General features: G+C 64.2%; 54 protein-coding genes, 1 tRNA gene and 1 pseudogene (2 of these 56 running past the window's edge). 31 read left to right on the forward strand and 25 right to left on the reverse strand.

Annotated features, from left to right (window positions below):
- The 5 genes from FB464_RS12780 to FB464_RS12800 all read right to left on the reverse strand — a co-directional run.
- Positions 1-167 carry the 5' end (the start) of a glucosamine-6-phosphate deaminase gene (locus tag FB464_RS12780; protein WP_116413512.1) on the reverse strand. The gene continues 607 nt to the left of window position 1, outside the view, so 167 of the gene's 774 nt are visible here — the first part of the coding sequence; the start codon lies at positions 165-167; its stop codon lies beyond the left edge, outside the window.
- A gap of 63 nt (positions 168-230) precedes the next feature.
- Complete coding sequence (locus tag FB464_RS12785) at positions 231-1,853, reverse strand: sialidase family protein (RefSeq protein ID WP_116413511.1); 1,623 nt, start codon at positions 1,851-1,853, stop codon at positions 231-233.
- A 148-nt stretch (positions 1,854-2,001) separates the two neighbouring features.
- On the reverse strand, positions 2,002-3,225 hold the full coding sequence (locus tag FB464_RS12790; protein WP_116413510.1) for a serine hydrolase domain-containing protein: 1,224 nt from the start codon (positions 3,223-3,225) through the stop codon (positions 2,002-2,004).
- A gap of 65 nt (positions 3,226-3,290) precedes the next feature.
- A complete protein-coding gene (locus FB464_RS12795; protein ID WP_116413509.1) occupies positions 3,291-4,697 on the reverse strand; it encodes an FAD-binding oxidoreductase in 1,407 nt (468 codons plus the stop codon).
- On the reverse strand, positions 4,694-6,163 hold the full coding sequence (locus tag FB464_RS12800) for an APC family permease (protein WP_116413508.1): 1,470 nt from the start codon (positions 6,161-6,163) through the stop codon (positions 4,694-4,696). Before FB464_RS12800 ends, FB464_RS12795 begins: the two co-directional genes overlap by 4 nt.
- Positions 6,164-6,265: 102 nt before the next feature.
- On the opposite strand from FB464_RS12800, the gene FB464_RS12805 reads away from it, so the two are divergent.
- Positions 6,266-6,580 (forward strand): aldehyde dehydrogenase family protein, encoded by a 315-nt coding sequence (locus FB464_RS12805; RefSeq protein ID WP_116413507.1) that lies wholly within the window; start codon positions 6,266-6,268, stop codon positions 6,578-6,580.
- 268 nt (positions 6,581-6,848) lie between these two features.
- Positions 6,849-7,925, forward strand: coding sequence for an MFS transporter (locus FB464_RS12810; RefSeq protein WP_116413506.1), 1,077 nt, complete (start codon positions 6,849-6,851; stop codon positions 7,923-7,925).
- A 91-nt stretch (positions 7,926-8,016) separates the two neighbouring features.
- On the opposite strand, the gene FB464_RS20510 is transcribed toward FB464_RS12810, so the two are convergent.
- From FB464_RS20510 to FB464_RS12825, 3 genes are all read right to left on the reverse strand, one after another.
- Entirely contained in the window at positions 8,017-8,997 is a 981-nt protein-coding gene (locus FB464_RS20510; RefSeq protein WP_342780712.1) for a DUF1003 domain-containing protein, read from the reverse strand.
- 328 nt (positions 8,998-9,325) lie between these two features.
- Entirely contained in the window at positions 9,326-10,231 is a 906-nt protein-coding gene (locus FB464_RS19835) for a universal stress protein (RefSeq protein ID WP_116413505.1), read from the reverse strand.
- A gap of 78 nt (positions 10,232-10,309) precedes the next feature.
- The gene (locus tag FB464_RS12825; RefSeq protein WP_170151840.1) at positions 10,310-11,251 is read right to left on the reverse strand and encodes a universal stress protein; all 942 of its coding nucleotides are present in this window, start codon (positions 11,249-11,251) and stop codon (positions 10,310-10,312) included.
- A 145-nt stretch (positions 11,252-11,396) separates the two neighbouring features.
- Here FB464_RS12825 and FB464_RS12830 point away from each other — a divergent pair, with 145 nt between their 5' ends.
- Together FB464_RS12830 and FB464_RS12835 are read left to right on the forward strand one after the other, a co-directional pair.
- The gene (locus FB464_RS12830; protein WP_142206690.1) at positions 11,397-13,031 is read left to right on the forward strand and encodes a GAF domain-containing sensor histidine kinase; all 1,635 of its coding nucleotides are present in this window, start codon (positions 11,397-11,399) and stop codon (positions 13,029-13,031) included.
- A complete protein-coding gene (locus FB464_RS12835; RefSeq protein WP_116413502.1) occupies positions 13,028-13,684 on the forward strand; it encodes a response regulator in 657 nt (218 codons plus the stop codon). Before FB464_RS12830 ends, FB464_RS12835 begins: the two co-directional genes overlap by 4 nt.
- Here the strand turns inward: FB464_RS12835 and FB464_RS12840 are convergent.
- Together FB464_RS12840 and FB464_RS12845 are read right to left on the reverse strand one after the other, a co-directional pair.
- Entirely contained in the window at positions 13,633-14,208 is a 576-nt protein-coding gene (locus tag FB464_RS12840) for a hypothetical protein (protein ID WP_116413501.1), read from the reverse strand. The two genes, FB464_RS12835 and FB464_RS12840, sit on opposite strands and share 52 nt — an antisense overlap.
- Positions 14,208-14,942: a glucose 1-dehydrogenase gene (locus FB464_RS12845; protein ID WP_116413500.1), complete on the reverse strand. Its 735-nt coding sequence runs from the start codon at positions 14,940-14,942 to the stop codon at positions 14,208-14,210. Before FB464_RS12845 ends, FB464_RS12840 begins: the two co-directional genes overlap by 1 nt.
- A gap of 169 nt (positions 14,943-15,111) precedes the next feature.
- Here FB464_RS12845 and FB464_RS12850 point away from each other — a divergent pair, with 169 nt between their 5' ends.
- From FB464_RS12850 to FB464_RS12880, 8 genes are all read left to right on the forward strand, one after another.
- The gene (locus FB464_RS12850; RefSeq protein ID WP_246093050.1) at positions 15,112-15,708 is read left to right on the forward strand and encodes a universal stress protein; all 597 of its coding nucleotides are present in this window, start codon (positions 15,112-15,114) and stop codon (positions 15,706-15,708) included.
- A gap of 89 nt (positions 15,709-15,797) precedes the next feature.
- Positions 15,798-17,228, forward strand: coding sequence for a glutamate decarboxylase (gad, locus tag FB464_RS12855; RefSeq protein WP_116413498.1), 1,431 nt, complete (start codon positions 15,798-15,800; stop codon positions 17,226-17,228).
- Complete coding sequence (locus FB464_RS12860; RefSeq protein WP_116413497.1) at positions 17,225-18,811, forward strand: amino acid permease; 1,587 nt, start codon at positions 17,225-17,227, stop codon at positions 18,809-18,811. Before gad ends, FB464_RS12860 begins: the two co-directional genes overlap by 4 nt.
- The gene (locus FB464_RS19840; protein ID WP_170151839.1) at positions 18,808-18,966 is read left to right on the forward strand and encodes a hypothetical protein; all 159 of its coding nucleotides are present in this window, start codon (positions 18,808-18,810) and stop codon (positions 18,964-18,966) included. Before FB464_RS12860 ends, FB464_RS19840 begins: the two co-directional genes overlap by 4 nt.
- Before the next feature lie 54 nt (positions 18,967-19,020).
- On the forward strand, positions 19,021-19,605 hold the full coding sequence (locus FB464_RS12865; RefSeq protein WP_246093051.1) for a DoxX family protein: 585 nt from the start codon (positions 19,021-19,023) through the stop codon (positions 19,603-19,605).
- Positions 19,606-19,659: 54 nt separating this feature from the next.
- Positions 19,660-20,115: a pyridoxamine 5'-phosphate oxidase family protein gene (locus FB464_RS12870; protein ID WP_116413496.1), complete on the forward strand. Its 456-nt coding sequence runs from the start codon at positions 19,660-19,662 to the stop codon at positions 20,113-20,115.
- 202 nt (positions 20,116-20,317) lie between these two features.
- Positions 20,318-20,701 carry a glycoside hydrolase family 3 N-terminal domain-containing protein gene (locus tag FB464_RS12875; RefSeq protein WP_116413495.1) on the forward strand — a complete coding sequence of 128 codons (384 nt, stop codon included), beginning with the start codon at positions 20,318-20,320 and terminating at the stop codon, positions 20,699-20,701.
- Positions 20,702-21,007: 306 nt separating this feature from the next.
- Positions 21,008-21,580, forward strand: a complete 573-nt coding sequence (locus FB464_RS12880) for a tyrosine-type recombinase/integrase (RefSeq protein ID WP_116413494.1) — start codon at positions 21,008-21,010, stop codon at positions 21,578-21,580.
- A gap of 238 nt (positions 21,581-21,818) precedes the next feature.
- Here FB464_RS12880 and FB464_RS20595 read toward each other — a convergent pair whose 3' ends face one another.
- Complete coding sequence (locus FB464_RS20595) at positions 21,819-22,127, reverse strand: helix-turn-helix domain-containing protein (protein WP_425472417.1); 309 nt, start codon at positions 22,125-22,127, stop codon at positions 21,819-21,821.
- A 201-nt stretch (positions 22,128-22,328) separates the two neighbouring features.
- Here FB464_RS20595 and FB464_RS12890 point away from each other — a divergent pair, with 201 nt between their 5' ends.
- The 12 genes and pseudogenes from FB464_RS12890 to FB464_RS12935 all read left to right on the forward strand — a co-directional run bounded on the left by FB464_RS12890 (position 22,329) and on the right by FB464_RS12935 (position 33,147).
- On the forward strand, positions 22,329-23,015 hold the full coding sequence (locus tag FB464_RS12890; RefSeq protein WP_142206691.1) for a hypothetical protein: 687 nt from the start codon (positions 22,329-22,331) through the stop codon (positions 23,013-23,015).
- 102 nt (positions 23,016-23,117) lie between these two features.
- Complete coding sequence (locus FB464_RS19845; RefSeq protein ID WP_170151838.1) at positions 23,118-23,288, forward strand: hypothetical protein; 171 nt, start codon at positions 23,118-23,120, stop codon at positions 23,286-23,288.
- 163 nt (positions 23,289-23,451) lie between these two features.
- Positions 23,452-24,171, forward strand: a complete 720-nt coding sequence (locus FB464_RS12895) for a type IV pilin protein (RefSeq protein ID WP_116413493.1) — start codon at positions 23,452-23,454, stop codon at positions 24,169-24,171.
- 68 nt (positions 24,172-24,239) lie between these two features.
- On the forward strand, positions 24,240-24,770 hold the full coding sequence (locus FB464_RS12900; protein WP_116413492.1) for a hypothetical protein: 531 nt from the start codon (positions 24,240-24,242) through the stop codon (positions 24,768-24,770).
- A gap of 78 nt (positions 24,771-24,848) precedes the next feature.
- On the forward strand, positions 24,849-25,457 hold the full coding sequence (locus FB464_RS12905) for a hypothetical protein (RefSeq protein ID WP_142206692.1): 609 nt from the start codon (positions 24,849-24,851) through the stop codon (positions 25,455-25,457).
- Positions 25,450-26,640: pseudogene (locus FB464_RS12910) on the forward strand (RecQ family ATP-dependent DNA helicase); the annotation flags it as partial. The gene FB464_RS12905 and the pseudogene FB464_RS12910, both read left to right, overlap by 8 nt.
- Before the next feature lie 639 nt (positions 26,641-27,279).
- Complete coding sequence (locus tag FB464_RS12915; protein WP_142206693.1) at positions 27,280-29,103, forward strand: replication initiator; 1,824 nt, start codon at positions 27,280-27,282, stop codon at positions 29,101-29,103.
- Positions 29,104-29,506: 403 nt separating this feature from the next.
- Positions 29,507-29,881 carry a hypothetical protein gene (locus FB464_RS12920; RefSeq protein WP_116413490.1) on the forward strand — a complete coding sequence of 125 codons (375 nt, stop codon included), beginning with the start codon at positions 29,507-29,509 and terminating at the stop codon, positions 29,879-29,881.
- A gap of 109 nt (positions 29,882-29,990) precedes the next feature.
- Positions 29,991-30,134: a hypothetical protein gene (locus tag FB464_RS19850; protein WP_170151837.1), complete on the forward strand. Its 144-nt coding sequence runs from the start codon at positions 29,991-29,993 to the stop codon at positions 30,132-30,134.
- 15 nt (positions 30,135-30,149) lie between these two features.
- Positions 30,150-30,941 (forward strand): hypothetical protein, encoded by a 792-nt coding sequence (locus FB464_RS12925; protein ID WP_142206694.1) that lies wholly within the window; start codon positions 30,150-30,152, stop codon positions 30,939-30,941.
- Positions 30,938-32,452 carry a hypothetical protein gene (locus FB464_RS12930; protein WP_116413489.1) on the forward strand — a complete coding sequence of 505 codons (1,515 nt, stop codon included), beginning with the start codon at positions 30,938-30,940 and terminating at the stop codon, positions 32,450-32,452. The genes FB464_RS12925 and FB464_RS12930 overlap by 4 nt, the downstream gene beginning before the upstream one ends.
- A gap of 152 nt (positions 32,453-32,604) precedes the next feature.
- The gene (locus FB464_RS12935) at positions 32,605-33,147 is read left to right on the forward strand and encodes a hypothetical protein (protein ID WP_142206695.1); all 543 of its coding nucleotides are present in this window, start codon (positions 32,605-32,607) and stop codon (positions 33,145-33,147) included.
- A 55-nt stretch (positions 33,148-33,202) separates the two neighbouring features.
- On the opposite strand, the gene FB464_RS12940 is transcribed toward FB464_RS12935, so the two are convergent.
- On the reverse strand, positions 33,203-34,156 hold the full coding sequence (locus FB464_RS12940) for a hypothetical protein (RefSeq protein ID WP_142206696.1): 954 nt from the start codon (positions 34,154-34,156) through the stop codon (positions 33,203-33,205).
- Positions 34,157-34,295: 139 nt separating this feature from the next.
- On the opposite strand from FB464_RS12940, the gene FB464_RS12945 reads away from it, so the two are divergent.
- Entirely contained in the window at positions 34,296-35,639 is a 1,344-nt protein-coding gene (locus FB464_RS12945) for an ApeA N-terminal domain 1-containing protein (protein ID WP_142206697.1), read from the forward strand.
- A 71-nt stretch (positions 35,640-35,710) separates the two neighbouring features.
- Here FB464_RS12945 and FB464_RS12950 read toward each other — a convergent pair whose 3' ends face one another.
- Positions 35,711-36,955, reverse strand: coding sequence for a tyrosine-type recombinase/integrase (locus FB464_RS12950; protein WP_170151836.1), 1,245 nt, complete (start codon positions 36,953-36,955; stop codon positions 35,711-35,713).
- A 285-nt stretch (positions 36,956-37,240) separates the two neighbouring features.
- Positions 37,241-37,322: transfer RNA gene (locus tag FB464_RS12955), tRNA-Tyr, on the reverse strand.
- 223 nt (positions 37,323-37,545) lie between these two features.
- Here FB464_RS12955 and FB464_RS12960 point away from each other — a divergent pair.
- On the forward strand, positions 37,546-38,598 hold the full coding sequence (locus FB464_RS12960; RefSeq protein ID WP_116413484.1) for a LacI family DNA-binding transcriptional regulator: 1,053 nt from the start codon (positions 37,546-37,548) through the stop codon (positions 38,596-38,598).
- A gap of 66 nt (positions 38,599-38,664) precedes the next feature.
- Here the strand turns inward: FB464_RS12960 and FB464_RS12965 are convergent, their stop codons facing one another.
- Entirely contained in the window at positions 38,665-39,588 is a 924-nt protein-coding gene (locus tag FB464_RS12965; RefSeq protein ID WP_142206699.1) for a lytic transglycosylase domain-containing protein, read from the reverse strand.
- Between the two features lie 64 nt (positions 39,589-39,652).
- Between FB464_RS12965 and FB464_RS12970 the strand changes: the two genes are divergently transcribed.
- Positions 39,653-40,141 carry a YajQ family cyclic di-GMP-binding protein gene (locus FB464_RS12970; protein ID WP_116413482.1) on the forward strand — a complete coding sequence of 163 codons (489 nt, stop codon included), beginning with the start codon at positions 39,653-39,655 and terminating at the stop codon, positions 40,139-40,141.
- Between the two features lie 73 nt (positions 40,142-40,214).
- On the opposite strand, the gene FB464_RS12975 is transcribed toward FB464_RS12970, so the two are convergent.
- From FB464_RS12975 to FB464_RS12985, 3 genes are all read right to left on the reverse strand, one after another.
- Positions 40,215-41,576: an FAD-dependent oxidoreductase gene (locus FB464_RS12975; RefSeq protein WP_116413481.1), complete on the reverse strand. Its 1,362-nt coding sequence runs from the start codon at positions 41,574-41,576 to the stop codon at positions 40,215-40,217.
- A 121-nt stretch (positions 41,577-41,697) separates the two neighbouring features.
- The gene (locus FB464_RS12980) at positions 41,698-42,798 is read right to left on the reverse strand and encodes a polyprenyl synthetase family protein (RefSeq protein WP_116413480.1); all 1,101 of its coding nucleotides are present in this window, start codon (positions 42,796-42,798) and stop codon (positions 41,698-41,700) included.
- Complete coding sequence (locus FB464_RS12985; RefSeq protein ID WP_246093052.1) at positions 42,795-43,553, reverse strand: class I SAM-dependent methyltransferase; 759 nt, start codon at positions 43,551-43,553, stop codon at positions 42,795-42,797. Before FB464_RS12985 ends, FB464_RS12980 begins: the two co-directional genes overlap by 4 nt.
- Positions 43,554-43,701: 148 nt before the next feature.
- On the opposite strand from FB464_RS12985, the gene FB464_RS12990 reads away from it, so the two are divergent.
- Both FB464_RS12990 and FB464_RS12995 read left to right on the forward strand, forming a co-directional pair.
- Entirely contained in the window at positions 43,702-44,673 is a 972-nt protein-coding gene (locus FB464_RS12990) for an aldo/keto reductase (protein WP_116413479.1), read from the forward strand.
- Between the two features lie 253 nt (positions 44,674-44,926).
- Complete coding sequence (locus tag FB464_RS12995; protein WP_116416414.1) at positions 44,927-46,177, forward strand: isochorismate synthase; 1,251 nt, start codon at positions 44,927-44,929, stop codon at positions 46,175-46,177.
- Here the strand turns inward: FB464_RS12995 and FB464_RS13000 are convergent.
- The 3 genes from FB464_RS13000 to FB464_RS13010 all read right to left on the reverse strand — a co-directional run bounded on the left by FB464_RS13000 (position 46,174) and on the right by FB464_RS13010 (position 50,087).
- Complete coding sequence (locus FB464_RS13000) at positions 46,174-47,202, reverse strand: PPK2 family polyphosphate kinase (RefSeq protein ID WP_116413478.1); 1,029 nt, start codon at positions 47,200-47,202, stop codon at positions 46,174-46,176. The two genes, FB464_RS12995 and FB464_RS13000, sit on opposite strands and share 4 nt — an antisense overlap.
- 180 nt (positions 47,203-47,382) lie before the next feature.
- Positions 47,383-49,725, reverse strand: a complete 2,343-nt coding sequence (locus tag FB464_RS13005) for a 2-succinyl-5-enolpyruvyl-6-hydroxy-3-cyclohexene-1-carboxylate synthase (RefSeq protein WP_246093054.1) — start codon at positions 49,723-49,725, stop codon at positions 47,383-47,385.
- Positions 49,722-50,087, reverse strand: a complete 366-nt coding sequence (locus FB464_RS13010) for a PLD nuclease N-terminal domain-containing protein (protein WP_116413476.1) — start codon at positions 50,085-50,087, stop codon at positions 49,722-49,724. Before FB464_RS13010 ends, FB464_RS13005 begins: the two co-directional genes overlap by 4 nt.
- Positions 50,088-50,189: 102 nt before the next feature.
- On the opposite strand from FB464_RS13010, the gene FB464_RS13015 reads away from it, so the two are divergent.
- Positions 50,190-50,591: a DUF4229 domain-containing protein gene (locus FB464_RS13015; RefSeq protein ID WP_116413475.1), complete on the forward strand. Its 402-nt coding sequence runs from the start codon at positions 50,190-50,192 to the stop codon at positions 50,589-50,591.
- Here the strand turns inward: FB464_RS13015 and FB464_RS13020 are convergent.
- Both FB464_RS13020 and FB464_RS13025 read right to left on the reverse strand, forming a co-directional pair.
- Positions 50,588-51,547: a 1,4-dihydroxy-2-naphthoate polyprenyltransferase gene (locus tag FB464_RS13020; RefSeq protein WP_425472447.1), complete on the reverse strand. Its 960-nt coding sequence runs from the start codon at positions 51,545-51,547 to the stop codon at positions 50,588-50,590. The two genes, FB464_RS13015 and FB464_RS13020, sit on opposite strands and share 4 nt — an antisense overlap.
- 43 nt (positions 51,548-51,590) lie before the next feature.
- Positions 51,591-52,907 (reverse strand): AMP-binding protein, encoded by a 1,317-nt coding sequence (locus FB464_RS13025; RefSeq protein ID WP_116413474.1) that lies wholly within the window; start codon positions 52,905-52,907, stop codon positions 51,591-51,593.
- A gap of 146 nt (positions 52,908-53,053) precedes the next feature.
- Between FB464_RS13025 and FB464_RS13030 the strand changes: the two genes are divergently transcribed.
- Positions 53,054-54,130, forward strand: a complete 1,077-nt coding sequence (locus FB464_RS13030) for an o-succinylbenzoate synthase (protein ID WP_246093055.1) — start codon at positions 53,054-53,056, stop codon at positions 54,128-54,130.
- Positions 54,131-54,152: 22 nt separating this feature from the next.
- Here the strand turns inward: FB464_RS13030 and FB464_RS13035 are convergent, their stop codons facing one another.
- Positions 54,153-55,274 carry an aminotransferase class V-fold PLP-dependent enzyme gene (locus FB464_RS13035; RefSeq protein WP_116413472.1) on the reverse strand — a complete coding sequence of 374 codons (1,122 nt, stop codon included), beginning with the start codon at positions 55,272-55,274 and terminating at the stop codon, positions 54,153-54,155.
- Positions 55,271-55,961, reverse strand: the 3' portion of a protein-coding gene (locus tag FB464_RS13040) for an amino acid ABC transporter ATP-binding protein (RefSeq protein ID WP_116413471.1). 116 nt of this gene lie beyond the right edge of the window; only the last 691 of its 807 coding nucleotides appear in the window; the start codon falls outside the window, past its right edge; the stop codon is at positions 55,271-55,273. Before FB464_RS13040 ends, FB464_RS13035 begins: the two co-directional genes overlap by 4 nt.

Genomic DNA, 55,961 nt, shown 5'->3' on the forward strand with positions numbered 1-55,961 from the left:
CTGAAGTCGAGCCCCAGGGTCGCCAACGCCCGGTAGAGCGGAAGGGGGGTGGAGCCGGTCGCCACTCCCAGCACGGCGGCAGGATCATCCTGCACCAACCGACCGATGATGCCAGCAGCCAGAGCGCCGGCCTCCTCCGCATCGGCGGCGATCACAACTTCAGACACAACGACTCCTTCTCTTCAGACCAACACGCTTCTCAGACCGACCACGCGACCAGCACACAGGACCTACCTCAGCGCCACGCGCGCACCGATCACCCGTGCGGTCGACGTCGAAACGCTGGTGACCGTCCAGGTGGAATCTGGAACGAAGTAGCCCTGAGCGACCTCGGCGGCCGTCACCGTGTGTTTCGGTGTCGAGCACGTGTAGCCGGCCCCGGCAGCGAGGTTGGTGTATCGGCAGTTGCCCGTGCCCGGGGGAACGAGCGGTGAGACGTTTCCCGACGTCGGGGCAACGGTGACGGTTGTCGAGAAGGTGTTGGTGACCGCGAAGGCGTACGAGACCAGCTCGCCCGCCACATAGGGCTGGGTGGTGACGTTCCGTCCCGCATCATTCCGGGAACCCGTGATGTGCACCCCATCGATCGACGTTGTGGCCGTCGCAGCCGAGGGGCAGCTGTAGTCGAGCCACGCGTCGCTGAACCGGGCGAACTGGATGCCCGTGGTGTAGCTCGACTCGTAGAGAACCCCGAGCTGCCCGTTGCCCAGCCTGGTCGCCGTCGAATAGGCCGAGAACCCGGGAGCGATCGGACGTACCGACGACCAGGTCGCACCGTCGTCACAGGAGACGCGGGCGGACACGTTCTGCCGGGAGCTGGTGCTGTCCGCATTGGTGAACAGCAGCTTGGCCGCGTCCGCAGAACCCAGCGCCGCGTCGGGGAACAACCGCGTGATGGACGCATTGTTGGCGGGATCGGGCAGATCCGTGTCGACGGTCACTGCACCCCAGGTCTGACCGCCATCGGTCGAGGTCGCGACCTTGCGACTGCCGCCCGTACTGGTGCGCGAGTTCAAGAGCAGCGAACCGTTCGACAGCTCGACGACCTTGTTCTCATCCATTCCCGTGCCGACGAAGGCGCCACGAGTCCAGGTCACCCCGTGGTCGTCGGAATAGACCGAGTAGGCCTGGACAGCCGTGGAACCGTCCGCCTGGAGCACGGTTCCGGCGAACTGCTGCACGAGCCGGCCCGCGTGCGCGCCGTACTTCAACTGGATGCCCTCTCCCGACGAGGCGAACATTCCCTTGACGGCACCCGGCTGGGGACTGCTGCTGCTGCTGGTTCCGGGCTTCACGACCGTCGTGATCAGTCGGGGGGCACCCCACGTCAGGCCCAGGTCCGTCGACTCCGACACCTGCGCGCTGATGATGCTGCGGTTCGCGTCGTCGTTGCCGTACCCGCTTCCTGCAAAGCCCTGGTCTTTCGAGTAGACCGAGAACACGAAGAGCTTCGCGGCCACGGAGTCCCAGACGAAGCTCGGGTCGCTGTACCCGGTCTTGGCGGCGCCATTGCCGGCGGTATCGGGGTTGCCGGCACGAACGACGGTCTGCGCAGCCCACGTTGCACCGTTGTCGGTGCTGCGCCGCATCACGATCGAGTTCGGGTTCGGCGAGTCGGCCGCACTGGTGGGCCGCCCGTCCCACGCCGCTACGACGACGTTGTTGCCCAGGGAGGCGAGCGCTGGAATGCGATACGCGGCGAAGGTGCCGGTGAGCGTCGAGCCGAGGTTCTGTTGGGCGAAGGTACCCGGCGGATCGGTCGGTGTCGCCTGGGCGGCGCCGGCGCCGGAGAGCGCCAGACCGCCGACGACGGCGATTCCCACGAGTGATGACAACCAGCGGCGATGCGACATTGCAAGCTCCCTCGAACGAATGACATCTGATGTCGTATGTATTTCAGAATACGGGGGTGCTCCATCACCCGTCAAGCCCGCCCCGCCGCCCTCTTCCCTCTGCACCCGGCCGAGGGAGTACTCCCCCCGCGCCGAGGGTTTCGAGCCTTCAGGCGCCGACGTGCGGGAACACGAACGGCGAGTCGGGGAGCACGACCGCCGAGACGGCCGACGCGATGGCCGCACTCGGCGGGACGGGAGTTCCCCCTGCCGGCGTCACCAGCGAGTTGGTGGACGTGATGACGATGACTTTCGAACCGTCTTCGCGGCCGTACATCGTCGTGGAATACCCGGGCAGATCGCCACTGTGCCCGATCCAGCCGTTCGTGCGCGCGATCCCCAGACCATAGCCGGTGCTCGGGGGATTACCCGGAATGCTCACCAGATCGAGCCGCTGGCGCTGGGACTCAGCGCTCACCTGTGAACCGTCGAGCAGGTCGCCGAGCCACGTCTCGAGATCGCCGATGGTCGAGACTCCGGCTCCGGCCGCCTGCCCCCACGAGGCGTTCCAGTCGGTCGCATCGGCCTCTCCACCGTCGGTCGTGAGGTTCGTGTAGCCGCGAGGGTGGGGTTCGGGAAAGCCGCTCGAAGCCTCTGCGTACACTGTCTGATTCAGCCCAGCCGCATCGAACAGGCCCTGCATGGCGGACGCGTACGACGCCCCGGTGATCCTCTCGATGAGCTGGCCCAGGATGACCGTGTTCGAGTTCGAGTAGTCGAAGTCGGTGCCGGGGGCGAAGAGCAGGTCGAGAGGTTCGACCATGGCGAGCAGTTCCGTTGGCATGTACTGGCGCTGGTGGTCGGCGAAGAATTCGTCGTCGAACTGCTTGGTGCCGGTGTAGCTCGGGATGCCGCTCCGCATGTCTGCGAGCTGGCGCACCGTCACGGCCTTCCAGGTCTCGGGCAGCTCGGGCAGGTAGGTGCGGATGGGGGTGTCGAGGCCGACCTTCTCCTGGTCGACGAGCTGGAGCACGACGGTCACCGTCATCGTCTTGGTGATGCTCCCGATGCGCATGTACTCGTCACGTGTGAGCGGCGCGCCCGAGGTCTTGTCGGCGACGCCGAACGGCTGCTCGAAACGACCATCGGGGGTCTGGAGGAGCACGATGGCGCCGGGGATGTTGTTGGCCGTCATCACGTCGGTGGCCGCCTTCGTGATGGCGGCCACGGTGTCGGTCGGATAGGCCGGTACCGCCGGGGCCAAGGCGGTCGCTGTGGGGGTAGTCGTGGCCGTCGGCGCCGAACCGGTGGAGGATGGCGTAGAGCATCCGGCCAGCAGGAGGGCGAGGGCGACGACAGTGGTCGTTCGGGCGAGGCGGGCGGATGTGCCCATGGTGACTCCTGGATCGGACGGGGTTCAGCTGAACGGGCGGAAGGGAGAGAAGTGCGCGGAGAGGGTCACGCGCTCTGGGGCACGCTCTGCTCGAAGCGGAACACGTCGGCCGGGTCGTAGGCTCGTTTGACGGCCGAGAGCCGCGCCAGGTCGGGTCCCCAGTAGTCTCTCGCCCACGAGTCGGCGCCGACATTGGGCACGTTGGGGTAGGCACCGTTCCCGTACGGCTTGAGCGCGGCGGCGAACGCAGCCACCCAGGCGAGACACACCGGGGTCAGCGGATCGTCTAGCGCGGCAACTCCCCCGCGGACGCCCCATCCGGCGCCCGGCTCGGCGTAGAACAGGGCGTCGCGGTGAGCGAAGGCGCTTCCGCCGCGGGGTTCGCTTTCGGACACCACACCTCCGAACGCGTTGGTGAAGTAGTTGCATCCCTCGGTCGGAGCGCTGGCCAGGAACGAGCCGATGATGTCGATCGCCTCCGGCGGGAGCGGCTCCGTGACGAACTGCGAGCGGAACGTCCAGTTGGCCGGCTCGTCGCCCGTCGGGATCTGGAAGCCCGCGTACGTCTGGGCCCAGGGTGCATCGGTGGTCACGACGTGGGGCGAACCGATCGCGAGCAGAGGCTCGAGCATCCGCAGTGCTTCGCGTTCGTCACCCGACGCGAGAACCGCGAACAGCACGACCGACTGGCGGTCGATCTCCAGCTGGCTGGTCAGGCGTTCGTCGGCGAACGGCGCCGTGCGCTGCCAGACGTCGAACACCTCGGCGAGGGCAGTGAGGCCCGGCCACGTCGCCGTGACGGAGGCGACGCGGGCGAGCGGATGCACGGCGAACGTCAACGCGGTCACCACCCCGAAGCTGCCGTTGCCCGCGCCCCTGAGCGCACGCAGTAATTCCCCGTGATGGTCGGAGTCGACCGTGATCGCCTCCGCCCCGGCACCCGCCTCCGCACCCGAAGCCACCACGATCTCGACGGAGAGCAGGTTGTCGCACGCCATGCCGAACGCCCGGGTGAGCAGCCCGAAGCCCCCGCCGAGCGTTGCGCCGGCGAGCCCGACCGAACCCTCAGTGCCCGTCGGGGCGGCGAATCCGGCTGCACCGAGCGCAGCGACCGCTGCCGCCTGGGACACACCTGCACCGACGGTCGCCGTGTGGTTCTCGGCATCGATCGTGACCGACACCAATTCGCTGACGTCGATCACAAGACCATCGTCCAGCGTCGACCAACCCTCGAGGCAGTGGCCGCCGCTGCGTACCCGCAGGGGTACACCGGCGTTCCGGGCCCAGCTCACTGCAGCGACGACATCCGGGGTCGACTGCGGGTACACGAGCGCGGCCGGCCGGTGCGAGAAGAGATGGTTCCACGACCTTCGGGCCGCGTCGTACCCGTCATCACCCGCCCGCACGACCCGGCCGGGAAGTGCGCCCAGATCAGGGACGATGCCGGCAGACGTTTGGCCGAGGTCGCTCATTCGACCGCCTCGACGGCCGAGCCGCCATCGGACTCGCTCTCGAGAACCCGTCGCCGGAAGATCATCAGCCACGCGAAGTACACCGCTCCTGCCAGAAGGAGCCCGAGCACCACCAGCGAGGGCACGAAGGCATCGGGCGGCGTCACCAGCACGACGAGCACCAGCGCGACCCAGACCAGCGCCACCACCGTGACCGGCAGTTCGAAGCGCCCGAGACTGAACCCCCCGGCCTTCTTCTCGAGCTTGCCGCGCACCACCAGGTAGAGCACCACGATGCCCCCGTACATCAGGGCCGGCAGCAGGGTCCCCCCGACGATCAGCTGGATCAGGGCGTCACCGGGGAGCGCGATCATCAGAACGACGCCGATGACGACGATCAGCACCGTCGCCGCGACGGGCGTTCGCGTCACCGGGTTCACCCGGCTCATCAGCCGCGCCGCGGGGAAACGGCCGTCACGGGCCATCGCGAAGACCTGGCGCGAGCAGGCCGCCATCACGACCATTCCGGCACCGAAGAACGCGAACGCGATGCCGCCGAGCAGGATGCGCTCCCAGACCGGGCCGAGCTGGCCCCGGATGATCGCTGCAACCGGCGAGGGATCGGCGGTGACGGCATCCACATCCTTGATCGACACCGTCAGAACGATGAGGAAGACCAGACCTGCGACGCTCGCCGCGATGACCGACCCGACGATCGCCCGCGGAACGGTGCGGAAGGGGTTCTTCGCCTCCTCGGCCAGGTTCGCTGCGGAGTCGAAGCCGACCAGGGTCGTGAGCCCCATCAGCGCGCCGGCCGTGAGGCCACCCCCGATGGCGAAGTAGTTCGGATCGGTGATCGACGTTCCCCGGGAGACGAGAGTGGCGGCATCCCCACCGCCGGTCACGGCCAGCACGATCAGAAGTCCGACGACCAGCACCGCGATGATGCCGAGCTCGACGGCCACCGCGGCGGAGGTGATCAGGCCGAACAGCCTCGTCGACGCGATCACGAGAGCGGCCTGCACGACGAGGATCACGAGGGTGAGGATGCGCGCCATCCCTTCATCGGCGTCCATTCCGAGCAGCGGCATCACCGCCTGGCTCGCCATTGCATTGGCCATCGTGACGACCGCGATGGCGAGGTACCAGAAGCTCAACCAGCCGAAGAACCAGCCGACCTTCGGGTTCGCGAGCCGGGAGGCCCACTGGTACGACGAGCCGCTCAACGCGATCCGGGCAGCGAACTGCGCGACGACGAGCGCGACGAGCGTCTGCCCGACGGCGGCGAGCACCCAGAGCCAGATTCCGACGGGTCCCGACGTCTGCAGTACCTCGCCGTAGGTCGCGAAGACACCGACCGCGACAGAGATGAAGGCGAACGAGATCGCGAAGACCTGAAAGCCGCCGAGGGTGCGCTTGAGCTGTGGCTGGTCGGCGCTCGCGGCCTCGGATCGACTCGGGCCCGCGTCGGTGAGTCGGTCTGTCATGGTGTTCTTCCCCTGTCGACACAGTCAGTGTGTCGGGCGGCTCCCTCAGCGACAAGATCCTCTTGCGGACACGTCCTCTAGAGGGCGGCCCGGGGAGTTCCGATGCAGCTGACCGCGCCGCCATGCTTGTGGATCCGTTCCATCCTGAAGTTCCACGACATCGATGACGTCGTGGAACGGGCGAACGCGGGACCTTTCGGTCTCGGTGCCTCGGTGTGGAGCACCGACATCGAGAGCGCCGTCTCGGTAGCCCGGCGCCTCGACAGCGGAACGGTCTGGATCAATCAGCACCAGGCGCTGATGTACGACGTGCCGTTCGGTGGCATCAAACAGAGCGGCGCGGGATGCGAGTTCGGCGAAGCCGGAGTCCTTGAGTACACCGCGCGTCAGGTCATCAACCAGTCGCGTCGAGTGTAGCGAGTACGCTTTTCACTCCCGTCGTGTCTTGGTTTCGAAGGAGAGCAGGAAACCTGTCGCTGTAAGCCGCTCCAAAGTGCGATCGCGGACCAAGCGGGTGAGCGTGATGATCCGCGTCGCGTTGCGACCGACGGGCAGCACCCTCTCGGGCGTGCGATTGCGCCTGACGGCAAACCCTCCGGATTGGACATGTGACCGTGCACGCTCCTCTCTTCATTCTCGCGTGCGTTGTGCTCGCGCCGGGGGCTGACACCGTGAGGTCGCGCTCGTGAGTGCAGAGCGGACGGCAGAGCTCCGGGCTTTCAACGCGACGCTTGTCGCGGTATTCGGTCTGATGCTGCAAGCCGGCGGCACCCTCGTCCTGGCTGTAGCCAGGGAGCCCGTCATGGGTGGGACCGGCTTAGCGCTGCTGTCGATGGGCAATTCCATGGTTTGGCCGAGCTTGAATGGGTCAGTCACCTACCAGGTTCCGGCGGAGCGGCGATCCCGCGCCTTCGCTGTGCGCTTCGGGCTGATGAATGTCGGCATCGGGGCGGGTTCGTTGATTGCGGCGGCGACGGTCAGTGTCGAGCGACCGGCCAGTTTTCGTTACGTCTACGGGATCGACGGCGTGAGCACTGCGTTGTTCGCAGTGATTCTCCTCGTAGGGGTGCGAGGGACGGTTGGGTGGACAGCGCACGCTCATCGGCCAAACGCACTGGCCGCGCCGTCGTACAGAACGGTCCTGCAAGACAAGCACTTCGTCGGGTACCTCGTGGTCCTGCTGGGCCTGGCGGTGTTTGGAAGTGCGCAGACGGAGGGTCCTTGGGCAGCGTTTGTGGCGTTGGGCCCGGGCGGGACGGCGCAGGTCATAGGGTTCGCGTTCGCGGCGAACACCCTGGCCATCATCGTGTTTCAGCTACCTGTGGAACGGTTGACCCGGTCGGTGCGACGCAGCCGTCTGCTCATCCTGTGCGCCTTGTGCGGCGCCGCCGCATGGGTCTTGACCGGCGTGGCCTCTCTCGCGGGGCTTTCTGCCGCCTGGGCGGCAGTGCTCGTGGTGTCAGCACTCGGCGTCTTCGGAGTGAGCGAGACGTTCCTGAGCCCGGTCATCAAGGCGATGCCCAACGCTCTAGCCTCGGATGGGCTCAGAGGGCGATACAACTCTCTGAACTCAGCGACCTACCCCGTCTCCAAATTCCTCGGCCCCCCATTAGCGGGTGTCCTCCTCGGCAGTGGTGTGCCGGCCTCATGGGTGGTCGTCGTCACTCTCGGGCTCCTCCTCACCGCTGCCGGTGCCGCCCTCCTTGGACGAGGCCTACCGAGTGTGGCCGAGTTCAGCGTGTTCCGAGAGCCGACCGGTTGATGCCTCGTTCATCTCAAGATTTCTGAGGCACCCAACTCGGCGTGCAGCGGCGCGACAGCGACGCCATAGCGGGGATGGAGCGAGTTCCAAGTCAGGCACGGGCAGCGGCGGAAGTCGCGAACGTGTTGACGAGTTCTGTGAGTTCGGTGATCATCTGCCGATGCTGTTGGCCGAGCTGAAGGAGCCGGTCGATCTCTGTCTTCGACGCCACGTTGGTATCGAAGTCGTGCTGTGCCATTGCTGCGCTGATGGAGTCCTGTCGTTTCGCCGCGATCAGGAGGATCGCACCCTGGAGTCCGCGAGCATGGAGAGGAAGAGGTTCAGCAGGAAGTATGGGTAGGGGTCCCATGACCCGTCTTTCAGCGCGATGGTGTTGACGCCTTGCCCAGACACCCACCAGTGCGATGAAGATGCCGATGAAGGGCCAACTGCCCACCCCGTTCCGCAGCGCGTCGGCAGCGCGCTGCCCTGTCGTGAGACGCGGCTGCGACGCACCATCACCCTCCCGCAACCGGCGATCGACGCCAGGGGCCTGGCCGCTTCCCACTGGAATGAGGGCTCCTCTGCGGATGCAGCTTCGCGGTGGCGGGTCAGCTCTCGCGCCGGTCTGGAGAGGGTTTTCACCCAGCCGTCGACGATCTTTGGCCAGCCGCTCGCTGCCGCCCTGATCGCCCGCAACTGCGTCGAGCTCGCCCTCCTCGAGCAACCCGAACCCGAATTGGCGGCGGTCATCGCCGCACTGCAGCAGGTCCTTCCGGAGGGGGACGCCGAACGCGTCCAGGGTCTTGAGGTTGTCCTGGTCGGTGAAGATCTGCAGCGCCGCTCCCACATTGTCGGCGAGGCCCGTCAGGGTGGTGGTCTGCGAGGCGGTGAGGGGGTGGACACAGAGGTTCAGCACGTCGGTGTCATCAGGATCGAGCGAGAGCGTCCAGGGCTGCATGTTGTGTCCGCTGGGTGCAAGGAGGGCTTGGGAGACGACCTTCGTACGCGGGTCGGTGTACTGGTCCGCGTACGTGGTCGCCCAGGGCTCGAGATAGTGCGCTGGAACAAAGATCCCACCGACCAAGAGCACGACGCCGAGGCCAAGAGCAGCGACCCCGATGATCGAGCCGGTCGATCGTCCAGGAGCGCACGATCTGAACGGGAACGACGAGGGACGCGGCCGCCTGCAGCGCCCACTCGAGGGCGATGCCGCTACCGGCTGACCTGTCGTCGCCGACAACAATCGGTGCGTCGGGTGGCAGCGAAAGAGCGAAGGGAGCAGTCCTACTCTCGCGAAGAATGGCCCTGACGGTGGATCCCTTGACGGCCTTCTGTTCGTACCAGTCAGGGAGATCATCCCCGAACACTTGATGCGCTCGACCCGTCGACGGCGACAATCACAGGGGCGCCCACGCGGATCACCGGTCAGGGTGCGCGTCGGCGCTCTTGGGTACGACGGCGACGGGGCAGTGTGCGTGGGCTGCGCATTCGGAGCTGACCGAGCCGAGCAGGAGGCCGGCGAACCCGCCGCGACCACGGGAGCCGACAACCAGGAGGCGGGCATGCTCGGAGCGTTTGATGAGCTCCTCGGCCGGTTGCGACATGGCCGCGGTGAGGGTGACCGTTGTGCCGGTGTGCTCCCCGACACGATGGGCTGTCTCAGTGATGAGGTCCCGGCGTACCCGCGCGGTCACTTCATCGAAGGAGGGGACGTATCCGAATTCCTCGTTGAACTGCGGCGGGATCCGGTCGATGCTCCACGTTCGCACGACCTCGACGGGCGCACCGACCTTCTCGGCGTAGTTCAGCGCCCATTCGAGGGCGTCGTCACCGTTGACGGATCCGTCGTGGCCGACAACGACCGGCGTCCCGGCGGGGGTGGCGGTGAGGTCGTTGTGTTCGCGGACGATCATCACCGGGCTGTGAGCGTGAGCCGCGCATTGGGTGCTGACGGAGCCGAGGAAGAGCCCGGCGAAGCCCCCGTGCCCGCGGCTACCGACAACCAGCAGCTCGGCTGTCCTGCTCGCTTCGATGAGGATCTTCGCTGTAGATCCCTCGATGACTTCCTGTTCGTACCAGGCCGGCAGGTCGTCACCGAACACTTCGCGTGAGGCTTCCTTGAGCTGGAAATTGGCGTCTTCAAGCGGTGACCACTCGAGCATGAAGGGGCTGTAGGTGTTGACGTTGCTCCACACCGAGATGGCGCGGAGCCGCGCGTGCTGTGTCTCGGCGTAGTTCTTCGCGTACTGGAGGGCCGCGACGGAGAATCGGGTGCCGTCGACGGCGACGATGATGAGGGCGGTGGGTTCTTCGCTGTTTCGCATATTCCAACTCTGCGGCGACGAAGCAGCATCGGGTAGGGCACAAGGTCCTCGACGTCTGAGAACAGGGAACCCTCGGGTTCAGCGGGGTGCGGCGATGTCGCGCATCTTGTGCGCGAAGGTGCGTCGGCGAGTCGGGAGGGTGTCGTGAATGACGACCGTCGGGCCGCCAAGATTCAAAAGGACGTCGTGAACGGTGGAGCCGACCGTGCCGGGCAGGCTCGCATTGCGGTGGGAACGGCCGATGATGAGAAGCGAAGCCGCTGCGGACGCGTCGATGAGACCCTCGGCCGGGGTCCGGTGCACACTCCGCGTGCGGACGAGAAGTTCTGGTTGCGCCTGATGGGCGATGGCTTTCGCGTCAGCAAGGACTGTCTCTGACAGCAGTGCAGCGAACTGTGCGGCCTCGGACTGTTCTTCCGGGGTGCGAATATTCGTCGTTCGCGGCGCCTCCCAGCAGTGCACGATGGTGAGCTCGTGGTCGGCGCGCGCCGCTTCCGCGGCGGCGAAACGGATCGTCGCCTGGCCTTCGACAGCGTCACCCACACCGACGACCACTCCGCCTCGCCGCCGGGTGGAGGAGTTCGGGATGAAGGCGACGGGACTTGATGCGCGCGCGGCGAGTTGGATGAACTTCGATCCGAAGACGCGCCCTTGAACAAAGCCGGTCTTGTGGGTACCGACGGCGACCATGATCATGTGTTCCGACGCGGCAGCGAGTTGCTCCAGCGGATCTCCCTGAAGCAACAGAGTGGTGACCGGGACGCGGTGTTCGATGAGGTGGGCGAAGTCGAGTTCGGCCTGCAGGAACGCGTTGCCGGTCTGTTGGATGTCGGCTTCGATGTGCTCCGGTGGAACGGTGAGGTAGTCCTCGACGATGTGGGCGAGAATGACGCTGCAACCGGTCGCTGCAGCGCGGTGCATGCTCCACCTGATCGCTGCCCTGCTCGGGGAGGAACCGTCGACACCGACCACGATCGACTCTGTGGGGTGGTTGTTCAACGTGTTCGCGATACGACTCATGAACCGAGGCTGACACAGCGCCGGGCGCCTGGGCAGAGTCGAAAGTCCCGATCCTGTGCGCCGGTCAGTGTTGGGGAGTAGCCTTGCGGCGTTGCTCCAGACCACGCGGCAGCTGCCCTTGCCCGCGGATGAGAAGGAGTGCATCGTGCCTCACAACATGACCACCGAGAGCAGGCTGCGGGCACTTCTGATCGCGAATCGGGCGGTTGTCGAGCAGCTCGACCTCCCGACAGTGCTCCGCCGGATCGTTGAGGCGGCTGTGGAATTGGTGGGTGCCCAGTACGGTGCGCTCGGCGTCATCGCACCCTCGGGCGGGCTGGACCAGTTCATCCACGTCGGGATGACCCCAGACGAGGTGAGCACGATCGGACACCTGCCAGAAGGAAAGGGTCTCCTCGGAGCGGTGATCGACACCCCCGACCCGATCCGGTTGGACAGAATCGGTGATGACCCGAGATCGTCCGGTTTCCCTGATGGCCACCCCCCGATGGGCAACTTCCTCGGCGTGCCCGTCCGGGTGCGGGATGAGGTCTACGGCAACCTGTACCTCAGCAACCAGACCAACGGACAGTTCACTGACGAGGACGAACAACTCGTCACCGCACTTGCCGCGACAGCAGGAATAGCCATCGAGAACGCCCGCCTGTTCGCTGAGACGAACAGGCGTCAGGCGTGGTCCGCCGCATCGGCCGAGATCACGGCCGCGCTGTTGTCGGGTGAACGGAGTGATTCGATCTCGCTGATCGTCAACCGTGTGCTCGGGCTGTCGGGCGCCGACCTGGTCTGCGTGCTCCTCCCAACCGACAAACCCGGGGCTCTCGTCGTGGAGACCGCGACGGGTCTCAGCGAATCTGACGTGCAGGGTGCCCGGGTCTCTGCGGCGCATTCCGTCTCCGGTTCGGTGCTGGAGGGAAAACAGCCCCGCCTCCTCGACGACAGCGACATCGCCCTCCCCGGCAATGTCAGGCTCGGGCCGGTCATGGCGGTGCCTCTGATCTCTGCAGGAACAGCCGAGGGGGTTCTTTTCGTCGCCCGCGCTCAGGGCGCCCAGCTCTTCACCATCGCTGACCTCGAGATGGCGGCGGACTTCGCCGGCCAGGCCAGTGTCGCCATGCAACTCGGCCGGGCCCGCGGCGACCGGCAGAAGCTCGCCCTCCTCGAAGACCGTGGCCGTATAGCCCGTGACCTCCACGATCACGTCATCCAGGAGATCTTCGGCGCGGGCCTTGAGCTGCAGAGCATCGCCGGGCGAGTGCAGAACGAGTCCCTCGCCGAGCGGATCGAACAGACGGTCGCGAGTCTCGATGCGAGCATCTCACAGATCCGGACGGTGATCTTCGCCCTCTCGGCACCGGTCGAGAAGACCCGGAACACTGTTCGGCACCTCATCATCGACATCGTGAACGAACTGGCCCCGAGCCTCACCACCACCCCGTACGTCAGCTTCTCTGGCCCCGTCGACCTGCTCGTCACCGGCGGCCTCGTCGGCGACGTCACCGCAGTGATGCGGGAATCCCTGACGAATACGGCTAAACATGCCTCAGCCGAACATTCGTCAGTGGTTCTCACCGCGGCAGAGGGCCACATCACGCTCGAAGTCACCGATGACGGTAACGGCACCCCTGTCACCACCCATCGGAGCGGGCTCGCGAACATCGAAAAACGCGCCGCGCTCCGCGGGGGAACGTCCGAATTCCACTCCTCCGAAGCAGGCACGACGGTGCGTTGGAGAGTGCCCTACTCCCTCACACCCACCAGCCAGAAGGGACTGATGCTGTGATTCGTGTGTTTCTGGTCGATGACCACGAGTTGGTGCGACGCGGCATCGCGGGTCTTCTCGGGCTCGAGGACGACATCGAGATCGTGGGCGAAGCCGGCACCGTGCACCAGGCAGAAGTGCGCATCGCAGCAACCCAACCCGACGTCGTGCTCCTCGATGTGCGCCTGCCCGACGGCAGCGGCATCGACCTCTGCAGAGAAGTCAGATCCGCGAGCCCGAACATCCGCTGCCTGATCCTCACCGCCTACGACGATGACGACGCCATCGACGCCGCAGTCCTGGCCGGGGCGGCCGGCTATGTACTGAAGGACGTCAGAGGCAGCGGGCTGGTCGAGACCCTCAGAAAGGTCGCCGCAGGCAAGCAGCTGCTCGACCCGCTCTTGATGCGGAAAGTCGTCGAACGGATCATCGCCCCCACCGGCGACAACCGACTCGACACGCTGACCGCACGTGAGAAGCAGATTCTCCCCCTCATAGCTGACGGCCTCACGAATCGGGAGATCGGAGCCCGGCTGTCTCTGGCGGAGAAGACGGTGAAGAACTATGTCTCAGGACTGCTGAGCAAACTCGGACTGCAACGCCGCACCCAGGCCGCGATCCTTCACCTCGAGTCCCGGCCGGCTTGGACACGCACACTCGAGGATCGGCTGTAGAAGTCCACCAGCTCATTCGTAGTCGAGCCGCCCGCAGCATCCCGAAACCGGATACGGGGTTCTTCGTTCAGGAACGCGTCCGTCTCGGTGAGCACAATGACGGTCGGGTTGGCGCCGGTGATCTGCCACCCTGTGCGCTCAGAGACGACACGGAACCGGCTCTCGGGCAGCACGTCTTCCAGAATCATCAGGAGAACCAGCAGCAGCGCGCAGGGAGGCTCGAACAGGGCCAATTCCACCGTGTTTCCGGCGGCGAGACACGCCGCAACGTGTCTCGCGACGACCGCTGTGCTGCAGGTGGGAGCGCAGACGATCATCGTGCTGCCCAACAAACTCACCCCGCTGATCACCACCTCCGCACCCGGCACGGTCACCAACGCCGGCCGGGTGTGCTGCTGGCATTCTGCGGCGCGGTAGAACTGCTCCGCGATGCGCGTGCAGTCGGCGATCCGGTCCAGGTCAGTGGTCGTCTGGGGGCTGACAGTGACGAGCCGGTCGGCGATGACGACAAATGAATTTCTCATCAGGCGTGCGGGATCCCGGCGGTCAGGCCGCCGTCGATGACGAACTCGGATCCGGTCGAGTACCGGGATTCGTCACTGGCCAAGAACAGCACCAGCGAGGACACCTCGGACGGGTCCGCGGCCCGGCCCAGCGGAATCTGCAGCTGATCAGCGGAGATACCTGCCGTCATGGGTGTGGTGATGAACCCGGGATGGATCGAGTTCACTCGCACCCCGGTCGACCCGATCTCGACCGCCACGGACTTCGTCAGGCCACGGAGAGCGAACTTTGTCGCGACGTAGGCGTGCAGGTTCGCGCTACCACGGAGCCCTTCAACCGAGGAGATGTTGATGATGGAGCCGCTGCCCTGCTCGACCATTCCGACGACCACGGCCTGAATGCCGAGAAACGCACCGGTCAGGTTGATGTCGATCGTCTTCTGCCACAACCGCAGCTCGAACTCAGCGATCCGGGCACCCGTTGCGATGCCCGCGTTGTTCACCAGCACGTCGATGGTGCCGAAGCGTTCCTTCGTCGCCAGCACCGCGGCGGCCCAGTCGTGGCGGCTGGTGACATCGAGGTGCACGAAGAGGGCCTTGTCGCCGAGTTCCGCGGCGAGGGCGGTGCCCTCGGCGTCCAGGACGTCGCCGATGACGACCGATGCCCCTTCAGCGATGAGCCGGCGGGCGTGGGAGGCACCCATGCCGCGCGATCCTCCGGTGATCAAAGCGACTTTTCCAGCTACGCGGTCCATCAGGTTCTCCTTGTTGTCAAACAGGGCGTCCGCCCCGACTGAACGACTATCTCCCGCCGGGTCGGGCCGTGCACAGTGCCATAGGTCCTATCGACCCCGTCAACGAGTGGGCACAGGGTTGTGACTAAAGACTCTGTCCCGGGGGGACGGCTGCTGAGAATCTGACACCATGACCTTCCCAACGACACCTGAAATGAACGAACGCACCGTCCCCCCGATCGGTGAGGAAACATCCGACGGGCGGGTCTCCCGGTTCGGTGTCGATGGCACCGGGGTAGCGACCGACGAATACAACACCGCTCTCGCGTTCGACGAAGAAGCCAGACTCCCCCTTCACCCCCGCACCACCCGGATCGTCGTCGGACTCGACGGCTCGAAGGCATCCATCACCGCCCTCCGGAAGGCGATGACGCTCGCGAACGGGTCGCATTCGGCCGTGCAGGGGGTTGTCGCATGGCAGAGCCCCAATGGGTACGGTGGCTACAACTTCTCCGACTGGTCCCCCGAGGCCGACGCTTTGCGGATCATGGACGACACGATGAAGGAAGCGTTCGACGGCCAGGCCCCGGACTGGTTCACCCCCATGGTCCGCCAAGGCAACCCCGCCGAGATCCTCATCAAGCAGAGCCGGGGCGCGGAGATGCTCGTCGTCGGCAGCCGAGGACATGGCGGATTCGCCGGCCTCCTCCTCGGCTCGGTGAGCACCGCGTGCGCCGAACACGCCCACTGCCCCGTCCTCGTCATGCACGACGACGACCCCGCCTGACCCCGCGACACCTCCACCCCCCCTCTGTCCATGCCTGGTGACCCATACCGTCACCCGCCGGGACACACCGACAGGAATCGAGCACGACCATGACACGCACAGACCCCGACGTTGTCGTCGACAACGAGATGGACGACATCTTCGCCTCCACCCCGATGACCAGCAGGGCACCCAAGAACCGCTTCCCGGAACACGAGCAGGAACCCCGAGACGTCTATCAGCTCGTCAAAGACGAGCTGATGCTCGACGGTGTCGCCCGAATGAACCTCGCTACCTTTTGCACCACCTGGGTCGAACCCGAAGTCCGCCAGCTGATGGATGACTCGCTCGACAAGAACATCATCGACAAAGACGAATACCCGCAGACCGCGGAACTCGAAACCCGCTGCATCCACATGCTCGCCGACCTGTTCCATTCCCCTGACGCCGCCACCACGATCGGCACCTCCACGACCGGGTCGAGTGAAGCCGCGATGCTCGGCGGGCTCGCCGCGAAGTGGCGGTGGAAGGCCCGCCGCCAAGCGGATGGCAAAGACACGTCCCGGCCGAACCTCGTATGCGGGCCGGTGCAGGTGTGCTGGGAGAAATTCGCTCGATACTTCGACATCGAACTCCGCCAGGCGCCCATGAACGCCGGCAACATCATGACCCCCGCCGAAGCCCTCGCACTCTGCGATGAGAACACTATCGCCGTCGTGGTCACGTTCGGGCAGACGTTCACCGGCAAGTTCGAAGACGTTGACGCCATCAGCGCGGCCCTAGATAACCTCCAGCTCCGTACCGGCCTGGATATCGACATCCACGTCGACGCTGCGAGCGGCGGTTTCGTCGCGCCGTTCTGCGCACCCGACATCCGGTGGGACTTCCGGCTGCCGCGCGTGAAATCCGTGAACGTGTCCGGCCACAAAACGGGGCTTGCACCCCTTGGAAGCGGCTGGGTCATCTGGCGTCAGGCCACGGACCTCCCCGAGGAACTGATCTTCAACGTCAACTACCTCGGCGGCTCCATGCCGACCTTCAACCTGAACTTCTCCCGCCCCGGCGGGCAGGTCGTCGCTTCGTATTACAATTTCCTCCGCCTCGGTAAGGAGGGATACCGGAAAGTGCAGTCCGCGACCTACGCTGTGGCGAAGCACCTCAGCGCGGGCATCCTGAACACCGGCCGGTTCGACATCGTCTTCGACGGCAACCCGCAGGAAGGCATCCCCGCCGTCACCTGGAAACTCACCGGCGAATCCTCCTCGTTCAACCTCTTCGACCTCGCCGAAGAACTCCGTACCCGGGGTTGGCTCGTGCCCGCTTACACCCTCCCGCCGAGCCAGGAGGCAGTCACTGTGCAGCGCATCATCGTGCGGCATGGCCTCAGTATCGATATGGCCGACCTCCTCCTCGAGGACCTCGGCAACGCGATCACGAAACTCGACGACCGGCCGCCTTCACGGCCCCTTACCGCGGCCGAAGCCCCGAGTTTCAGTCACACCGGAACCGCCGCGGTACCCAGTGAGCTGGTGCACTCATGAGCAGCCCGAAACGGACCTCGTTCGAATCGAAGAAGAAGAGCAAGCTCACGATGACCGTGCCGACAGTGGCGTTCCTCACCGCGGCCGCGGTTGTCACGAGCCTTCGCGGGCTCCCTGTGATGGCCAAAGAAGAACTGACCATGTTCGTCTACATCGGTTTCGCAACCCTGCTGTTTCTCGTCCCCGCCGCCCTCATCTCTGCGGAGCTCGGTAGCGCGTTCTCGAACCGGAAAGGCGGCGTCTACACCTGGATCGGGGAAGCCTTCGGGCAGCGTTGGGGATTCGTCGGCATCTGGCTGCAGTGGATCCAGAACGTCGTCTGGTACCCCACCGGGCTCGCCTTCGCCGCAGCCGCAGCCGCATACGCGTTGAACCAGGCCGGCCTGGCCGAGGCGCACGTCTACGTCGGGATCTTCTGCATCGTCAGCTACTGGCTTGCAACCCTCCTCGCACTCCGCGGAAATGCCCTTCTCGCCAAGGTCGCGAAGTACGGCTTTATGGTCGGCACTGTCGTCCCCGGCGCCGTGCTGCTCGGCCTGTTCATCTACTGGGCCGCAACCGGGCACGCGATGGGCTGGAGCACGGCCACAGATCCTGCCGTCGCGACCGTCGTCGACGGTGAGATCACCCCGCGCCTCCTGCCCCTTCTCACCGGACTGGGTTCCCTCGCGTTCCTCGGCAACATCATGCTGCTGTTCGCGGGCGTCGAAGTGCAGGCCGTGCACGTGAAAGAGATGAAAAACCCCCGGCGCGGTTTCCCCGCTGCGATGCTGCTTGCCTCTGGTATCTCGGTTGCGGTTTTCCTTCTCGGCTCGATCGCTGTCGCAGGTCTGGTGCCCTATGACGACCTCGTTCTGCAGACCGGAGTGTTCGATGCGATGAGTTCTGTGCTCGTCGGTCTTTGGAATATGAACTGGCTCGTGCAGATCCTCGCCGTGCTTGTCTGTTACGGGGCGCTCAGCGGCGCGCTGGCGTGGATCTCAGCCCCCAGCCGGGCACTCCTCACAACCGCTCACGATGGCCTGTTGCCGCCGATCCTGCAGAAGACGAACAAGGCCGGGATCCAGCGGAACATCCTCATCCTGCAGGCCATCATCGTGACAGCCGTGTCATCGATCTACCTGTTCACTGCCGACGTGAGCGGGGCGTTCTTTCTTATCTCCACCGTCACTATCAGCCTCTACATCGTGATGTACATGTTCATGTACGCCGCCGCTATCCGGCTGCGCTACACCCAACCAGACCTCCCTCGAGCCTTCAGGATCCCCGGCGGAAAACCCGGCATGTGGATCGTCGCCGGCATCGGCTTCGTCGCCGTCGCGTTCGCCCTGCTTGTCTCATTCTTCCCGCCGACACAGCTCCCCATCGGAGACCCCACCACCTACGTTGCCCTCGTCGCCGGCGGTCTCGTCGTCTTCGTCGGAGCAGCACTGCTGATCTACCACTTCAGAAAACCATCGTGGCGAAACGGCGCACCCGACCAGGAACCGCACGAAGCCAGCTTCTCCCCCGTCGCACCTGCGACAACACTGCCGGTCACTCCGGCCGTCCGTGAACCGCAAGAGACAGGCGCCCCGTCATGAAGAATCCGGACCAGGACGACACTTCCGAAACCGACCGCATCGAAACGGCTGAGGACATTCTCGAAGAGGCAATTCTCAACGCCTCCCTCGCCGAGCAGGGACTGCTCCCCGTACCTGATGCCTCCCCCTCCGACGGTCCCGCACCCGCCGCCTAACACCTCATCCGACTGCCCGCCCGTATCGGTTTCAATTCAAGAAGTGAGAACGCCATGACCGCACAGCCCACTGCCCGCCTGAATCCTGCCCACCGAGAATCGCACCTCACCCACACGTCCGATGCACCCGTCGCAGTTCGGGCGCGTGGGGGTCGTATCCTCGCCATCCTCCGAATCGCGACCGGATTCATTTTCCTCTGGGCATTCATCGACAAACTCTTCGGCTTCGGATATTCGACCCCCGCCGCGAAGGCCTGGATCAACGGTGGAACGCCCAGCCAGGGGTTCTTGAACAGCCCCTCCGTCGTGGGGCCCCTGAAACCGTTCTACGCCGCGATCGCCAGCCCCACCACCGACGTGTTGTTCATGCTCGGGATGCTCGCCATCGGTGTGGCCGTCATACTCGGAATCGGCCTTCGTGTAAGCGCAGTCGCCGGCACCATCATCATGCTGTTCATGTACCTCGCCGAATGGTCCTTCGGCCAGAACACCGCATCCACCAACCCCCTCGTCGACTACCACATCATCTACGCGCTCGCCCTCATCACCATCGCCGCGCTCTCTGCCGGAGACACCTGGGGGCTGGGACGGGCCTGGAAAAGGCTTCCATTCATACAGCACCACCAGTGGCTCAGCTGATTCGCTCAGCCGTTCGCACATGAGCCACGACAACGATCACCTAAGGAACACCACATGGTCATGACATCCCAGGACTTCAACGAATGGTCCCCCCAGGGCCCCGTCACCGAGCTGTCCGTTGAACACTGCTGGAATCTTCTCAAAGCGACCAACATCGGTCGACTGGGTCTGAGCGTCAACAACCAACCAGAAATCTTCCCCGTGAATTACATCGCCGACGGATCCTCCGTCGTGTTCCGAACGGCGAGAGGCACCAAACTCCGCGAACTCCTCACGAACGAATCCGTCGTGTTCGAAGTCGACGAGCAACTCGAGAACGGCGCCTGGAGCGTCACCCTGAAAGGCACCGCTGAGGTCCTCGGGCCCGAGATCCCGGATCCCGCCTACGGCGACGAGACCCTTCCCCAATGGGTGCCAACCGCAGAGTACCTCTACGTACGGATCACACCTCGCGACATCCGGGGGCGCCAGTTCGAACACCAGCTCAGGCTGATCATTCCCGAAAGCTGAACCACCGCGGTCGGGTGCAGAATTCAGCCTATGGATATGCCTGCGAACGAGCTGCCAGTGGGCAGCGGAAGCGGCGCGCTGGCACGGCGTCAGCAACGGAGCACGCGATGAGGCCAGAGGGCAGCGCCTACCTCGACGCCGTTCGGGCAGTCCGTCTGGGCGAGCTCGACGCGGACGGTCATCCGATCGCCTGATCGAGCGGATGACCGTGAACGAGGTACTCGGGCTGCTCGACGGCGACTCCCCCAGGCGGCTACTGCCGTTCATCCCACTGCTGCACGGTCGGCGGCCGTTCGTGGCCGGGGCCGTCCCACGGCTCGGCGTCCCGGGCATCCGCTTCAGCGACGGCGCGAGGGGCGTTGTGATCGGGGCCTCAACTGCGTTTCCTGTGACGATGGCACGGGCGGCGACGTGGAATCCCCAGCTGGAAACGAGGGTAGGCCACGTAATCGGGCTGGAGACGCGGGCGCAGGGCGCGAACTACTCCGCATCCGTCTGCGTCAACCTGCTCCGGCATTTTGCGTGGGGACGGGCGCAGGAGTGCTACGGCGAGGATCCGGTGCTGAATGAGCATTGCTCTATTTAGTATCGACCGAGGGGGCATGATGCCGATCATTGAGGCTTCGTTTGCGTACGAAGCCGCTTTTCTCGCGTGAGCGACGGTCAGGGTCGCGATAACGCACCTTGTAGCAGCGTCCTCCAGCGACCTCCATCGCTGAAGCCGGATCGGACTGGATCGCGAACCAGCGCCATCTGAAAGTCTTTGCCTTCCGTTCCATAGAGAGTTCCTGGCGGGTCCACGTTCTCCCGATTTGGGGGAAGCGCAGACTCGGCGAGATCAGGTGCGACAGTCGCTCTCCGGGCCTAGGGGATCCTCGCGGCGATCTTGGGCATGTGCGCCAGCGAACACGCCACCCTCGTTCACACACTGGCGTATACGGGACTTCGATGGGGTGAGACCATCGGGCTCCGTGTTCGATCTCTCGACACGAACCGGCGGCGGATGCTCGTCGACGAGAACGCGGTGACGATTGGGAGCCGCATCATCGTCGGCACTCCCAAGACTCACGAAAACCACAGTGTCCCGTTTCCTCAATTTCTCGCGGAGCCCCTTGAAGATTGCTGTCGGGAGAAGACAAAGGATCAACTCCTCTTCGGTTCCGGAGCCACCCACCTGCGCCGTGCTGGAAGCAAGCAGGGATGGTTTTGGAATGCCAACTGCAAGGCACAACTCGTGGATCCGGACTTCCCCTACCTCACACCTCACGATCTGCGCCACACGGCTGCGAGCATCGCAATCTCGGCCGGAGCGAACGTGAAAGCAGTGCAGAGGATGCTCGGACACGCATCCGCGGCCATGACTCTGGACACGTATGCCGACCTGTTCGAAGACGACCTCGACGATGTGTCTGAACGCATGGACGCACTTCATTCAGAGTCGATGGGTAGTCCGGCAGCGACCTGAAATGAGGCAGGCCGGGTCTGATTTGCAGTCCGAGCGACGAGCGACTTCCGGCAAATGTGGGTTTTGTGGGGTTTCAACCCTCCCTCAAGACGAAAAAGCCCTGAGATCGCAGTGATCTCAGGGCTTTTCTCGGTGGCAAGTGAGGGATGTCAACTTTTCGCCGCAAAATTCCTGGTCAGGCAGGTTATTGCGGATAACGAACAAGAATCTGCAATAAGTAAAATCATAAGCAGCGGGTCTACCCCTCTGGAAGAGCCTCCCCCAGATTGACAGGCAGGAGGTCATGGACGGTCACCCCGAGCGCTTCTGCCAGCTCATAGAGCCGTTCTATCTGGATGCCGCGTTCTCCATGCTCTACGAAGATGAGTTGATTGCGACTCCATCCAGCCGCGAGAGCTAAAGCCTCCTGTGTGAGTCCTTCCCGTTGACGAAGACGCACAATCTGAGTGCCTATCGCCTTTCGGATGTTCGTTCGCGCTAATGTCTGCTCGGGGGACGTGAGTGCTTTGCTGACGGGCATGGGGACAATGTGCACCGTGGCATACATGAATGTCTGCCCACCAAGCCATACTTGTGCTTGTTCGCACTACATACCTGGGGGTTGTTCATGCTTCGTCGTTCACTTGCCGCTGCTGCTGTTCTAACGGGCGGTCTGCTGCTTCTTGCTCCGCTCTCTGCTTCGGCAACCGATTGGCGTCCTGACGCCCCTCCAGCTCCAACGATAACTTCTCCAGCTCCTGGCTCCACCGTGGAGCTTTCTGCTGCTGGCACGGTCGTAGTTTCGGGAACAGCAGCCCCTTTTTCGCGGGTTGAGATTGGCTACAAGGGTGATGAACTGCTCTCGCAGTCACGGCAAATGGCTGATTGCACGAGCGACCCCTCTACGATTTTCACGCAAGATGACGTGGACGTTGAGTTGTTCTGCGCGCACACGTTTCTGCCTGACTCCGCAATCCCCCAGGTGACCACCAACCCGGACGGGTCAAAGACTCATCTCCAAGTTGTAGAAGACCCAGGAACATGGGTTTTTGCTGACGCGTCGGGAAATTGGTCGTGGAATGTTGATTTTCCGGTGGGCACGATTACGGCTGCCACCTATGCAAAATCTTGTGCAAACGCCGACACCCACGAAGTGCTGAGCCAGGTAGTGATGGGAGTTCCCACCGTCTGCACCCCTTCCGCTGATATCACTCCCTCAATCGGCTTCACTGTCGCCGCAGCAGGCTCAACTTCGGCTGACCCAGTCGCTCCTGTTGCGTCACTCTCTCCGACGACCTCAGCAGCGCCAACCACCGCCTCTGTGAATGAAGCTCTCCCCGTTACCTCGGACTCATCCCCCTCCGCCTTCACCATCGTCTTGATTAGTGGACTCGTGGTGCTGATTGTGGCTGCTGTTGTTGGGGTTGTGCTCTGGCGTCGTAAGCCACGCACATAGGGGACGGATTTTCGCAACTTCGCTCTATTCCGTGCCTTCCGAATGACATGAGCCGATAACTCTTGTAGCTCGCAAATTGCGCGCGAAGAAAGGTGAAAAATCATGTCCAACATCTACCCGGGGTCTTCCTCCTACAAGCCAGGCTCTAATGGCTCGTCAATGGCTGCTGCTGCCAAGAAGATGCAGCAAGCTCAGGCAGAGAGGGCTGCCAAGAAAGAAGCCGAACGTTCTGCCCGCGAGAAGGCAAACAAGTTCCATCGCAAGAGCTGGTAACAGCACTGCCCTAAATTAGAAGACCCCCTCTCCTGTCTTGTGAGGGGGTCTTCTGCGTTTGGCAGCCCTCGCTCCGCAATACAGCAGATAAGTTCATGTTTTTGATTCTTCGTCGTTAGAGACATTCCAAGAGGCAAAAAGCCTCAAGGAAAAGGAATCCAAAATGAACAAGAAAACTCTGACCGCCCTGACTCGTGAGGACGGCTTCACTCTTATTGAGCTGCTAATCGTCGTGGTCATCATCGGCATTCTTGCGGCGACGGCTATCCCGATTCTGCTGAACCAGCAGAAGGCTGCAATGAACGCCACCGTCAAATCAGATGCAAAGAACACGGTCACCGAAGTTGCCTCTATGCTTGCGCAGCACCCCACCGCATCCGACCTGTCAGCCGCCCCGAAGGTTGCCTCAAAAGGGAACGCCGTTTCTGTAAAGGGGAGCTGGTCAAGCTACTCCGTTTGTGCCGCTAACACTGACGGCACCTATTCCTACGGCTTCACCTCTGAAACGGGAACATACGCTGAGAACTGTCTGGTGGCTGCTGACGCACCTATCACAACAGTGACGACCGCCAACTACGAACAGTATTTCCGCGCCGCCTTAGCCAAGCTCCAAGCGTCTCAGGCAGCCAATGGCGGAGTGAAATCCATCAGCCTCGCAGACATTAGAGCAATCGCCGGAGCAGCCACTTTTGACCCGTCAATTCAGACAAGCGGGATTGGCGGCGGGTGCTTCACCGGGGGGAGTTGTGGTCTCAATCTCAAGTTTCAGGATGGAACGACGACCTATCAGCTTGACGCTCGTTGGAGTCAAGACAACCCGAATGCCACTGTGACGATTGACCACTATCCCAACTACACGCCGCCGAACATGCCGCAGAGCTAACCCGCAACCAAAAGCCCCGTCACTCATCCTGGCGGGGCTTTTGGCGTCTCTGCCGTTAGGGATTTTCCATGCCTCCCATATCCAGCCTTGCCGACCTCGCCGCCTTTGATTTTGATTTCACCGTTGACGACTTCTTCGCCTTCCCCCCGGCGCATTTTGAGTCACAGTCTCTCCCACCTCGCGGCTTTCAGAATCACTGGCGAGAGGACACCGGCGACCCCCTCGCCTCCCTCATTTGGGAGCGATACCTTCTCCGCATGATTTCCCCCGCCCCCTTTTCCTGGATTCAGGACGCCTCCCGGTGGGATGTAAAAGACATGCATTTTGCAAGCTGGCTCCAAACCCAATCTCAGCAGGAGGCTGACGCAGGCTGGCGCGACGACATTTGCGCGGTTACTGGGCTGCCCTTCACGTATGCAGCTCCGCTTCTCAGCCTGCCTGACCTGCCTCCAAGAGTTACCCCGCTACGCGGTGAAGACCCAGCGCTTATCTTTCATTTAGACGCAGACGACCTTTCCGAAGATGACTACGAGGTTTGGGTTTCGGAGTTTCAGCGCTACAAATCCGCCGTTCTTTCCGCCGAGCTCCAACCGCTCTAAGTCCGCCCCCCGTACATTTTCGCTTCTTCCTGGTGCTCTGCCGATAGAGACAAAGCACACAAGGAAAAGGATTCCCAAATGACTGTCTCTCTTGACCCGCGTTCCACTTCTGCTGTTTGTGAGCTGACGCCCCCCGCTGTCCCTATTCAGTTTGGATTTCCAGAATTGGATGTCGCGTTTGACCCCAGCTCTATTCCGGTCAAGTTCCTCACATTGGATTGCTTCCCGTGTTTCGTTTCCCTTGACCCGACGATGGAGCCGATGGAAGCAAGAGTCCGGGAGAGGTCATACCTTCGTATTCAGTTTGATCTCACCTCGCCATCAAACGCCGACTTTGACCTGTGCCAGCCTGCCTATCTGGCTGATTTGACTGCGCTCGCGCCTTCGCTCCCACCGACGATGATTGCAGCCCTTTACGACCTGCCTGAAAACCTTCGCCTTTTAGTGAGGGATACGCGTTTCTCGGTCATGTACCGCACGCGCTGGATTAACAATTTGACCCGACAACTCCCTGTTGCCCGACAACTCTCCGCTACTCAGGTGGAGCCTCTGCTGAATGAGATTCTTCGCTATCGCGCGGCTCTGCTCGCGTTAGACCTCAGCTCCCCCGCAGTCATAGAGCAATGCCGGAAAGAGACTCACCTTCTCCTCACAACCGGCTCACGTTTTGGGGCGGCTCATGTCTGAGGACGCCGCACGCGCCAAGCTAAAAGAAGTGTTCGGTTATGACGACTTCCGTGGGAATCAGGCTGAGGTCATTGCCCACGTTACTGCTGGCGGTAACGCGGTTGTTCTGATGCCTACGGGTGGGGGTAAGTCCCTATGTTTTCAGATTCCTGCGCTGCTACGAGAAGGGACGGGCATTGTCATTTCGCCTCTCATAGCCCTGATGGAAGACCAGGTAAAAGCTCTTACCGCTGTTGGCGTCCGTGCCGCCTTTCTGAACTCGTCACAGTCCTACGCGGAACAGAAGGTCGTAGAAGATGCCTACGTTGCTGGTGAGCTTGACCTGCTCTATCTGGCTCCTGAACGCCTCGCCTCTGAGGGAACGAAACGCTTCCTCTCTCGTGGTCGCATCGCCCTGTTCGCTATTGACGAGGCGCACTGTGTGAGCCAGTGGGGGCATGACTTCCGCCCTGACTATCTGCGCCTTGCTGACATCCCGAAGCATTGGACTGACGTTCCTCGCATTGCCCTCACCGCGACCGCTACGGAACGAACTCACCGTGAAATCTCTTCTGTCCTAAAGATGGAGAAGGCGCGTCATTTCATCACGAGTTTTGACCGTCCAAACATCAGCTATCGCGTTGTAAAGAAGGTTGCCCCACGTCAGCAGCTCCTGGACTTCATTCAGCAGGAGCATGCGAACGAATCCGGCGTCGTCTACGCCTTCACTCGCTCTACCGTGGAATCAACTGCCGAATCCTTGGTCAAGCGGGGCATACGCGCTATCCCTTATCACGCTGGACTACCCCCAGAAACTCGCGCCGAGAGTCAACGCGAGTTCCTCACAAATTCCGGCACGGTCATCGTCGCAACAATCGCGTTTGGCATGGGAATTGACAAAGCTGACGTTCGCTTTGTCGCCCACATTGACCTCCCGAAATCTGTTGAGGGGTTCTATCAAGAATCAGGTCGCGCAGGACGTGATGGGCTGCCCTCCGCTGCTCTGCTTCTCTACGGCGTCCGAGATTATGACTCTCAGTCGCAGATGATTGCTGACTCTGACCTACCCGATGAACGCCGCCTCAAACTACAGGCAGACCTGGACGCCATGCTTGACCTCTGCATCACCCCGAGCTGTCGCCGCGTCCAGCTCCTCGCCTACTTCGGTCAAGGCTCCGAGCCGTGCGGCAACTGCGACGCCTGCGCCATTTAAGTCCGCCCGCCGTACCTTTTTCGCTTACTTCACTGCGCCCGCCGTTAGGGACGATTCAGAGACAAAATCGCCTCTGAATTGGAAAAGGAAACCAAAATGCAAACCCTGCTAACGCAAGTCCGTAGCTACTCAGCTCCCGACAACAATGATGAACAAGTTGAGACCTGGCTGGCGGTCAACGGTCAAACGAGCGCCTCCGCCCTTCTCGCCGCTCGTCAGAACTTCTCCGCTCGTGCAGCCCTTCTTTGTGGTCGTGCAAAGTGAACGGCGTCCCAACCGAAGACCCGCTTTTCGTTCACTTATTCCCTGACATCCGCCGCGCGGATTTTAGAGACTTCCGCTTCTACTATCTCGCATGCCAGCGCGCCGCTATGGAACTTACCTTCATGCAAACCACATCGGCGGAAATACTGTCAGCTATCTACAACAGCATTCTCGTATGTGAAGACGTGGAGGAAGGACTCGCGGAGAACCCGAACACCCCCAACGTGGTGCTCTATATGTTGCGATACAGCCGGTCATCCCTTGTCCGTGAGACGGTGCTCTCCCGCTTGCCGTACTGACCCGCAACCTGTCGCTTAAAACCATGTTTCTCCTTGCTGCCGATAGATACAGCAGCAAGGAGAAACCATGGCAATTAACCACATAAATTACCGCGACCGGCTCGCATTACTTTTAGAACCCGACTTTCTCTCCTCCGCCGCTGACGAAGGAGTTGACCCTCGTGTTGCCGCCGGGCTGGTTGGGCTGACTCGCGCTGACCGTTGCACGCGCCCCCTTGTATCAAAGCGAAGTGTTTTGGACTCAGGGAGACACGACCCCGCGATGAGAGGCAAACCTGTTGATGAGCCGGAGTCGTTCCTGATTCCTTGTTCTACTTCCGACGCCGACAAATGCGAACCATGCGCCGAGTTTCGCAAACAGCTCAGCATGCGCCAAATGCTCACAACGCTCTCCCGCGACGGTTCCGCCGCTGCACTCTTCACCTTGACCGCCCCTTCCTTTGGGCGCGTGCACAGCAGCTACTGGACAGCCAAGGATGAGTTCAGAAGCCGTCATCTCCCAGATACCGAAAGAGAGGCAAAACGTCTCTACAGAAAGCAGTTCGCTTCTCCCTGCCCATGTTCCGGTTTTCACACGTCATCGGAGGGCATAGCTGGCACCCCCGTGAACCCGAACACTTACGACTACGCGGCGGAAATCATCTGGAATGCGAATTTGCCCGCCCTTGTGAGCTCCATGAAGCGCAAGGTCAAAACCATGGCGAAGACAGCTGGAATTGACCTGCAAAACTTCCGAATGTTCATCGTCTATGAACGCCAAGTCAGAGGCGCACTACACACCCATGTCCTGCTTGCGTGTGAGGGAAATGCCCCAGCCTTTGCAGCCCTTGTGGAGGCGATAGACCTTAGTTGGAACGTGACCCCACCCACTGCCGAAATCCCCGACGAGCTGGTCACCTGGCTTCGCACAGATGCTGCTCAGAAACTTGCGGAAGACGCGCTTGACTATGTGCACGGTCGCCCCCTCGTCAAGGACTCCATCCCTGTTGCCTCTTGGAAGGGCGGTGCCCCTCGTCCGGCAACCATGTTCGGGAGTCAATACGACATTCGCGTCATCTCAGCCAAAGAACCGGAAGCTCCTCACACCACTGGTGACCCTGACGACGCCGCAGCTGCTGCTGCCGAAGCCGAGGACATGCCTGACGTTGATTCACACAGCGCCGCCGCCGCGTATCTTGCGAAATATCTGACGAAGAACCAGTCAGCATTCTCGCCCGCCGCATTACGACGCACGCAAGCTCTCCTGCGCGCTCACTACGCCCGCTTCAGACGCCTCGCGTTCGCTCTCCTCGCAGACCGTGCCGTCCTGCATTCTCGCCGCGCCACGGCGACCAAGACCCTTACCGCCTCACTCCAAAAATGGGCAGACGACAAGCAGGCGAACAGGCACGCCCCACCGCTTGCTCCTGAACCCGATGACATGATTCATCGTCTGCGCAAGGAAGCGATTCCTCCAGTAATAGAACGTGACCGACCAGACAGGGAGCCACCTGGAATTCGGCTTCTACGTGCAGAGATTGAGGAGCTGAAGAACGCCCCGATAGCTCCTAACCCGCTGACTGAGGCAGTCTCCCCGCTGATGAGTTCGCACCTGACGAGAAAGGAACTTGTGCGCTGTCTGACGGTCACAGGCGACCTCGTTTCGCTTCGGGGCATCCGCACGCGACTCAACCGTGTTGCCGACAACGGAGGATTTACCGGCACTCTCACTTCCGCATCTAACTGGGGGTGCTCGCTTACCTCGCTGAAAGAGGAGATGCGTGCGTGGGCAGAAGCAATGTTCGCGCCCGAGGTACCCGTTGACCCGGATGACTTCATCATTGTTTGGGAAATTGACATGCAAGCATCTGAAGAAGAGTTTGAGCGGCGAAAACCCTCCCCTACTGAATAAAAGACTGGAATCGGAAACCCAATGACAAAGGTGTTAGGTGGGTTCCTTTGGCATGCCAAAAAGCAGTTTGCGAAGCGGCTCTGAGGAGTGAGTGGGCGGGCAATTACCGCTGTTGGAGCGGCAGCAAAGCGACCGCCGCGCAAACAGCGGTAATTGGGGAGCCTGGGCGCGGATTAGACCGCTGAGAGAGCAGCTGTTGGCAGGCGGGGCGCAGCCCCGCCCTTGATACATAAAGAAAATTTGGCTAACTCCTTCCACCACTGGTCTTCAGCGCACCAGCGGGGACGTTTTTTGCGAGTTTCAGACTTTTTCTCTGTTTTGCGTATTTTCTGGGCAACTTCTGCCGATAACAACTGTGAAGCCAATTTCGTAGCTTCACAACCAACTGAAAAGGAATCAAATCATGCTGCAACTCACCATCACCCCCACAGCCGTCCTCAGCACTTCCAAGAAGAATGCCGTGACTCCGGTCTACGTCTTTGACAAGGACGCTAAACGAGACGCCCCGAAAGTTCAGGCGTTAGACAAGGAGAACAACCTCCCCGTCTGGAAGGTCAATGTCCAAATTGAGGACGGCGACAACGTTGACGACCTCGTTCTAAAGATTCCCGCCAAGGATGCTCCTGTCTTCGCAAAGAACACCGACTATCGCGTTGCCGAAGGCGTCCTCATTGTCACGGCTTATGTGAATTCCAGCACGAACCAGCAGGCGTATTCCGGAACCCTGCGCGGCACTCTCGTGCCCGTCAACGGTCGCCCCATCAAGCAAGGCGAGTAACCCCGCATAACGGGGGTGTGGAAGACAACTTCTCCCGCGCCCCCGTTAGGGATTCCCCAAGAGACAGCTGCGTCTCAGGAAAAGGAATCCGCTCATGTATCAAATTTTTATGTTTTTCGTCGCGCTCGCCATCATCGCCACCGCCCTCTACGGCTCAGCGGTCGGTATCGGTCACCTCGGCGTCAGCCTCAACAATGACCTCAACCATTACGTCACGAACTCCGTGGCTCACATCTTCGCTCAAATCAAGTAAAAGGAAACCAACACCATGCCAACCCCCACCGCCGCAAATCAGAGAGCATTCATCATCATCACCATCTTGATGTTCTTAGCTCTAACTGCCCTTGCTGCCGTAGCTCTGTTCACTCAGACGACTCCGGCAACCCGTTACGTCTCGCCCGCCCCTGTCAGCGTCTCCGGCTCCGCTGGGGTCGGTTCTAACAGTTCCACCGCAGCACCTGCTCCGGTTGTCACCGTTCTGCCCGCACCTGTTGCAACCGCCGAAAAGACTCAGGGCTATGACTTCTCAGCAGGATCGTTGGAAGGCGTTCCTGGAATTCTTCCGTTCGGCACAACGCCAACCTCAGCGCCCACTGAGGACTCATCTTCTAAAGCCGCTCTTCCTGCTTCGCCGCAAACCGGCATCCAGACTTCCCAGCCCGTTCCCATTCCAACCCCTCAGGTCAAAGGCTTCCTTGCCGCTACTGCTCAGAAAGCCGCGCCTGTTGCTATCCCGTCACCAATCGCAGTGATGACCCCTGTTCCTTCTGATCCTGGAATTGAGTTGGGTGCAGCAACCATGGTTCGTGCTCTATGGGTTTGCACCCAGAACGGCGTAGATGTCGCTACGGTGGACAACTTCACCGATTGCTCAGCTGCCTTCGCTGCCTACGACGCCGCAGCGGCTCCCGGCTCACCCCTTCCTCGTGGCTCTGAGAATGGTGCCTCCTCGCAGAGCGTTTCTCAGGCATGGGAATGCTCCTGGGATGGAGCAGTCATAGGGATTGTTACGTCGCCAGCCGGCTGCGAGATTCTTTTCGCTCAGGAGGAATCAAAATGAGGAACGCAGGCGAAAATGCGAGTGACTTTTGGAACAACACGAAGGATAAGAAGCCCGAGGTCGCTATCTTCCTCTTCTTCGTCCTGGTCTGGTGGTATGCCCTGAAGCTGGTCTTGTGGACTTTCCCGCGCCGCTTCCCGAAAGCTGCTATCTGGTTCTGGGTTACCGTTCTTCTCGTCCTGCCGCTGCTGCACTCAAACTATCCAATCACCGCAGTCATCCCTGTTGCTGTTGGCATATACGCACAAATCAAACTTCAGAAAGTCATCGCCAACCGCCGGATGCTGAAAGGCTATTTGCTGGAGGTTGCCTCCCTCATGGACGCGAAGCTTGGCACCGAATTCATGGCAAATCATTTGAGAGTGTCGTCTACTGCAAAGGAGGGCGTTCTTCAGCTCAGTATTCGCACTCCGCGTCATTTTACGGATGACCAAATGCTTGCAACCATGCCGATTGTCGCCGCAGGATTGCAGCTCGTGCGAGTCTCGCCCCTGAATATCAACGCCCGCCAGGGGAACCTGGACGTTCTCCTTCTTGGGGTTGACCCCTTGACCGAGGATCTTGACCCTGTGAAAGCAGGAGTCCTTAACCTGACTGAACAGGAGCAGAACAATGTCTTTCACTGGCTTGACGTTGGCACTACGGAGCTGGGCGACCCTCTTCAGATACCGATGTTCCTAAAAGAGGGTGGCGCGGTTCGTGCTCTTCACAGCGGACTGTCTGGCGCTGGTAAGTCCTCAATCATCCGGCAGCAGCTGCTTTGGGCGGTGAATAATCCGAACATTGACGTTGGAATCATTGACGGCAAGGGCGACCAATTCACTTGGTTTAAGAATGGCGCTGACCGCTACATCAAGGGTCAGTATGGCAAGGAGGCTTTTCTTGACTTCCTCACCTGGTTGGAGAGCGAGAGAGACAGGCGTGGCTTGGTCATGGGCGCATCCAAACTGGTCAACTTTCATCGTCAGTCTGACTCCTGGAATCCCACCGATGACGGCAACGAGCTCTTAGTTGTCTGGGACGAGCTTTCCCCCGTGCTTGGTCACTTCACCACGTCAAAAGAGAAGGCTGAGATTCAGGACAGGCTCTATGGAATCTTGTCCGTTGCTCGTTCCCTTGGGATGGCTTTCATCCTCTCCTCTCAAACGTTTCCCTCCTACATGTTAGAAACTCGCATTAGGGATCTCTGCTTTGACTTGGGTGTTGGCTATAAGCAGCCTGAGCAGGACGCTAAATACATCGGGTTCACTTCCCTGGACTTGGCACGCCCTGACCTCATTAGGGGTGTGATGGTGGAGTCAGGTCGGCTTTCCTGCGCCGGACAGTTCGCCGTCAGGGGGCTTTCTACGCCCGGCTATGGCAAGAGCTACTACATAAGCGCTGAGCAGATTGTGAATGCTCTTCCGGCACCTCCAGAGCCTTCTGAAGAGGCTCCCTTCGTGGAGCTTGACGCCTTGGAACCTGTTCCGTCTCTATCGCTCGTGAAGGCTGGTTCGTCAGCCGATAGCTAATACTTGGGCGGTCTTAATCCTTTTCTTCCGCCCTGAGCACCGACCCCCTTCCTTCACTGGTTGGGGGTTTTTGCTTTCCCGAATCATTTTTCGCCCAATCAACCGATAACCCTTATAGCCGTATTTCGCGGCGCAAAAGATTGGATAAGAAAATGGCTGAGGAACGCTCCTCCCTTAACGAAGTAATGCAGTACATGAACGCCTACCGTGATGCTTATACGGATGCCCTCTTAGAGGACGTACGTGAAGGCGGACTTTTGGATATCAAGGATTTACATCTGAGCGCGGACTGTCACATTGTCGGTCATGCTGTTGCCCGTAAGTCTGCGAGTGCTGCCCACCCACTCACCGGGATTAGCGCTGAGGATATTACGGAGGGCGAGCTGTGGTTCGCTGCCGATGCGCGCAGGGACGCAACACGCACGATTGCGAAGGACATTGAGGCGTACCTGAAGGATTACGAGGACGGCTTCGTTATAGCGCTGGACGATTACACGGACGGACCTGCGCGGTATGACGACATTCGTCCAGGCAGCTCGCTTTCTAATGCGGCGCACAAGGCAGGTCAGAGTGAGGCTGCCCACTCGGGTCACTCTTTCCCTGGTCTTGATGGTCATGTGCGGGCGAGCTACGAGGAGAGAGCCGCTGAGAATGCCCGGGATATTGTTCTTTACCATCTGAACAGGAACGTCTGAGTTCTACACGCTTCTGCCCCCTTCCTTCACCAGTTGGGGGCTTTTGCTTTTCCCGTCAGAATGAATCCCCCTCCTGCACTGGCTCTCCCCCGCCCGCCGGGCGTTGATCGTTCTGGGGGCTTCTGAGCGCTTGACCAGACAGTCTCAGGATGAGTGCCCCCGCAATATGGATGATGAGCCATGCATCTTCTTTGAGGCTGCTGCTGCCGTCCTTGTGAGCATCGCCGTTGTTGTTGCGCTCAGCGGATACCCACTCACTCGCTCTGACGACGGTGTCAATGAGCTTTGCGTCATATCCCTTCAGGAGTCCCTGGTTCAGTGCTTTTTTAGCCTGTTCGCTTGCGCTTTTTCCTTCTACCCCCAGAGTCCGAAACATCTCCTGCAGCGCCGAACTCGCGTCGGTTATAGCGTCCCCAGGGTCGCCGTTTGACAGTTCCAAAAGTGCCTTGTTGTAGGCGTTTTTGACCTTCAGATACTTCGCGTCTGCCGCGAGGAGTTCAGTTGCGGGTTTGACGATTTCAGCGTGCAGCTCTTGATTACCCCGAGACACCAGTCCACCGGGGGTGAACGCCCACTCAACGCGGTGGTTCAGCAGAATGTCATCAGCCGCATCACGAAATTTCGCACCGTCATACATTTCGTATGCATAGTAGGTGGCGTCTAACTGATACGTTCTGCCTTCTCGTTCAGCGGCTAACTGGTCAAGAGCAAAGCTGATAGCTGCCACTACATCCAGCTTGTCGTCCTCGGATACGTTAGGAGATCCATTCAGGGTTTCCTCAATTCCCCCTGGCTCCCACCCCCACGCGCCATGTTCGGAGCGAATAGTGGCGACTCTTTCTTCCACGAGAAACGGTCTGTTCGTGGAACGAAGATACGCACGATAGATCTTGCGGGCTGCTGGGTCATTGAGCCTGGTCGTCCAAATGATTCCCCACTCAGCCTCCTCCTCAGCGAGCTTCTTTCGCCGTAACTGTTCGGAAGGAAGAGGTTCACTCAACTCAGGCATCTGCCCACCTTATCCACCAGCGATTTTTTCTGTACTACGTTTACTGACGAGGCGGACAGCGGGGCGTCCGGGGCTGGAAATATTTGTGGCTATCAAACTGAGCGCATCAGAACCACTAAACGGGTTCCTTATTGACGGAGTGGCAGACACTCCCTTCGTCGGCGCATCTCTCACCCTTGATGCGTCGCGCGGTGTCCGTGTGCACGTGCCGTTCGTAACTCACCCTCCCTTGGAACAATTTCGCTCAGCTAACGAGTGGTTTGTTAAACACGACTTTCCGAAAAACATGCTGTTTGCAAGTGGAGACGGTCGCATCAGCCTGTTTGGTATTCGGTTCTCGGGCTATCAGATGACTACTCCAGCCGTTGGTCACTTTGACGTTGACGAAGCCGTCCTTCACGACCGCGATGGTGACATATCAGACTCGTTCGTAGTCGCTTCAGCGCAATCTCACATTGACGGGCTGGCGGAGTGGACAGGTTTCACTGCTGTTACCGAAGACGTCGGAACGAACGAGGCACACCTCATCCAGCAGGTTGTTGCGACGGTGAAGACCGCGGACAGTTTCTCCTGGCGTCAAGGCGACGCAGAAATGACGCTTACTACTCACTGGGAGGGTGACCACAGCCGCCCCGGTATACACGTAGATGAGTGGGTCGTCTTGGACTCAAAGTTTCCGGAAGCACGTCCATTTTCAGCGCACATCACCGAGCATCGGAAATTGGTGTCGCTACTGACTCTGGTGTTTGGCACTGGTATCAGCTTCCGTAAACATCAAATTAGAGACGAGCTTTTCCGCGTCCGTAATCTGGACGGCGAACTGATAGGCGCACCGCCTCTGGTGGAAGTAATTGCCCGTCAAACAATCCGGGACTACAGCGAGCAAATTCCCGCTCGGTCTGATCTAAAGCAGAGCGGAATCGTCTTCCTGCAACAACTCAAGGGTGAAGGACTCTCCCAGTGGGCGGAAGGCTTTGGGAAGTGGGGGCGAGTCATAAACCCGACAGTAGGAGTTCTGAAGAGACCCGACGCCTACGCCGAAGACGTGGTGATGTCCACCAACTTGAGCCTGGAAGCAGCAGGACACCTTCTTCCGCCCGCAGACGACGAAGAGTCCACCTATTTCCGGGGCAGACCCACGACCGCGACTTTTGTCTATCGCTGTATCGCCTCCGTAGGTATGAACTTTTCGCCCATCTCTCATAGCCGTCAAGGAATGGCGCGTGCCGTGGCGAACAACTACAACGGCATCAAACACTTTGACAGGGGAGCTTTTCCAGATTTCGTTCAGACGAGACTCATCGGGAAACTCTCTACTCTCATCGTGCGTTTGATCGCAACTAACTTGATAGAGCCTACGAACGAGGTGGTGAGAGATTACGTCTCAGGCTGGCGTTTCAGGCAGCTTATGGAGGAGTTTAAACTCAACGACTTGTATGTTGACGAGCGCGGAAACTGCTACGTTCCTCAAACCCAGCAGTAGTTCTTTTCCGAAACTGGTTGTGGCTTCTCGCTCAAGCCGGTCATTGTCTTGCCATAAATGAGATTGACCGCTTACTGCGTCTTCCGGGCTGCTCGTTTGTCCGCTGTCCTGTATATGTCATCCATCAGGTCGTTCATTGGCTGCACCTTGGGGGCGGTGTCAATGTGCGAATACGTCCCCCGTGTGATCGCTTCTGAGTGATGCCCGGCTATGGCTCGGACTATCTCTATGGGGGTGCCGTGGGTGATGAGCAGCGTTATTGCAATGTGTCGGAGCGCGTGCTGCCTAATACGGTATTCGGGCTTCAGGTTTAGTTTCTTCTCATCTGAGAGCAGCGAGTTCCAGCGTTTGTTATCCGTCGTTTGTCTGATGGGGCTACCGTTCTCCGTCGTGTAGACGAGGTTGGCAAACTGCGGCTCGGTTGACCACCCTTCATCCTGTTTTATCTGCCTCTGCTCTGCTCTGTGCCGTTTCAGTACGTCCACAACTCTGGGCGAAAGCGGGATGATTCGCTTCCCTGCGTTTGTTTTGGGTTGCGGCTTGATGGACATTGTTCCGGTCTTTGCATCCCTGCTGAGTTGTTGACGAATCTCCACAACGGGCTGCTTGCCCCTACTGTCGTCCAGATAGGTGAAGCAGTCCCAGGTGAGTCCTAACCGTTCACTTTGCCGCAGTCCCATGAGCGCAAAAATCCAATGTGCTTCCTCGGCTGTTCCCTGCGTGTATGCCGCTATCTCGCGTGCTATCCAGTTCTTCTTCTCCAAGTGTTCCGTCTCAGAGCGAGAATCAGGTTTATCAAGCTGATCTATTCGTGTTGTCGGATTTTCTAACACATGCCCTTGCTCCGTCGCATACCGGAATCCCTGGTTGATGATGCCTTGGATGAGTCTGAGCTGACTCGCGCCCAGCAGTGGGACGTTTGTAGCTACGTCTTTGCCGTCAACTTTCTTCGTCTTCATCTTCTTCGGAAGCGTTCTGAACAGGAGATTCCGTATGTCTTCTTCGGTAATGAGCCGGACTGGAATGCTGCCGACGTAGGGGGCTATGTGTAGACGTATCTGGTTTTCGTAGACATGCGCAGTATTAGCGCTGACTCGCTCAGCCTTAGACGTCTTCTGCCTCTTGACCTCTAACCATTCGTTGAGCATTTCGCCGGTCGTGAGTTTCAGTTCTTTGGGGCGTGCCGACAATGCCGAGAGGGGCAATTCTCCACTCTTGACGAGCCGCTTACGAAGATTGTTCTCTCGCCGCTCTATCGCCTGTTCTTTGCTCGCAGCAGTCCCTGAGACCTGCACCGCGCGCCCGGAATCGTCCATATAAAGAGTGCGCGTCGCCCTCCATTGGACTCCTGCGCTCGTCGTCACCTGGAAAACGGAACCTTCGCCCCGTGTCTTCGGCTGCTGATGTGCCTGCCAAAGTTCATCGTTCGTTCGTCGGCGGTGGATGACCATGCTTGACCGTAGCAGCAAATAATAAGCAGTGTAATAAGAAGAACGCCCCGCCAAACCATTGGTTTGAACGGGGCGTTTCTTTCTATTCTCAGCTTCACCAGGAGTTTTACCTGATTTCGTTTGTCTTGCTTTGTTCCATATTTCGCCTTGTGGCAAGTGAGGGATTCGAACCCCCGAAGGCTCAGCCGTCTGATTTACAGTCAGATCCCTTTGGCCGCTAGGGTAACTTGCCGAGGCGCACCCGACCACGTCGTACAACACAACCGAAGGCGCTCGGACAAGAATACTCACAGAGCGCGGCTGGACGAAATCGGCGGCCGGGCCGACGCGCCAAGATACCGGTTCCGTATCGAAACGGCGTCAGGGCCTTCTCGGACGAGCGGCCGGGTCGGCGCTCGCTAAACTCTTCTCACTATCCCTGCGCCCCCACCCGGGCGCGTCAAAGCGAGGACGCTATGCCAGGAATCGACGCTGTCGCGGCGCTCGCTGGCGTGTCCACAGCCACCGTCTCCCGCGCATTGAGCGGAAACGGGCACGTCTCCCCGTCCACCCGGGTGCGCGTGCACGACGCGGCGCGCGAGCTCGGCTACGTCGTGTCGTCGCCCGCGTCGAGCCTCGCCAGCGGGCGCACGAAGAACGTCGGCGTCGTCGTGCCGTTCATCAGCCGCTGGTTCTACTCCTCGGTACTCGAAGGCGCGGGGTCCGCGCTGCTGAAGAACGGTTACGACCTCACGCTCTACGGCCTGACCGGCGGAGGCGGCGTCGACGAGCGGCGGAGCGTCTTCGAGCACTTCCTGCTCCGGAAACGCGTGGATGCCGTGCTCGCCCTCACCATCGAACTCACCACCGGCGAACTGCAGTCACTGCTCGACCTGAAGAAGCCGATCGTGGGGATCGGCGGGCCGCTGGCCGGCGTGCAGACCCTCAGCATCGACGACGTCGGCGTCGCGCTGCTCGCCACCGAGCACCTTCTCGGCCTCGGTCATCGATGCATCGGGATGATCGGGGGCGAGTCGGGCTTCGAGCTCGACTTCCATCTGCCGACGAACCGCCGCGCGGGGTACGAGCGCGCGCTGAGGTCGGCGGGGATCGAGCCGGCCCCCCATCTCTTCCTCCCCGCGGACTTCACGATCCGCGGTGGATACCAAGCGGCGACGGCGCTGCTCCGCGATCCGCGGTCGCGGCCATCCGCCCTCTTCGCGGCGTCGGACGAGATGGCGATGGGATCGATCCTCGCCGCCCGTGACCTCGGGCTGAGCGTGCCCGGCGACGTATCGATCATCGGCATCGACGGGCACGAGCACTCCGACTTCTTCGGGCTGACGACGGTCGCGCAGTTCCCCGAGCGCCAGGGCGCGCACGCGGTCGAGATGCTGATGGACCAGCTGCACCCCGGCCGCCGCGACCCGACCCCCACGAACATCCCGCTCCCGGTGGAGCTCATCGTGCGCACCTCGACGGCTCCCCCGTCGCCCCCTCCTCTCCCGCCCGCCGCCCCCGCCCCCTGACCCCAATCGAAACCCCGAAAGTTGTCGCTTAGCCGAACGGATTCCGACAATTTTCGGTGTTTCGATTCAGGCTGGGGCGTCTGTGCGCGCGGCGGTGGCCGCGAAGGTGACCGCGGCCGTCGACACCTTGAGCGCGTACGGGGTCGCGTCGTTGTAGGCCGCGATCGCGCGCTCCCAGCCGGCCAGCGTCGAGAGGTCGCCGCCCGCATAACAGAGGTAGTTGGCGGTGGCGAGCACCGAGTCGTCGAAATTCTGCGGGTCGGCGACGCCGTCACCACTGCCGTCGGTGCCCCAGTTGCGCCACGCCTCGGGAATCAGCTGCATCGGTCCGACCGCCCGGTCGATGCTCGCGTCGCCGTCGATCGCTCCCTTGTCGCTGTCGGGGATGTTGTTCACGCCGACCCCGTCGAGCGCGATGCCGTAGATCGGCGGCGAGACCTGCCCATCGGCCGCGATACTGCTGCCGCCGTGCGTGCCGTTGCCGCTCTCGACGGAGCCGACCGCGGCGAGCGTGTTCCAGCCGAGGTGACAGGTCGGATTCTCCGTCTGCTTCGCGAGGGCGACGCCCGCGTACGACTGGATGGCGCGCACGCTCACGTTGGTCGCCTCCGCCATGCGGGTCGCCCACGCGACATCCGTGTTGCCGGCGAGGCCCGCGAGCACTCCCGGCGCACCTGCGGCACCCGGCGCCGCGGCGACCGCGGTCGACAGCGGCGGCAGCTCGACGGCGGACGGGGCGTCCGGAGCCGCACCGCCCTCGGCGGAGACGACCGCCTGCCGGAGGGCCTCCCCCAGCGGCCCCGCCGCGAAGACCCCGGCGACCAGGAGCGCGAGCACGGCTGCGGAGGCGCCGACCGCGATGAGGGTCGTCCGCAGGCGACGGCGGCTCCGGATGCCCGCGCGGGCCGTTCGCGCCCGCCTCCGTGCTGCAGCCCGCCGCGCCGCCGCCCGGCGTCTCGCCTGGGTGCTCGTCGCTCGCCGTTCTGCCACCGTCCGACCCTAGCCACAGAGCCTTGGAGGATGCCCGACAGGGCCGCCGCGGTAGAATCGGCGCATGGCAGATTCAAGTTTTGACATCGTGAGCAAGGTCGACAAGATGGAGGCCGACAACGCCCTGCACCAGGCGCAGAAGGAGGTCGAGTCGCGGTACGACTTCAAGAACATCGGCGCTTCGATCGACTGGAGCGGCGAGAAGATCCTGATGAAGGCGAACTCCGAGGAGCGGGTCAAAGCCATCCTCGAGGTGTTCGAGGCGAAGCTCATCAAGCGCGGCATCAGCCTGCGGAGCCTGGATGCCGGCGAGCCGTACCCGAGCGGCAAGGAGTACCGGCTCGAAGCCGAGTTGAAGAACGGTATCGAGCAGGAGGCGGCGAAGAAGATCTCGAAGCTGATCCGCGACGAGTCGCCGAAGTCGGTCAAGAGCCAGATCCAGGGCGACGAACTGCGCGTCTCCTCGAAGAGCCGCGACGACCTCCAGGGCGTGATGGCCCTCCTGAAGAGCGCCGACCTCGAGGTCGCCGTGCAGTTCGTCAACTTCCGCTGACCGCCCCTCCTGCCGCTGCCGCACTCACCGCGACGAAGCGGGTGTGCGCGGCCGCGGAGGGCCCGGCGGCGGGCTAGCCGACCGGCTGCTGGTTCGAGACCGCGACCATCTCGTCGCGCTCGACGACCTTGATGCGGGTGCGGCCAGCTGCCTCGCCGAGACCGAGCTCGTACTGGTCGAGGTGGTGCCAACCCTCGGTGCTCGTGTAGTCGACTCCGCGCGACTCCAGCAGCGAGACGACCGACTCCTCGGAGGGGTCGGCGGGCGTCCACCAGTTGGCCTGGTCGCGTACGACGTGGCTGAGCGTCTCCATGGCGTCGCTCTTCGTGTGGCCGATCAGCCCGACGGGGCCGCGTTTGATCCACCCGGTGGCGTAGACGCCCGGAATGACCTCGTCGTGATCATCCAGAACCTGCCCTTCGCGGTTCGGGATCACGCCGTGCAGCGAATCGAACGGAACACCGTCGAGCGGCGAACCGAAGTAGCCGACCGCGCGGTAGAGCGCCTGGATCGGGAAGTCGCGGAACTCGCCCGTGCCCTCGACACCGCCGGCGCCGTCGGGCCGGGTGCGCTCCATGCGGAGGCCCGCCACGCGGCCGTCCTCGCCGAGCACCTCGACGGGGCGCGAGTAGAAGTGCAGGTGCAGGCGGCGGGATGCCGTACCGGCCGGGCGCGTACGCCACTGGTTCATGACGCGATTGATCACCATGACCTGCTTGTTCGAGGCGATGGCGGCCTCGGAGGCGGGGTCGATGTCGAAGTCCTCGTCGTAGACGACGATGTCGACGTCGTTGACCTCACCGAGCTCGCGGAGTTCGAGCGGCGTGAACTTCACCTGCGCGGGGCCGCGGCGGCCGAACACGTGCACGTCGGTCACCGGCGAGGCCTTCAGTCCCTCGTAGACGTTCGCGGGGATCTCGGTGACGAGGAGGTCGTCGGCGTGCTTCGCGAGGATGCGCGCCACGTCGAGCGCGACGTTGCCGTTGCCGAGCACAGCGACTTCGCGCGCGCCGAGCGGCCAGGTGCGCGGCACGTCGGGGTGCCCGTCGAACCAGCTCACGAAGTCGGCCGCGCCGTAGGAGCCGTCGAGGTCGATGCCGGGGATGTCGAGTTCGGCATCCTTGATCGCACCGGTTGCGAAGATGACCGCGTTGTAGTGCTTCTTCAGGTCGTCAAGTGTCAGGTCGATGCCGTAGCGCACGTTGCCGAAGAACCGGATGTCGCCGCGGTCGAGCACCTCGCGGAGCGCCCCGATGATGCCCTTGATGCGCGGATGATCGGGGGCGACGCCGTAGCGCACCAGGCCGTAGGGCGCGGGCAGGTGGTCGAAGAGGTCGATCGAGACGTCGAACGCACGTTCGGCCTTGATCAGCAGGTCGGCGGCGTAGATGCCGGCCGGTCCCGCGCCGACGATGGCCAGGCGGAGCTTGGTCATGAGGGTGTGTTCCTTACGTTGTGTGGGGCTGGGGCCACGCGGGAGGCGCGGCGCCAGCGGGTTGTTCGGAGCGTCCGGCCACCGCGACGGGCCAGTGGCTCAGGCGGGTCAGGCAGGCAGGTCAGGCGGATCGTTCCACCATCGTGTCGGCGAAACGGATCAGGGTCTTCTTCACCGTGCCCTCCGGCAACGGGTCGAGGGCGGCAACCGCGTCGGCGGCCCAGCGGCGCGACTCGACCTGGGTCTCCTCGGTCACGCGGTGGGCCCGGAGTTCGGCGATCAGCGCGTCGACCTCGGCGTCGGGCGTCGCCGCGATGCGTTCGGGGTCGAGCCGCGCGAGCAGGTCGGCGGCCGACGGGTCGGTTGACGCATCCCGTCGCAGGTACAGCAGCGGCAGGGTCACGACGCCGGCCCGGATGTCGGTGCCCGCCGTCTTGCCGGTCGCATCGCTCGGCGGGGCGAGGTCGATCACGTCGTCGACGAGCTGGAACGCGATGCCGATCTTCTCGCCGAAGTCGAAGACGGGCTGCTCGTATTCGCTGGGAGCACGCGACACGAGGATTCCGAGCTGCGCGGAGGCCGCGATCAGCGACCCCGTCTTGTCGGCGAGCACCTGCAGGTAGTGGGCGACCTGGTCTTCGCCCTCGCGAGGCCCGACGGTCTCGTGCAACTGCCCGAGGCAGAGGCGCTCGAAGGTGTCGGCCTGCAGGCGGATGGCCCGCTCGCCGAGGATCGAGAGCAGCTTGGAGGCACGGGCGAACAGCAGGTCGCCGGTGAGGATGGCGACGGAGTTGCTCCACACGGTGTGCGCGGTCGGCACGCCCCGGCGCTGCTCCGCTTCATCCATCACGTCGTCGTGGTAGAGCGACGCGAGGTGGATCAGTTCGATGGATGTCGCGGCCGTGACCACATCGTCGGTCACGCCTTCGCCGAGCTGGGCGGTGAGGAACGCGAGCAGCGGGCGCACGCGCTTACCGCCGGCTTCGAGCAGGTAGCGAGCCGACACCTCGGCCATGCCGTCGTGGAACACGGTCTCGGCCAGCAGCTTGTCTTCGAGCCGCACGATGCCGTCGTCGACGGCCTTCGCGGCACGGCGGTCGTCGCCCGTGGAGAAGAGCCTCTCGGCCAGTGAAAACGGCGACGAGGAGGAGGGACTGCGACGGGCGCTCTTGTTCGCAGTGGAGGCCCCGGATGCGTTCCCGGGCCAGTTGGCCTTGTTCACGAGGTCAAGCCTACTGAGGGTGCGGCGTCGGCGGGGGCGGCGGCGGCAGCAGCGCGCGGCTTGGTACCGCGGTGCAGCGCAACGATGCCGAACGTGAGGTTGCGGTAGCCCACCTGCGTGAAGCCTGCGCCGGTCATCCACCGGCTGAGGGTCTTCTGGTCGGGCCACGCCTCGATGGAGTCGGCAAGGTAGGTGTAGGCGTCGGGATTGGATGACGCGAGCTTCGCGATCGCGGGCATGAACCGCTGCAGGTACGTGGAGTAGCCGAACTTCACGAGACTCGCCGGCGGCGTGCTGAACTCGCAGATCACGATGCGGCCGCCCGGCTTCGTCACCCGGTAGAGCTCGGCGAGCGCCGTACGCGGCTCGACGATGTTGCGGAGACCGAACGAGATGGTCACGGCGTCGAACTCATTGTCGGCGAACGGGAGATCCATGCCGTCGGCGACCACGAACTCGACGTTCGGGTTGCCGGCCTGCTGCCTCTTGCCCACCTCGATCATGCCGGGCGAGAAGTCGGCGGCGACCACTTTCGCTCCCCCGGCGGCGAGGCTCGCGCTCGACGTGCCCGTGCCGGCGGCGAGGTCGAGGATGCGCTCACCGCGTTTCGGGGCGACCGCCTTCGTCGTGGCGACCCGCCAGAGCAGGGCGTTGCCGACGGAGAGCACATTGTTCGTGCGGTCGTAGTGGGTCGACACATCGTCGAACATCGCAGAAACCTGCGCGGGTTGCTTGCTGAGGTCGGCCTTGGACACCTTCCCAGTTTACGGTGCGTCTGAGCGGCATTCGGCAAAGGCTCAGGATGCGCACAGGGCTTGCGCTGGGTGGCCGGCGCGTGCGGGGTGCGGCGCATCCGGAGCAGACCGCTCTTGCGATGTCAGCGCACGGGGGCAGACTGGAAACATGGAATACACACACCTGGGCCGCTCCGGCCTGACCGTCTCGCGCCTCTGCCTCGGCACCATGAACTTCGGGCCCCAGACCCCCGAGCCCGACTCGTTCAGCATCATGGATTCGGCCCTCGCGAACGGCATCAACTTCTTCGATACGGCGAACGGCTACGGCGGGTCGCTCGGCCGCGGGGCCACCGAGGAGATCCTCGGCCGCTGGTTCGCCCAGGGCGGTGGCCGGCGGGAGAAGGTGGTGCTGGCGACGAAGCTGTACGCCAACATGACCGAGTGGCCGAACGATGCGAAGCTGTCGGCCCGCAACATCCGGATGTCGCTCGATGCGAGCCTCAAACGCCTGCAGACCGACTACGTCGACCTCTACCAGTTCCACCACATCGACCGGGACACCCCGTGGGAAGAGATCTGGCAGGCGATGGAGGTGGCCGTCACGGCGGGGAAGATCGTCTACAACGGGTCGAGCAACTTCGCCGGCTGGCACATCGCCACGGCGCAGGAGGCCGCCCGCCGGCGCAACTACACGGGGCTGGTGAGCGAGCAGTCGATCTACAACCTGCTGACGCGCGACATCGAGCTCGAGGTGATTCCCTCGGCCGTCGCGAACGGGCTGGGGATCATCCCGTGGTCGCCGCTGCAGGGCGGGCTGCTCGGCGGCGTCGTGCGGAAGCAGCGCGACGGGGTGCGCCGGCTCGAGGGGCGCGCCGCTGACGCGCTCGAAGCGAACCGCTCGGCGATCGAACAGTACGAGTCGTTCGCCGAAGAACTGGGGCACGAACCCGGCGACGTGGGGCTGGCGTGGTTGCTGCACCAGCCTGCCGTCACCGCCCCGATCATCGGGCCGCGCACGCAGGAGCAGCTGGATGCCGCACTCCGCGCCCTCGACGTGAAGCTCGATGCGGCGGCGCTGGCGCGGCTCGACGAGATCTTCCCGGGCACGAAGACGGCGCCCGAGCAGTACGCCTGGTAACGGTGCGCGCGCATCTGTCGACCGAACGGACGTCGCTCAGCCAAGACGGTGCCGTATACGGGGCCACGTCTGCCGAGCGCCGTCCGTCCGTTCGGCAGGCGGGGAGACGGGCGGGCGAGCGTACGCTGGGAGGGTGACCGATTCCCGCGTGACATCCGCACCGCCCGCCGCCTCCCCCGCCCCCGAGCCGGCCGGCCGAGCCCCCGCGATTCCCCGCCTGCACGTCGAGACCTTCCCGGTCGGCGACATCCGGATGCTCGTGCCCCTGCTCGACGCGCGGCACCCGCTGCTCTGGATCCGGAAGGGCCAGGGCATGGCCGGCCGAGGCGAAGCCCTGCGGCTGGAGTTCACCGGCTCCACCCGGTTCCGCGATGCCTGCGAGGCCTGGCGCCAAGTCACCGCCGCCGCGACCGTCGTCGATCCGCTCGGCACGCCCGGCACCGGCCTCATCGCGTTCGGGGCCTTCGCGTTCTCGGGGCAGTCCGCACTGACCAGCGTGCTCATCGTTCCGGAGCTCGTGATCGGGAAGCGCGACGGGGTGTTCTGGCTGACGCGGGTGCGGGTACTGGCAGAGGGCGAGACCGTGGGTGATCCCGGGACCGCGCCGTCCGGGCATCCGGAGTCGTCGCCCACCGCCGCGCCGTCGGCTGCCCCCGCGCTGCCCGCCGCCACGGCCTTCGGAGCCGAATACCGCATTTCGCTGCTGCCCGGCCGGGCCAACGCCGACACCTACCGTGCCGCCGTCGAGCAGGCCGTCAGAGCCATCGGCGCGGGCGACCTCGAGAAGGTCGTGCTCGCCCGCGACCTCGTCGGGCACCTCCCCGGCGACTCCGACCTGCGACGGGTGATCTTCGACCTCGCGCTCGGCTACCCCGACTGCTGGACGTTCGCGGTCGACGGCCTCATCGGCTCCAGCCCCGAGACGCTCGTGCGGGTCGACCACGGAACCGTCTCCGCGCGCGTGCTCGCCGGCACGATCTCCCGCGGACGCGACGCCGAAGCCGACCACGACCAGGCGGTCGCCCTCGCGACCAGCGCCAAAGACCTCGACGAGCACCGCTTCGCCGTCGCCAGCGTCATGACCGCGCTCGCGCCCCACTCGCAGACGGTCATCGCGAGCGAGATCCCGTTCACCCTGAAGCTCCCGAACCTCTGGCACCTCGCGAGCGATGTCGAAGGCGCGCTCAGCGACGGCAGCAGCTCGCTCGACCTGATCGCGGCGCTGCACCCGACGGCCGCGGTGGCCGGTACTCCGACTCTGGATGCGCTGGCGCTCATCGAGCGCCTCGAACCCTTCGACCGGGGCCGCTACGCGGGGCCCGTGGGCTGGGTGGGCGCCGACGGCGAGGGCGAATGGGCGGTCGCGCTCCGCTGCGCCCAGGTGAACGAGGCCGGCGACATCACGGCGTACGCCGGCGCAGGCATCGTCGCGGGCTCCGACCCGCAGCACGAGCTGCTCGAGACGAAGATGAAGTTCCGGCCGATGGTGGAGGCCTTCGGCTAGCTCGCGGCCAGGCGCGCCTTCTCGACCTCGACGTCGTAGTCCGCGGGCGGCCAGTCCTGGTGCAGGTTCTGCAGGGCATCCAGAACCAGGTGCTGCACCGCGAGCCGCGCGTACCACTTGTGGTCGGCGGGAACGACGTGCCAGGGCGCGGCCTCGGTGGAGGTGCGGTCGAAGACGAGCTGGTAGGCGTCCTGGTACTGGTTCCAGAGCAGGCGGGAGTCGATGTCGTTCGGGTTGTACTTCCAGTGCTTGTCGGGGCGTTCGAGGCGTGCGCCGAGGCGCGCCTTCTGCTCGTCGGGACTGATATTCAGGAACACCTTGATCACCGTCGTGCCCTGCTCGGTGATCTCCCGCTCGAAGTCGTTGATGATGCCGTAGCGGCCGTCGATCTCCTCGGGGCTCGCGAGTTCGAGCACGCGGCCGGCGAGAACATCCTCGTAGTGGGAGCGGTCGAACACGCCGATCTGGCCGTCGGCCGGCAGACACTTCCGGATGCGCCAGAGGAAGTCGTGGCTGAGCTCCTCGGGCGTCGGCTTCTTGAACGAGGCGTGGGTGACGCCGCCCGGGTCGACGGATCCGACGACGTGGCGCACGATGCCGCCCTTGCCCGAGGAGTCCATTCCCTGCAGCACGAGCAGCAGCGAGCGGTGCTGCTCGGGACCCTCGAACAGGCTGTTGGCGAACAGCTTCTCCTGCAGGGAGTCGACCTCGGCGGCCGCCAGGGCGAGATCGCGCACCCCGTCGGCCTTCCGTCCCTCGTAGCCCGGGGTCGCCCGCGGGTCGGTATCGCTGAGGCGGAAGCCGGCGCCGACACGCAGCAGGGGCGCCGGGTCGGCGGCCCAGGCGGTGGAGGGGAGGGCGGGTGTGTCGGCAGTGGGGTCGGCGTGCGCCTCGCGCTTGGCCGCAGCCTCGGCGGCCTGCGCCTTCGCGTCCTTCACCTTGGCGGCCTGCTCCTCGGACTTCGCGCCCTTCGCGCCCTTCGACTTCTCCGCGCTCTTCGCGCCCTTCGACTTCTTCGTCGCCATGTCGCCCGCCCTCGTTGTTGCGTTGTTGCGTTCTTCCGTTGATGCGTTCCCTCACCACTATGCCGCTGACCAGCAATCGAGTGGGCAGTTTGGGCCCTAAATCTCCGATTTTGGGGCCCGAACTGCCCACTCGATTGCTCTGGGAGGGGAGGGGAGGGGAGGGGAGGGGAGGGGAGGGGGTCAGCGGGGGAGGGGGACCTCTAGGAGGGTGGGGCCGGCCAGCGGGGCCGTCAGGGCGCGGTCGAGTTCGACGCGAGTGGTCGCGCGGGAGTAGGCCCAGCCGTAGGCCTTCGCGAGCGCCTCCAGGTCGACGGTCTGCGGGGTCAGCATGACGCGATCGAAGGCAGCCCGGTCGGCGGTGCCGGCGACCTCGAGGGTGTCGAAGATGGTCCCGCCGCCGTCGTTGGCCACGATGAGCTGGATGCGCGGACGGGCCTCACCCGTCCCGAACAGCAGCGCACCCGCGTCGTGCAGCAGCGTCAGGTCCCCGAGCAGCACGCGCGTGACCCCGTGCTGCGTCGAGACGGTGGCACCGGATGCCGCGGCTCCTGATGCCCGCGCCGGCCCGCCCTGCAGCGGCAGGTCCCGGAGTGCCGACAGCGGAGCGCGTTGGCTCGCCAGGGCGATGCCGGTCGCCGTCGAGATGGTTCCGTCGATGCCGGCAAGGCCGCGGTTGGCGTGCACGCGGATCTTCTTGCCCGGAACCGCCCGGTCGAGCTCCCGGATCAGCCGCGACGCCCCGAGCACCAGCCGGTCGTGCGGCCAGGTGGCCTGCCAGACCGCGAGCGCGAGAGTGCGGCGGGTCACGGGCTCCTTGAGGGCCGCCGTCTCGGCAAGGCGGTAGGCGCGGCGCTCGGCGATGTCCGGCGAGTTGGCGAGCTCGATGTTCGGGGCCGGGATCGGATCCTCGGCGCTCTGCGCGTCGACGATCGCCCTGCTCGCCAGCACCCACGAGCGGAGCCACTCGCGCTCATCGCCCGGCTCTCCCCCCGCAACCTCGACGGCGGTCACGAAACTGCTCACGCGGTGGCCCGGGTTGTAGGCGTCGACGAGCTCCTCGCCGGGACGGGCGGTCGCGGCGGCCGGCGTCACGACGATTGTCTCGACGTCGTCCCGGAGCGAGAGCGCCGGGACTTCACGGGAGAGGGTCGGGTGGCCGAACACGATGACGCGCTGCACCCGCCCGCCGAAGTCGGCGTCGGCAAGCAGCTCACGATAGGCGACGACAAGGTTCCGTCCGAAGCGGGATCCGCTCGACGGCTCGGCGACCAGCGGCCAGCCGCCCCGGTGCGCGAGCTCCTCCGCCGCCGGACCGGCGTCGTGCCCGGCGACCACGATCGTACGCGGCCCCCGCCCGAGCGCCAGCGCCTCCGGCGCGCCGCCGGCCGCACCCGCGGCGTGCGGCGCCGAATCGGCGGCCCCAGCCGAATCCGACACGCTCTTCGGCACGGATTGGCCGAGGGCCGCCCGTTGCGTGGTGGCGACGGGCGGTTGCGACGCGCTCGAGCTGTTGGCGGCGTGCGCCGTAGGCGCGCCGGCGACCGCCGCGAGGCCCGCCGAATCGGCGGCCCCAGCCGAATCCGCCGCGCTCTTCGGCCCGGATCGGCCGAGGGCCGCCCGTTGCGTGGTGGCGATGCGGGAGGACGAGGAGGGCGCCAGCTCGGGCGACCCGGCGTCGGCCGATTGCGCGGTGGCCCCGGCCTGGGCCGCGGCACTGCCGCCCCAGCTGCCGGACGCCGAAGCGGCTCCCCCGGGCATCCACCCGCCGGCGGCGGCCAGCGCCACCAGGTCGGGAACCGCGCCCGACAGCGGCTCGCGCAACTGGAGGTTCAGGTGCACGGGACCGGGGGTTCCGGTGTGCGTGCCGAGGGCCGCCTCGACGGCCGACGCCGCGATGCGGGCGGCGAGAGCGGGCTCGGCGGCCGAACCGGTCGGCGCGGGCACATCGAGCGCAAGTCGCACGAAGCGGCCGAACATGCCGGGCTGCCAGGTGGTCTGGTTTCCGGCGGTGCCGCGCATCGAGGCGGGGCGGTCGGAGGTGAGCAGCAGCATCGGAACCCCGCTGTGGTGCGCCTCGAGCACCGCCGGGAGGAGGTTCGCGACGGCCGTGCCCGAGGTGGTGACCACGATGGCGGGGAGGCCGGTCTCCACGGCGAGGCCGAGGGCGGTGAAGCCCGCGACGCGTTCGTCGATGCGAACCTGGAGGTCGATCATCCGCGCCCGGTGCAGTTCGGAGAGGGTCAGCGCGAGGGCCTGCGAACGGGATCCGGGGGTAAGAACGGCATCGGTCACGCCGAGGGCTACGAGTTCCCCGAGCACCGCGAGCGAGAAGTCGGCGGCCGGGCTGGAAGTCGCGGCGCTGGAAGCCGCGGGGCTGGAAACCGCGGGGCTGGAAACCGCGGGGTCGGATGCCGCGGGGCTGCCAGCTGCCGGGCTGGATGCCGCGGGGCTGCCAGCGACAGGGGAAGAGGTGTCGGAGCTCTCCGCAGGGCCGGCCGCATCAGGGCCGCGCGCCGCGCTCACCGCTCGGTTCTGCCGTTGTCCGTGCGTTTGCTGTCGGGGTCGTCTTCGACCTCGGCGAGCTGCTGTTCGAGGTCGCGGAGCTGCTGCTCGGTCACCGGGTCGGAGCGGAGGCCCCCGAGGAACTCGGGGTCGTCGTCAGGCCCGATCGTGCGGTACACCGGACCGCGGGCCGAACGCTTGCGGCCGCGCCCCACCAGGAACCACAGCACGCCGCCGACCACCGGGAACAGGATCACGACGAACACCCAGGCGACCTTCGGAAGCCCCCGCACCCGGAACCTCGGGAAGAGCAGGCAGTCGACGAGCGCATACACGTAGAAAGCCGCCGCGAGGGCGACCACACCAACCAGGAGACGTGCCATAGAGAAACCATACGCCTTGAAAATGAGCGTTTCCCCCCGTTGTGCAAATGTGCTCGGCGGGCTTGCAGCGGGCGGTCAGAAGCCGTCGCCTAAGCTGGCTGAGTGAAAACAGGACGTACGTGGCTGGTGTACACGCTGATCCGCCTCGGCATCTTCGCTGTGGTGCTCATCGTGCTCCTGCTGACGCAGATGACCCCCTGGATCGCGGCTGCTCTCGCAGCCGTCATCTCCCTCTGTGCGTCGTACATCTTCCTGCGGCGTCCGCGCGAAGAACTCGCCGCCGGGCTCTACGAGGCACGGCACGGCGAGGGTCGGGCGGCGAAGCGTGCGCCGGAGAAGGCGGGCTCCGACGAGGAGAACGAGGACGCCGTCGTGGACGGCACCGTCGTGACCGGCGCTGTGGTGGATGGCACCGCCGTGGACGGCACCGCCGTGAATGGCACCGCCGTGACCGGCACCGCCGACGACGCGGCGGACGACCGCCCGGAGACCACCCCCCGCTAGAACGCGATCGCGGCGCCCAGTCCAAGGCCGAACAGCAGCCCCGCGAAGCTCGTCAGTTTCAGCGCCAGGATGAGCTCCTTCGACGTCTTCGCCGTGAGCGTGATGATCGCGGCGGGCAGCGTCAGCAGCAGCGTGAAGTACACCAGCGGCGCGAGCGGGAACAGCAGCGAGAAGTAGAACAGTACGGCGTACGCCACGGCCAGGAACACCACGAACACGATCCGGGATGCCCGGTTGCCGATCAGCACCGCGAGCGTGCGCTTCTTCGCGACCCTGTCCTGCTCGATGTCGCGGATGTTGTTGACCATCAGCACCGCGCAGGCGATCGCCCCGGCCGCGATGCTCGCGTAGATCGCGATCGTGTCGAAGGTTCCCGCCACGATGTACGTCGTTCCGACGGTCGCGACCACGCCGAAGAACAGGAAGACGAAGACCTCACCGAACCCGTAGTAGCCGTAGGGCCGCTTGCCGCCGGTGTAGAAGTACGCGGCAGCGATGGCGAGGGCGCCCGGGATGAGCAGCCAGTACTGGCCGGTGAGCACCACGATCGCGATGCCGGCGAGCGCACCCAGCGCGAAGAACGCCAGCGCCACAGCGAGCACCCGCTTCGGATTCGCGACGCCCGACCCGGTGAGGCGCGGCGGCCCGACCCGGAACTCGTCGGTGCCGCGCACCCCGTCGGAGTAGTCGTTGGAGTAGTTCACACCGATCTGCAGGAACAGCGCGACCGCGAGGCACAGCAGCACGAGCCCCCAGTCGAGCGACCCGACTCCGCCGACGAGCAGCGCCGCGGCCCCGGTACCGAGCGCGACCGGTGCGACGGCGAGCGGGAGCGTGCGGATGCGCGCACCCGCGATCCACATCGCCGGGGTCGGCTTCACGAGTGCGTTCGGTGCCGAGTGATTCTTCTTGCCGGCCGGGTGACCCGACGACTTCTTCTTGGTTTGCGCCACCAGAAGATTCTAGTGACGGAGGGGGGCTGCGAGGCCGGGTGCGGTTTCAGCCCTGTGGATGCGCGGCCAACGACCTCGCCACGGCGAGCCGGTCGGGCTTACCCGAACTCAGGGTCGGGATGCTCGGCAGGAGCACGATCCGCGTCGGTGCCGCCGCCCGGCCGACCGTCTCGGTGACGCTGGAGCGCAGCAGTTCCAGGGCGCCCGGCCCGAACGGTTCGGACGTGACCACGACCGGCGTCTGCCCCCACTCCTCGCTCGGCTGCGGCACCACGATCGCGGTGTGGAAACCTTCATGCGACTGCACAGCACGCTCAACCCGGTCGAGGGCGACCTTGATGCCGCCGGAGATGATCACGTTGTCGATCCGACCGGTGATCGTGACGGTCGTGGCACTGCCGCCGGGGCTGCCCGATCCGGAGCCCTCGCGGGCTTCCGTCACCTCGCCGCTGTCGGCCGTGCGGTACCAGCGCACGCCTCCATCGGTGTAGAACTTGCGGGCCGTCAGCTCCTCATCGCCGAGGTACCCCTCCGCCAGCATGGGCCCGGAGAGTTCGAGTTCCCCGCCGGTGACCCTTGCCGCCGCCCGGCCGATCGGATGCCCGTCGTAGACACAACCGCCGGCGGTCTCGCTCGAACCGTACGTGCGCATCACTTTGAGTCCCGCGTCGGTGGCGCGTGAGAACAGTGCCGCGGGTACCGCCTGCCCACCGATCAGCAGGGCATCCAGTCGCTGGAGCGACGCACGCACCCCGTCGTCGCTCTCGGCCGCGTCGACGAGCCTGGCGAGCTGGGCCGGCACGATGGACGAGAACTTCAGCGGCGACGTGAGCCTGTCGACCAGAGCGGCGAACGTCCGGGCGCTGAAGTGCCCGGCCGGCATGAGCACAGGGTCGGTTCCGGCGACGATCGACCGCACCAGCACCTGCACCCCCGCGATGTAGTGGGCCGGCAGGGCGAGGAGCCACTGCCCGCTGCCTCCGAGATACGCTTCGGTCGCCGCCGCGCTCGCGAGCAGGGCATCGGCGCTCAGCGCGACGCGCTTGGGCACGCCGGAACTGCCGGAGGTCTCGATGACGAGGGCGACGTTCCTCGCCACCTCGGCGGGCACCGGATGCTCGCCGCCTGAGGCGACGAGGCTCGCGTGCCGGGGCCGGGCGGGCGAGCCGGTCGCCGCGGGCGAGGCCGCCTCTCCCGCGGGCCCGGGTGTCGGCGTCGGCACGGGCGTGGCCGCAGCGACCGGCACCCCGGACCGGGCTTCGCGCGGCAGGATCGCGGGCCCCGCACCGCTCAGCGCCTTCCGGAGCGCCGCCCCGACCTCGACCGGGTCGGCCCCGCCCAGCACCTCGAGTCGTCTCGTCATCCACCAACCCTAGGTGCGCCCTCTCCGCACCGCGAGCCCGGCACGCCAACCGAGCCCGGCACGCCAACCGGGCCGGGGACGCTGCGGAGATCGCCCACGAACGGCGTGGGCTCGCCCCCGCACCCCGCGGGGCGCGACAATGGGGCATGACTGCAATGCTCCGCCCCCTGCCGACGCTGGCAGAACTGCTCGAACGGGCGAGTGTCGTCTCGCTGCCGCTGCACACGAGGTTCCGGGGAGTGGATGCCCGGGAAGCCCTGATCCTCCGGGGGCCGGAGGGCGCCACCGAGTTCTCCCCGTTCGTGGAGTACAGCGACGAGGAGGCGGCCGCCTGGCTCGCTGCTGCGATCGACTTCGGCTGGGTCGCCCCGCCCGAACCTCTCCGCGACCGGATCCCGGTGAACGCGACCCTGCCGGCCGTCGCCGTGGATGCCGTCGCGGGCGTGCTCGACCGCTACCCCGGCTGCCGCACGATCAAGATCAAGGTCGCGGAACGGGGCCAGAGCCTCGACGACGACATTGCGCGGGTGCGCGCCGCCCGCGAGCACCTCGGTACCGACGGCCGCATCCGGCTCGACGCGAACGGCGGCTGGAACGTCGACGAAGCCGAACACGCCATCCACGCCCTCGCGGAGTTCGACCTCGAATACGTCGAGCAGCCCTGCGCGAGCGTCGACGACCTGTGGGAGATCCGCCAGCGCGTGAAGTACATGGGCATCCCTGTCGCGGCGGATGAGAGCGTCCGCAAGGTGGATGATCCCCTCGAGGTCGCCCGCCGGGGCGCCGCCGACGTGCTGGTCATCAAGGCCCAACCGCTGGGGGGCATCCGGTCTGCTCTCGACATCGTCGAGCGGGCGGGGCTGCCGGTCGTCGTGTCGTCTGCGCTCGACACGTCGATCGGTATCGCCATGGGGGCCCACCTTGCGGCGTGCATTCCGGAACTGGAATACGACTGCGGCCTCGCGACAGCGGCCCTTCTGGCGGCGGACGTGACGGCCGAGCCTCTGCTGCCCGTCGACGGATCGATCCCGGTCGTGCGCCCGGCACTCGATGAGTCGCTGGTGCAGCAGAGCCTCGCCTCCGATGAGCGCGACGTGTGGTGGCGCGAGCGACTCGAGCGGGTCTACCGTGTGCTCGAGGGCTGGTCGGAGTCGACGGGGCGGCACGCCGCGCCGTCCGAGGCCGCCACCGCCACTGCCACCGCTACTGCCACCGCCGAGTAGCCGCGCGCGCCCGGCCTCAGAATCAGGCGAAGTCCGCCAGCGTCTCGGCAACAGTCTCGAAGACGGCCGGGTCGGTCGTGGCGTGCACGGCGATCCGGATGCGATCGGAGCCATGCAGGGTCGTCGTGACACCCCGGGTGGCAAGTGCGGCGTGCGCAGCACCGGCACCGCCCGGGAGCGAGACCGCGACGATCCCCGCCCGGAGCGCACACTCCGCCGGCGAGACGGAGACGAGGCCGGCTCCGGCCAGAGTGTCGAGCAGCAGGTCGACGGAATCCGCGATCCGGGCCTCGATCGACGCCACCGTGGCAGACTCCACCAGTTCGAGCGCGGTGGCGAACGACCCCGTCGCGAACGGCGACAGGTTCGAGATGCCGAAGGCCAGCGCGTCGGTGCGCACCGGATGCTCGAAGCCGTCGTAGCGCGATGGTTCCTCCACCCCGGTCCAGCCGCCGAGCACGGGGCGGATGCGTTCGAGCCCCGTTTCGGAGAACGCCAGGGCGCCGGCACCCCAGCCGGCCCGCAGCCACTTCTGGCCGCCGACCACCAGCGCGTCGGCCACTGACCACGGCTGGTCGACGACACCGAAACCCTGGATGGCGTCGACGACCAGCAGGCGATCGGGGCCGATGACGTCGCGGATGCCTGCGAGGTCGGCACGGAAGCCGGTGCGGAAGTCGACAGCACTCACCGTGACCGCTGTCACCTCGGGCGTCAGCGCGCCCGCGATGACGCCGGGGGTCATCCGCTCCCCCACCGCGCCGATCAGCCGGGCATCCGAGAGCCCGGAGCCGCTCGCGCGGAGCCACGGATACAGATTCGCCGGGAACTCGGAACGGCCGATGAGAACGGTGCCCCCGGGAATTCCGAACGCGACCTGGAAGAGCCCGAGCGAGGTGTGCGGGACCAGCGAGACAGCGTCGAGCCCGAACCCGCTCAGGCGCGCGAAGGCGCTGCGGGCGCGGAGGTCTTCCCCGTGCATCCGTTCGCTCGCACCCGGGGCGCCCGCCACGGCCGTGGCCAGAAGCCCGGCCGTGGTCTCGGCGACGGCGTGCGAGGGTGGTCCGTAGCTGGCGAAGTTGAGGTAGCCCTGCTCCTCACCGAAGCTGCCGAGGTAGGCGTCGAACGCGGGGGCGGCCGTCACGCCAGTACCCGCTCGAGGAACCGCTGGGTGCGGGGCTCCCGGGGGTTCAGCAGTACCTGGTCGACCGTGCCCTGCTCGACGATGCCACCGTCGGCCATGAAGACGACCCGGTCGGCGACCTCGCGCGCGAAACCCATCTCGTGGGTCACGACCAGCATCGTCATGCCGTCTGCTGCCAGTCCGGCCATCACCGTCAGCACTTCGCCGACCAGTTCGGGGTCGAGAGCGCTCGTCGGCTCGTCGAAGAGCAGGAAGAGCGGCTTCATCGCCACAGCCCGGGCAATGGCGACGCGCTGGCGCTGCCCACCCGAGAGCTGGCTCGGGTAGCTGTCGATCTTGTCGCCGAGCCCGACCCGTTCGAGCACCGCCCGCGCCTCAGCCTCCACGACCTTCGCGGCACGCTTCTGCACCCGGACCGGGCCCTCCATCACGTTGCCGAGCACGGTGAGGTGCGGAAAGAGGTTGAAGTGCTGGAAGACCATGCCCGTCGAGGCCCGCTGCTTCGACAGCCTGCGTTCTGTCAGTTCGTAGAGCTTTCCGTCACGCTCCTCGAAACCCATCGCCTGTCCGTCGACCCACACCTCGCCCGCATCCGGTATTTCGAGGCGGTTGATGCAGCGCAGGAAGGTCGACTTGCCGGCACCCGAGGGCCCGATGATGCAGACGACCTCCCCCGAGGCGACCTGC

This window comes from Subtercola boreus (assembly GCF_006716115.1).
GTDB lineage: Bacteria > Actinomycetota > Actinomycetes > Actinomycetales > Microbacteriaceae > Subtercola > Subtercola boreus.

Bases quoted from the DNA above. Each gene is read 5' to 3' on its own strand.
- FB464_RS12860 (WP_116413497.1), top strand. From the start codon at position 17,225: ATGAGCAGCCCGAAACGGACCTCGTTCGAATCGAAGAAGAAGAGCAAG.
- FB464_RS12900 (WP_116413492.1), top strand. From the start codon at position 24,240: ATGCCTCCCATATCCAGCCTTGCCGACCTCGCCGCCTTTGATTTTGAT.
- FB464_RS19845 (WP_170151838.1), top strand. From the start codon at position 23,118: ATGTCCAACATCTACCCGGGGTCTTCCTCCTACAAGCCAGGCTCTAAT.
- FB464_RS12905 (WP_142206692.1), top strand. From the start codon at position 24,849: ATGACTGTCTCTCTTGACCCGCGTTCCACTTCTGCTGTTTGTGAGCTG.
- FB464_RS12840 (WP_116413501.1), bottom strand. From the start codon at position 14,208: ATGAGAAATTCATTTGTCGTCATCGCCGACCGGCTCGTCACTGTCAGC.
- FB464_RS12895 (WP_116413493.1), top strand. From the start codon at position 23,452: ATGAACAAGAAAACTCTGACCGCCCTGACTCGTGAGGACGGCTTCACT.
- FB464_RS12880 (WP_116413494.1), top strand. From the start codon at position 21,008: ATGTGCGCCAGCGAACACGCCACCCTCGTTCACACACTGGCGTATACG.
- FB464_RS20595 (WP_425472417.1), bottom strand. From the start codon at position 22,127: ATGTATGCCACGGTGCACATTGTCCCCATGCCCGTCAGCAAAGCACTC.
- FB464_RS19840 (WP_170151839.1), top strand. From the start codon at position 18,808: ATGAAGAATCCGGACCAGGACGACACTTCCGAAACCGACCGCATCGAA.
- FB464_RS12920 (WP_116413490.1), top strand. From the start codon at position 29,507: ATGCTGCAACTCACCATCACCCCCACAGCCGTCCTCAGCACTTCCAAG.
- FB464_RS12995 (WP_116416414.1), top strand. From the start codon at position 44,927: ATGCTCGTGCCCCTGCTCGACGCGCGGCACCCGCTGCTCTGGATCCGG.
- FB464_RS12790 (WP_116413510.1), bottom strand. From the start codon at position 3,225: ATGGGCACATCCGCCCGCCTCGCCCGAACGACCACTGTCGTCGCCCTC.
- FB464_RS12825 (WP_170151840.1), bottom strand. From the start codon at position 11,251: ATGAGTCGTATCGCGAACACGTTGAACAACCACCCCACAGAGTCGATC.
- FB464_RS12960 (WP_116413484.1), top strand. From the start codon at position 37,546: ATGCCAGGAATCGACGCTGTCGCGGCGCTCGCTGGCGTGTCCACAGCC.
- gad (WP_116413498.1), top strand. From the start codon at position 15,798: ATGACACGCACAGACCCCGACGTTGTCGTCGACAACGAGATGGACGAC.
- FB464_RS12865 (WP_246093051.1), top strand. From the start codon at position 19,021: ATGACCGCACAGCCCACTGCCCGCCTGAATCCTGCCCACCGAGAATCG.
- FB464_RS12915 (WP_142206693.1), top strand. From the start codon at position 27,280: ATGGCAATTAACCACATAAATTACCGCGACCGGCTCGCATTACTTTTA.
- FB464_RS12800 (WP_116413508.1), bottom strand. From the start codon at position 6,163: ATGACAGACCGACTCACCGACGCGGGCCCGAGTCGATCCGAGGCCGCG.
- FB464_RS19850 (WP_170151837.1), top strand. From the start codon at position 29,991: ATGTTTTTCGTCGCGCTCGCCATCATCGCCACCGCCCTCTACGGCTCA.
- FB464_RS12845 (WP_116413500.1), bottom strand. From the start codon at position 14,942: ATGGACCGCGTAGCTGGAAAAGTCGCTTTGATCACCGGAGGATCGCGC.
- FB464_RS12940 (WP_142206696.1), bottom strand. From the start codon at position 34,156: ATGCCTGAGTTGAGTGAACCTCTTCCTTCCGAACAGTTACGGCGAAAG.
- FB464_RS12935 (WP_142206695.1), top strand. From the start codon at position 32,605: ATGGCTGAGGAACGCTCCTCCCTTAACGAAGTAATGCAGTACATGAAC.
- FB464_RS12950 (WP_170151836.1), bottom strand. From the start codon at position 36,955: ATGGACGATTCCGGGCGCGCGGTGCAGGTCTCAGGGACTGCTGCGAGC.
- FB464_RS12850 (WP_246093050.1), top strand. From the start codon at position 15,112: ATGACCTTCCCAACGACACCTGAAATGAACGAACGCACCGTCCCCCCG.
- FB464_RS12930 (WP_116413489.1), top strand. From the start codon at position 30,938: ATGAGGAACGCAGGCGAAAATGCGAGTGACTTTTGGAACAACACGAAG.
- FB464_RS13010 (WP_116413476.1), bottom strand. From the start codon at position 50,087: ATGGCACGTCTCCTGGTTGGTGTGGTCGCCCTCGCGGCGGCTTTCTAC.
- FB464_RS12870 (WP_116413496.1), top strand. From the start codon at position 19,660: ATGGTCATGACATCCCAGGACTTCAACGAATGGTCCCCCCAGGGCCCC.
- FB464_RS12975 (WP_116413481.1), bottom strand. From the start codon at position 41,576: ATGACCAAGCTCCGCCTGGCCATCGTCGGCGCGGGACCGGCCGGCATC.
- FB464_RS12875 (WP_116413495.1), top strand. From the start codon at position 20,318: ATGACCGTGAACGAGGTACTCGGGCTGCTCGACGGCGACTCCCCCAGG.
- FB464_RS13000 (WP_116413478.1), bottom strand. From the start codon at position 47,202: ATGGCGACGAAGAAGTCGAAGGGCGCGAAGAGCGCGGAGAAGTCGAAG.
- FB464_RS12990 (WP_116413479.1), top strand. From the start codon at position 43,702: ATGGAATACACACACCTGGGCCGCTCCGGCCTGACCGTCTCGCGCCTC.
- FB464_RS12805 (WP_116413507.1), top strand. From the start codon at position 6,266: ATGCAGCTGACCGCGCCGCCATGCTTGTGGATCCGTTCCATCCTGAAG.
- FB464_RS13030 (WP_246093055.1), top strand. From the start codon at position 53,054: ATGACTGCAATGCTCCGCCCCCTGCCGACGCTGGCAGAACTGCTCGAA.
- FB464_RS12970 (WP_116413482.1), top strand. From the start codon at position 39,653: ATGGCAGATTCAAGTTTTGACATCGTGAGCAAGGTCGACAAGATGGAG.
- FB464_RS12925 (WP_142206694.1), top strand. From the start codon at position 30,150: ATGCCAACCCCCACCGCCGCAAATCAGAGAGCATTCATCATCATCACC.
- FB464_RS12785 (WP_116413511.1), bottom strand. From the start codon at position 1,853: ATGTCGCATCGCCGCTGGTTGTCATCACTCGTGGGAATCGCCGTCGTC.
- FB464_RS13025 (WP_116413474.1), bottom strand. From the start codon at position 52,907: ATGACGAGACGACTCGAGGTGCTGGGCGGGGCCGACCCGGTCGAGGTC.
- FB464_RS12795 (WP_116413509.1), bottom strand. From the start codon at position 4,697: ATGAGCGACCTCGGCCAAACGTCTGCCGGCATCGTCCCTGATCTGGGC.
- FB464_RS19835 (WP_116413505.1), bottom strand. From the start codon at position 10,231: ATGCGAAACAGCGAAGAACCCACCGCCCTCATCATCGTCGCCGTCGAC.